This is a genomic window from Actinoplanes sp. NPDC051388 (genome assembly GCF_055586225.1).
In genome coordinates, this window is the sequence record NZ_JBVJIP010000005.1 from 450556 (window position 1) to 491674 (window position 41119).

A 41119-nucleotide genomic window follows, 5' to 3' on the forward strand; every position below is an offset into this window, starting at 1 on the left:
GTCAACAACAGAGGGGGTTTCAGCAGTTTAACTCCAGGCTCTTCCACAGGCTACGGGTTGTGCCCGGCCTCGGCGTCGCTCCCCCCCGACACCTCGCCCGGCCCGTCCGGCCGCGACCCTTCCGGCAGCACACCCCAGGTGTACGTCTCGACGTCCAGGTGATCGCAGACGGCGGTGGTTCCGCCGACGAGCTCCTTGAGCGAGGCGCGCAGCACATCCGTGGTGGCCCGCAGCGGCGGGACCGGGTCGGCGTGGATCGGCACGTGGTAGTGGATCCGCAGGGCTTCCTCGGGAGATCCGGCCAGCGCCTCGTCGAGGTCGTCGGTGGACAGCCCGTTGCGACCCCGGGTCTGGTGCAGGAAGCGCGGCTCGACGTACTGCTCGAGCACCGACCGGTCGGCGGCCGGGTCGTCGGAGGCCAGCGCGGCCGAGATCTGGGTCTTCACGATCGGCACCCCGGCGTCGCGCAGCCGGGCGACCGCGGCCGCCGGGTCCTCCCAGGCGCAGGCCAGGTGGGCGAGGTCGAGGCAGACGCCGAGGCGCTCGGTGTCGGCGTCGCGGAGCAGGTCGGCGGCCTGGGTGGTGTTCTCGATGATGCAACCGGGCTCGGGCTCGAAGGCCACCCGGATGGTGCGGTCGAGGCGGCTCAGCTCGCTGGAGAGGGTGTCCAGGTTGCGGCGGACCGCGTCGTGCATCTCCGTGGTCCAGGGGTCGCGCCAGGCGAACGGCAGGGTGGAGATCGAGCCGCGGGCGGCGTCGTCGGGCATGATCTCGGCGAGGATGCGGGCCAGGTTCAGGGTGTAGGTCAGGCGGGACGGGGTGGTCCAGTCCGGCCCGTACACCGCGCCCTTGACCACGGGTTGCTGGAACGCCGCGTACGGGAAGCCGTTGAGGGTGACCACCTCCAGGCCTCTGCTTCGCAGGGCGGCCTTGAGACGTTTGGGCGTCTCCTTCTTCGCGGCCGCCGGCGCGGCGATCCACAGCCCCAGGCCGAGGGTGTCCGTCCCGAGCTGTTCCCGGATGGGCACCGCATAGGTGTCCAGCTGGGCGATGATGCCGTCGAGGTCCTCGGCGGCGTGCACGTTGGTGCAGTAGGACAGGTGCACGGTCTGCCCGTCACGGTGCCGGAAGCGCATCAGCTGCCCCCGCGCAGGATCGAGCTGCCCTCGAAGGTGGCTTCGGGCTTGCTCTCCTCCAGGTCGAGTTTCCCGGACTGGCTGTAGAACTCGACCGGATTGCGCCACAGGACGCGGTCGACGTCGTCCTCGGTGAAGCCGGCCGCGAGCATCGCCTCGGCGGTCGCCACGGTCAGCAACGGATCCGACTTCCCCCAGTCGGCGGCCGAGTTGACCAGGACCCGCTCCGGACCGTGCTCCTTGAGGATCTCCACCATCCGCGGCGGCGACATCTTCGTCTCGGGGTAGATGGAGAAGCCCATCCAGCTGCCGCTGTCCTTCACGATGCCGACGGTGACCTCGTTGAGGTGGTCGACCAGCACCTTTCCGGGCTCGATGCCGGACTCCTTGACCACGTCCAGGGTGCGCCGGGTGCCGGCCGCCTTGTCCCGGTGCGGGGTGTGCACCAGCGCCGGGAGCTCGTGCGCGATGGCCAGCTCCAGCTGCGCGGCGAACACCTCGTCCTCGACCGGGGTCATCGCGTCGTAGCCGATCTCGCCGACCGCGACCACGCCGTCCTTCTCCAGGTAGCGCGGCATCAGGTCGAGCACCGCCCGGCAGCGCGGATCGTTGGCCTCCTTGGGGTTCAGCGCGATCGTGGCGTGGTGCCGGATGCCGTACTGCGCCGCCCGGAACGGCTCCCAGCCGACCAGCGAGTCGAAGTAGTCGGCGAACGAGCCCGGGTTGGTGCGGGGCTGGCCGAGCCAGAAGGCGGGTTCCACGACGGCCTTCACGCCGTGCGCCGCCATCGCCGCGTAGTCGTCGGTGGTCCGCGAGGTCATGTGAATGTGCGGGTCGAAGATCCTCATGGCTTCTCCAGGCTGTTCAGCAGAGCGCTTGCGTCGTCGGACATGTCACGGCCGGCCGCCGCGCGTTCGTCGGCGAGACCACGGAGCATGGCCCCCAGCTCGGCGTCCTTGCGTTCGTCGAGGTCGGCGACCACCTTCAGCGGAATCCCCATGAACACGCACTTGATGACGCCCTGCCGCCAGGTCGCGGCGTCCAGGTGCCGGGCGTAGGGACCGAGTGCGGCGGCGACCAGCCTGGTGTCGTTGGTTCTGAGCGCGTCCAGCAGGAGTGGGACGCCGGCATCGTCGATCTTCATCAATGACAGGGCCTTGAGGATCGCCAGCTTCTCGTTCGCGTCACCGTGCTGGTAGAGGTCCGTTGCCATGTCCGGCCGCGTGGCCAGGAGCAGCGCCCGTGCGGCCTGGCCGGCGGTCCAATCTCCGTGGACGGGACTGCGGCCGAGCTTTCGCTCGGCCCGCGCGAACAGGGTCTCCAGGGCGTCCGGCTCGGCGCGCACGCGGGCCTCGGCTTCGGTCAGCCATTCCTGCCCGGGTACGCCCGTGAGAGCGTCCCGGAGGTCGTCGAGTGTCATCGTCCCTCCGCTTTCCGCAGGAACTCCAGTGACTTGCGGGCGATCTCGGGCGCCGCGTGCGAGTGCCGTGGCAGCTCGACCGCGACCAGCCCGCGATAGTTCTTCAGCGCGTCGAGCACCGGCGGGAAGTCGATCTCACCCGTGCCGAACTCGAGGTGCTCGTGCACACCCCGGCGCATGTCGTCGATCTGCACGTTGACCAGGTGCTCCTCGACCGCGGCCACGCACTGCGGCACGTCCATCGGTTCCAGCGCCCGGCAGTGTCCGATGTCGAGGGTCATCCGGAAGAGATCCGGGGCGCCGAGGTCGTCGCGGAGCCGGTGCCAGTCCGCGATGTCCTGCACGAGCATGCCGGGCTCGGGCTCGAAACCGATCGGGATGGTCGCGCTCCCCAGCACCTCGGCGACGCCGTCGACCAGGCGCTTCCAGGCGGTGTCCGCGTCCACCTCGGGCGGGCGCACCCCGGCCCAGAACGAGACCGCCTCGGCGCCGAGGTCCTCGGCGATGGCGTTGGCGCGCTCGAGGAAGTCGATCCGCTTGGCGCGCTCGTCGTGCAGGAAGGTCGGGGCGTGCTTGTGCCACGGGTCGAGCAGGTAGCGGGCGCCGGTCTCGACGACCACGGCCAGGTTGTGCTCGCGCAGCAGGTCGGCCGCGGTGGTGACCTGGTGGGCGGCGTCCTTGGCGTAGGGGTCGACGTGGTCGTGGTCGAGGGTCAGGGCGACGCCTTCGTAGCCGAGGTCGGCGATCACCCGCAGGGCGTCGGGGAGGCGGTGGTTGGCGAAGCCGTTGGTGCCGTAGCCGAACCTCAGGCCGGTCATGTCGGGGAGACCTTCCTGGCCAGGGCGCCGGCGAGCGGGGCCGCGGCGGCCACGGCGAGGCCGGCGACTGTCGCGCCGGAGCGGGCGGTGAGGGCGCCCTGCAGCGACGGGAGGGAGGTGATGCCGGCGCCTACCGCGGCGCGCACTCTCGGCGCGGCGGGGTCGCGGAGGATCGCGGCCTGGGCGCGGCCGTATTTGACGGCGTAGCCCGTGGCAAGAACGGCGGCCCACGGTGAGCGGGCGGCCACCGCCGCCGTCAACGCCGCCGTCGCGGCCAGCGTCGTGACGGCCAGCTTCGGCTCGGCGCCCGACACCTCCCGCCGTGACAACGCTGTCACCGTATAGGTGTGCAGGCCCACCGCCAGCGCCGACGGCACCGCGCGCCGCATGGATCCCGACCCGCTGGCCCCGAGCAACACGTCCAGCGAACGGCACAACGCCATCCCGGCCGGTCCGGCCGCGGTGTTCTTCAACCGCACGTCATAGACCCAGACCGCGGCGGCCAGCGGCCCGGCCACGGCGAGCGCCCGGCGCCCGCCGACGGCAGCCGCGATGCCCAGCCCGGCGGCGGTGAGCCCGGCCGCGATGCCGAAGGCCGCCCGTGGCGAGATCCGCCCGGACGGGATCGGCCGCTCCGGCCGTTCCACCGCGTCCAGCGACCGGTCGGCCCAGTCGTTGGCGGCCATCCCGGCCCAGTAGAGACAGACCGACGAACAGGCCAGCCCCGCCGTGGAAAGACCCAGGGCGCCCGCCGCGCCGGCCCCGGCGACCACATCCCCCGGCACCGACAACGCGGCCGGCGCCCGGGTCAGCTGGATCAGGTCGCGGAGCTTCACAGCGACGCCACCAGCCCGCGCAGCAGCGCCCACTGCTCGGCCAGCGCCGAGGGGCCGTCGCCGATCGGATCCTTGAAGAAGAAGCCGAGCTCCGGCAGCGGCCCGACCCGGCCCGAGCGCTGCGCCGCCGCGACCAGCCGGGAGAGGTCGAGCACCAGTGGCGCGGCGAGTGCCGAGTCGCAGCCGTGCCAGGTGAACTCGACGCGCATGCCCGTACCCAGGAAGCCCTGGAAGGTGACCAGGTCCCAGGCGGTCTTGAAGTCGCCGATCTCCTCGACGTAGTCGATCCGGCTGGTGCCGGACGGCTCGTAGCCGAGGGCGTCGCCGAGCACCCGCTGCTTGCTGGCCACCTTGGCGGCGTTGGCCGCCGGGTCGGCCAGGTTGGCGCCGTCGCCGCCGCCCAGCAGGTTGAGCCCGGACCAGCTGCGCACCTTCAGGTTGCGCATCGCGAACATCGGCGCCAGCACCGACTTCACCAGCGTCTCGCCGGTCTTGCCGTCGTTGCCCGCATAGACCACGCCCTGCGAGCGGGCGAAAGCGTCCAGGAACGGCAGCCGCGCGCCGGTCGACGGGGTGAAGTCGACGAACGGGCAGCCCGCCGAGAACGCCGCGTACGCCGCGAGTGAGCTGCCCGGCAGCGAGCCGAGCGCAGCGTCGGACGAACCGAAGATCGGCTCGGTGGTGGACACGTTGAGCACCACGACGACGTCCAGCTCGTGCCGCTCCTGGAAGGAGACGAGGTCCGCGGCGATCGCCGCCGCGGTCTCCTGCTGCGTGGACAGCGCGGGCAGCGGCCGCAGGTTCTCCTCGTGCGCGGTGAGCTCGTCGGTGAGCGCCGCGACCAGCCGCAGCGGCAGCACCCCGGCGGCGGCCAGCGCCTCGGCCTTCTTCAGCACCGGCGTGCACACGATGTCGTGCCCGCCGATCACCAGGTCGGTCCAGGCGGGCAGCGCCGGGCTGCGCAGCGGCGGCAGCTCGGTGACGCAGCCGGTGGTGTCGGTCAGCCGGGCCTTGAGGGCGAGCGCGCCCACGGTGGCGGTGACCGCCACCGAGCCGCGCGCCCCGATCAGCCAGATTCCGGTACGCATGAGCACTCCCGCGGTGTCGCTCTTTTACCTGGTGTAGACAGTCAGCGCGGCCATGTTGTCGTGGCTCTGCTCGGCGATCCGCAGGCTCTTCCCCGGGTCGGCCGAGCCGCCGAGCTGGGCGTCGTCCATCTCGTAGTTGGCGTGGTGATGGTCCGGCAGCCCGATGGTCTGGAAGAACTGCTGGAAGTTGATGTCGCCCTCGCCGAAGGGCGTCTCGTGGTAGCCGTCCGCGGTGTGGTCGCCGTCCTTGGCGTGGAACAGCGGGAACCGCCGGGCCCGGTTGGCCACGGTGAGGATCGGGTCGAAGACGTCGGTGCGCACCCGGCCGGCCGACGTGGTGTACGTGCGGAACCGGTGCTGGGCCAGGTAGGCCCAGAGGATGTCCATCTCCAGGTAGACCAGCGCCGGGTCGGTCTTCGCCATGAAGTACTCGAGCTTGCGGATGCCGGTCGAGCGGGTCGGCCGGCCCTGCGCGTCGAACGGCCCGGCGTCGAGCAGGAAGTCGTACGCCGAGTCGTGGTTGTGCGTGTAGAGCTTCAGCCCGCGGGCGGTGGCCCGGGCGCCCATCGCGTTCCACTCGTCCGCGGCGCGGTCCCAGTCGGCCTGGTAGCGGCTGCCCGACGGGTCGCCGCCGGTGCCAATGTGCGCCATCCCGAGGGTCTGCGCGATGTCCATCTCGGCGTCCAGCGACCCGGGGTTGATGTTCGTGTGGGTGCCGTTCGCGACGAGGCCGTTGTCGTCCAGGGCCTTGCGGATCTCAGCCGGCGTGATCTGCCGCCCGAGGATCTGGGTGCTCTGCGTGTATCCCGCGAACTCGACCTCCCGGTAGCCCATCTCGGCGAGACTCGCGAGAACGCGCTCGAAGCCGTAGGGCACACCGCTGTTGTCCGGTGGGGCCTGGATGCGGTCCCGCACGCTGTAGAGGATGATGCCGCGGTTCGCCGGGGGGATCAGCGGCTCGGCGCGGAGGCGAGCCTCGCCGATGGCCGGGCGGGCGGTCTGCAGGATCGGGAGTCCGGCGGCGCCTAAAGCGGCGGCGGCAGCACCCGCCGTGGCGAGCAGGCTGCGACGCCGGAGACCGGACTTACGCTGGGGTTCGTCCATTTTCGCGCACCTTCCATGGTGGCTCCAACAGGGACCGAAGCAAACGCGATGTATCGACCGTGTTACATGGCGAGACGCTACTTTGGGCCTCCGCGAAAAGAAAGACTGTCGATCGACAAAGTTCTTGATGTGCGGAGAGAAGTTCCTTCGCACGAGACAAAAGTTTCCGTACGGCCGAGACGGCGGCTAGGTTCAGGGATGGCGACGGGAGGCGTGATGATCGACGTGCTCGCCGGCCGGCTTCGCGCCGTCCTGGGCTCCGACCGGGTGATCAGCGACCGGCAGCGGCTGCGGACGTACGAATGTGACGGCCTGGCGCACTACAAGGTGATCCCGGCTCTGGTCGTGCTGCCGCACACCGCCGAGGAGTGCGCCGCGGTGGTCCGCGCGTGCGTCGCCGCGAACGTCCCGTGGGTGGCCCGCGGTTCCGGCACCGGGCTCTCCGGCGGCGCCCTGCCGCACGCCGACGGGGTGCTGGTGGTGACCTCGCAGATGCGCTCGATCCTGAAGGTCTCCCCCGGCGACGAGCGGGCCGTCGTGCAGCCCGGCGTCATCAACCTGGACGTCTCCAAGGCCGCCCGCCCGCACGGCTATTACTACGCGCCGGACCCGTCCAGCCAGCAGATCTGCTCGATCGGCGGCAACGTGGCGGAGAACTCGGGCGGCGCGCACTGCCTGAAATACGGCTTCACCACCAACCACGTGATCGGCGCGCAGGTGGTCACCCCGGACGGCGACCTGGTCCGGCTGGGCGGCCCGGCGCCGGATGCTCCCGGGTACGACCTGCTGGGCGCGTTCGTGGGTTCCGAGGGGACGCTCGGGCTGGCCACCGAGGTCACGGTTCGCCTGGTCCGGCTGCCGGCGGTGGTGCGTACCCTGCTTGCCGGTTTTGGATCGACCGATCAAGCCGGCGCCGCCACCTCGGCGATCATCGCCGCCGGGGTGGTGCCGGCGGCGATCGAGATGATGGACGCGCTGGCCATCGAGGCGGCCGAGGCGGCGGTGTCGTGCGGCTATCCGGAGGGCGCCGGGGCGGTGCTGGTGGTCGAGCTGGACGGGCCCGAGGCCGAGGTCGAGGCGCAGTTCGACCAGGTGGTGCGGCTGTGCGAGGAGAGCGGCGCGACCGAGCTGCGGGTCGCCGCCGACGACACCGAGCGGGCGCTGATCTGGAAGGGGCGCAAGTCGGCGTTCGCCGCGGTCGGCCGGATCAGCCCGGACTACATCGTGCAGGACGGCGTGATCCCGCGGACCGCGCTGCCCGAGGTGCTGCGCCGGATCAACGCGATCGCGTCGGCGAACGGCGTGCGGGTGGCGAACGTCTTCCACGCCGGCGACGGCAACCTGCACCCACTGGTGCTCTTCGACGACGCGGTGGACGGCGAGGCCGAGCGCGCCGAGGACGTGTCCGGCGCGATCATCGACCTGTGCATCGAGTTCGGCGGCTCGATCACCGGCGAGCACGGCGTCGGCATGGACAAGAGCAAGTACATGCCGAAGATGTTCTCCGCCGACGACCTGGACACGATGCAGCTGGTCCGGTGCGCGTTCGACCCGCAGGGGCTGGCCAATCCCGGCAAGGTGTTCCCGACGCCGCGGTTGTGCGGTGAGGTGCCCGGCCGGCACAAGGGCGCGCACCCGTTGCAGGAGGCCGGAATCGCGGAGGTCTTCTGATGGGCGTCCTCGACGACCTGACCCGGCCCGCGGCCGAGGCCGACGCGGTCGGCGGCGTGCGCGCCACCCGGGTCGCGTCCCCGTCCAGCACCGAGGAGGCGGCCGCCCTGGTCACGGCGTCCCGCGGCATGGCGGTGGTGGTGCGCGGCGCCGGCACCAAGCTCGACTGGGGCCTGCCGCCGGCCCGGCTCGACCTGATCATCGACACCACCCGGCTGACCGGGGTGGTCGAGCACGCGGCCGGCGACCTGATCACCGTGCTCCGGGCCGGCACTCCGCTGGACTCGCTCGACCTGGCCGGCCAGCAACTCGCCCTGGAGTCGCCGATCCGCGGCGGCACGGTCGGCGGCACGGTCGCGACCAACGTCAGCGGTCCCCGGCGCACGCTCTACGGCACGGCCCGCGACCTGCTGATCGGCATGACGGTGGTCCGGCCCGACGGGAAGGTCGCCCATGCGGGCGGCAAGGTCGTCAAGAACGTCGCCGGGTACGACCTGGGCAAGCTGTTCACCGGCTCGTACGGCACGCTGGGCCTGATCACCGAATGCGTCTTCCGGCTGCACCCGCGCCCGGCCGCGACGACCGTGGTGACGGCGACCGCGCCTGATCCCGCGGCGGCCGGCGCGCTGGTGGCGTCGGTGCTGGGCGCGCAGGTGGTGGCGTCCGCGATCGAGGTCGACGCGCCGCCGTCCGGTGACATCTCGGTGGCCGTCATGGTCGAGGGCACCGAGACCGGCGTCCGCGACCGCGCCGAGATGCTGGCCAAGCTGCTCGGCCCGACCGCCACCGCCGGCCTGCCGCCCTGGTGGGGCACCTACCCGTGGTCGCCCGGCGGAATCGGCGTGAAGCTGACCGCGCCTCTGTCGCGTGTGCCGGACCTGCTGGCCGCCGCCCGCGCGGCCGGCGGCGGCGGCGTGACCGTCCGCGGATCCGCCGGCTCGGGGGTCCTCTACGCGGCCCTTTGCTCTGCTTCCTCTGAGGAAGCACGCAGCTCCACCACCGCCGCTTCCTCTGGGGAAGCAGAGCAAAGCGCCGCCCGCCCAACCCCCCACTCCGCTTCCTCTCGGGAAGCAGAGCAAAGCGCCGCCCGCCCAACCCCCCACTCCGCTTCCTCTCGGGAAGCAGAGCAAAGCGCCGCGGAAGCGGCGCGGGTTGTGGAGGCGCTTCGGGGCGCGGCGACGCTGGCCGGTGGGCACGCGGTGGTGCTGACCGCGCCGGCCGAGGTGCGGGAGATCGTGGACATGTGGGGGCCGGTCGGCGGGCTCGCGCTGATGCGGCGGGTCAAGGAGCAGTTCGATCCGGAGAACAGGTTCGCGCCGGGGCGCTTTGTGGGAGGCATCTGATGGCCGACGTCGACGCCACCTGGGGCAGCGCGGACGTGCCGCGCGACGTGCTCGGGCCGGTTCGCGCCTTCGACGACGACCGGCCGCCGCGCGCGGAGCTGGTCTCCGACTGCGTGCACTGCGGGTTCTGTCTGACCACCTGCCCGACCTATGTGCTGTGGGGCGAGGAGATGGACTCGCCGCGCGGGCGGATCCACCTGATCGGGCAGGGACTCAGCGGCGAGCCGTTGAGCGACTCGATGGTCGAGCATTTCGACAACTGCCTGGGCTGCATGTCCTGCGTGACCGCGTGCCCGTCCGGTGTGCAGTACGACCGGCTGATCGAGGACACCCGCGGGCAGGTCGAGCGGCGGCACCGGCGCAGCCCCAAGGACCGGGCGCTGCGGGCGGCGATCTTCGCGCTGTTCCCCTATCCGAAGCGGTTGCGGCTGCTGCGCGGGCCGCTGCGGGCCTATCAGGCGTCGGGACTGCAGCGGCTGGTCGCGCGCACCGGGCTGCTGGACCGGCTGGCGCCCACGCTGGCCACGCTGGAGTCGCTCGCGCCCCGGCTGCGCGGCGTGCCGCGGCCGCCGGCGCTGGTCCGGGCGCGCAGCCCGCGCCGGGCGGTGGTCGGCATGCTGACCGGGTGCGTGCAGAGCGCGTTCTTCCCGGACGTGAACTCGGCGACCGTGCGGATCCTGGCGGCCGAGGGCTGCGACGTGGTGCTGCCGTCCGGGCAGGGCTGCTGCGGCGCGCTCAGCGTGCACAACGGGCGCACCGCGGAGGCCCAGGGCTTCGCGCGGCGGCTGATCGACGCGTTCGAGGACGCCGGCATGGACTGGTTCGTGGTGAACGCGGCCGGGTGCGGTTCCTCGCTCAAGGAATACGGGGAACTGCTGGCCGACGATCCCGCGTACGCCGGGAAGGCCGAGGTTTTCGCGAGCAAGGTGCGGGACCTCTCCGAGCTGCTGGTCGAGCTGGGACCGGTGGCCACCCGGCATCCGCTGCCGGTGACCGTGGCCTATCACGACGCCTGCCACCTCGGGCACGCCCAGGGGGTGCGGGCCCAGCCGCGCGCCCTGCTGAACGGCATCCCGGGCCTGGAGCTGCGCGAGATCAAGGATCCGGAGATCTGCTGCGGTTCGGCCGGGGTGTGGAACGTGCTCAACCCCGGCCCGGCCGCCGAGCTGGGCGATCGCAAGGCCCGCGACGTGCTGGCCACCGGCGCCGAGCTGCTGGTCACCGCGAACCCGGGCTGCCTGATGCAGGTGGCGGCGGCGGTCCGGCGGCAGGGTGGCAGCGTCGCGCTGGCACACACCGCCCAGGTGCTGGACGCGTCGATCCGGAACCTCGGCACGGAGCAGCTCACCAGATCAGGTCGGTGATCCCCGCACAAAAAGCGCCCGCTCGCCGAGGTCAGCTCGGGACGCGCATCTCACCCAACTCCGACCAGTCCTGCTGATCGACAGTGACGCTGACGATCCGGGGCGTCTCGGCCAGGTGCGGCGGCAGGTCCTGCTGAGCCTGCTTGAAGTGCGCGGAGCCGACGTGGGCGCCACCCGCGTCACCGTCGCGGAAGGCCTCGACCAGCACGTACTCGTTCGGGTCGTCGAGGCTGCGGGACCAGTCGAACCACAGGCAGCCGGCTTCGGCCCGGGTGGCGCGGGTGAACGGGCCGGCGATCTCCGGCCAGGCCTCCGCGTCCTCGGGCTTGATCCGGAACTTCGCGGTAATGAAGATCATCAGTGTCTCCCTCTGCAATCGCGTGCAATGCTTCCGGCCTGTGACGTCCCGGCTCATGCTGGCGGCATGGGACAGACGGGCTTGTTGCAATCGGTGGAGCGGGCGATGCGGGTCCTCGACCACATTGCCGCGGCGCCCGGCCCGGTGCCGGCGAAGGCCGTCGCCCAGGCCCTCGGTCTGGCCCTCCCCACCACCTACCACCTGCTGACGACGCTGGTCAACGGCGGCTATCTGGTTCACCTGCCCGAGGACAAGGCGTACGCCCTCGGGCACCGCGTCGACGACCTGGCCCGCGGGCTGCACCGGCAGATCGCGGTGCCACCGGAGATCCAGCGCGTCGCCGCGGTCACCCACCGCGAGGCGGGCGCGGCGGCCTACTACGCGACGCTGCGGGACACCGAGATGATCGTCGCGCACGTCGCCGAGTGTCCCGCCCACCCCCGGATCCGCCTCCTCGACGTCGGCTTCCACCAGGCGCCGCACGCCACCGCGTTCGGCAAGCTGATGCTGGCCCGGCTCGACCCGGGCGACGCCGCGGAGGTGCTCGACCACACCGGCACGCCGTCGCTCACCGCGACCACGGTCACCGACCGCCGGCTGTTGCGCCGCCAGCTCGACCAGGTGCGCACCACCGGGCTGGCGGTCGAGGTGGACGAGTTCCAGTCCGACCTGAGCTGCATGGCCGCGCCGGTCACGGACGCGGCCGGCCGGTTCGTCGGGTCGGTGGCGATCTCGATGCTCACGAAGCTGCTCCGCGAACGCCGGTGGGAGGTCGAGCGGGCGGTCCGGCTCGGCGCGGTCCGCGCCACCCGAGCGGTGGCATTGGCCACCGCGGCCCGTCGCGGCTGAAGATCAAGATCAGCGGTCAGACCGCTGCCCGCTCCAGGCCGTAGCGGGTCTCCAGCAGGCCTCGGCAGAAGCCCGCGTTGCCCTCGATGCTGACCCGGACCGTCCGGGCGAAACGCAACCAGCCCGGCAGCCGATCCTCGCGCAGCGGCGTCCCGTCGTCGTCGCACAGCGCGAACGCGCTCGACACGCCCAGCCGTGAGCGCCGCCGCAGCACCCCGGCCATCTCGGCCGGCGCCAGCGACTTCCCGTCGGCGACGCTCACCCCGGCCAGCCCGCCGGCTGCGGCGCCGGCCGCGACCAGTGCCCGCGCCAGGCGATCCTGCGCCGCCATGTGCGCCTTGCGCTCGAAGACGGCCCGCAGCTCGGCCAGGTCCGGATCCATGGCGCCAGGTTCGAGCGTGGCGGAGAAGTCACTCACCGCCGCCACCCCCGCGTTGATCTCGGCACTGACGAAGTGCTCCAGCAGGATGACGTCCACCCTGGTCACGCCCGGGAGCGCGGCCAGGGCGTCGCGGGCGTCGGCCACCATCAGCCACGCGAAGTTCGGCGCGCAGAAATACGTCGGGAGGCGCAGTTCCGTGCGTACCGAAGAATCGTCGTTGATCTGGAGCGCAGCGACGAAGCCGAGATCGGTGATCGGGCGATCGAGCTCGGGGTCGCGCACCCCGCCGAGCGCCGACCAGGCCTCGTCATGGCGGATCATGCCGTTGCCGCCTCGGGCTCCGGCGTCGAGCCGACGGCCTGCGACTCGGATTCCACCGGGCTCTCGAATTCGCCGGGCACCTTGATGTCATAGAGGCGGGCCGCGTTCAGGCCGAGGATCTTCTTCTTCTGGTTGACGCTGATCGTGCCGTATTCGCCCTGCATGTCCTCCGGGATCTGCATGTCGACGAACCGCTCGACGAGCCATTTCGGCTGCCAGATCGCATAGTCGCTGCCGAACAGGATGCGGTCCTCGCCGATCCAGTAGAGCAGTTCGCCGATGATCTGCGCGAAATAGCGCGGCCGGCTGTGGATGAACGGCATCGCCACGGCCAGGCCGCCGTAGACGTTGGGTTCCTGCGTCGCGATCCAGCAGAAGTCCTCGAGCCGCGGCAGGCCGACGTGTTCGACGATGAACCGCAGTTCCGGGAAGGCGGTGGCGGCGTCGTCCACATCGGCCACGTCGAACGCGTCCCGGTTCATCGGATAGACGGTCGGGCCCTTGTGCACGTGAATGTTCCTGATCCCGAGCGCCTGGCACTTCTCCAGATACCGGTACGCCCACGGGTCGGACAGTTTCCAGCCCTTGGAATCGCCCTTCCACTCGGCGGTGTAGACCTTGACGCCCTTGAGCTGCCAGCGCTCGTGCAGCCGCTCGAGCGTCTCCAGGCCCTGCTCACCGTCGCGCGGGTCGAACCGGCCGTTGACGATGAACCGGCCCGGGTGCCGCTCGGCCATCTCGCCGTTCTGCTCGGTGGTGTTGAATCCGTTGACGTACCAGTCGGTCAGATACGTCGACTGCAGGATCGCCAGGTCGTCGTAGCCGATCTCGAACAGGTCGTGGATCATCCGCTCCTCGGGGTAGCGCTCGAACTCCTCGAGCGTCCACTTGTACTCCGCCGGCGACAGGTTGGCGTGGTAGTCGTAGAAGCACTTGATGAAGCCCTCGCCGTACCGGTTGATCTGATTGGCCGGGCTGCCGTCCCAGAAATGGGTGTGGCCGTCGACGATGAAGTAGCTGTTGCCGTCCTTGCGATACATTTTCTTCTCCCTAGGGCACGAGAATTCCGCGGCCCTGGAGCCGGCCGGCTTCCAGGTCGTCCATCGCCTCGTTGACCGCGGTCAAGGGGTAGGTCCTCGTGTGCAGCGTGACCTTTCCCTGCGCGGCGAGGGTCATCAGTTCGTCGAGATCGTTGTAGGAACCGACCAGATTGCCGATGATGTTGCGTTCGGTGGAGATCAGGTCGATGGTCGGGATGTTGATCGTGCCGCCGTAACCGATCACGAAATAGCTGCCGGCCCGCCGGGTCAGCGCGAGCCCCTGCTGTTCGGCGCCCGATTCGCCGACGAAGTCCAGCACCACGTGCGCCTCGCCGACCTCCGACGTGTCGGCCACGGTGCGGTGCGCGCCCAGTTCGGACGCCAGCGCCCGCGCCTTCTCGTTGGGGTCGACCACGATCACGGTCGTCGCCGTCATCGCGACCAGGCACTGGATGCCGATGTGCCCGAGGCCGCCCGCCCCGATCACGACGCACGTCGTCCCCGGATGGAGCAAGGGCACGGCTTTGCGTACGGCGTGATAGGCGGTCAAGCCCGCGTCGGCGAGCGCGGCCACCGCCGCCGGTTCCAGTCCCGCGGCGAGCTTGACCACCGAGCGGGCGTTGGTGAGCAGCAGCTCGGCCATCCCGCCGTCGGTGTCGATGCCGGGGAACCTCGAGTTCTCGCAGTGCACGTCGTCACCCGAGCGGCAGGCCCGGCACAGCCCGCAGGTGACCAGCGGGTGCAGGATGACCGCGTCGCCGGGCGCCACGTTGGTGACGGCGCTGCCGACCTCGCGCACCCACCCGGCGTTCTCGTGGCCGATCACATAGGGCAGCTGGACGCCGGACTTGTCGGCCCACTGGCCCTCGACGATGTGCAGGTCGGTGCGGCACAACCCGGCGGCGCCAACCTGCACCAGCACGTCGAGCGGGCCGGTGACCCGCGGTTCGGGGATCTCGTCCAGGGACGGCCGCTTGCCGTAGGCGTGGACGCGGACAGCTTTCATCGGATTCGGCTCCCTCGCTCGGTCCTGTCCCGGACTCTGCGGGCCGGTGGGCGCCGGTTCCAAGGGTCAGTTCAAATCCTGATAACGGGCATCCTTCGGGGGCCCGGATCCGTATCTGCAGGCATGGAAGAACCCACCGCGGAACTGCCCATCGTCGGCGCGCCGGTCGACCTGCACTCGCCACGGGTGCGGCTGTTGCTGTTCGCCGGGATGGCGGTGGCGCTGGTCGTGGTCGGCGGCCTGGTGGTGGCGTCCCTCGGCTCCTCGACCAGCTCCTCGTCCGGCTCGTCGGCGCCGGCGGCGGCCACGGCGGCCGTCGAGGTGGTCGGCGCGAGCCGGGCGGTGACCGTGCGGACCGAGGACCTGAGTGGCGAGCTCTATCGGGTGCGGCCGGCCGGGAAGGCCACCCGGGACGGGCGCCGGATCCGGCTCGAGGTCGGCAGCGGGCCGGTGGAGCTGGTGCTGGCGACCGGCGTGATCTGGGATCTCGGGCTGCTGGGCTCGGCCGAGAAGCGGACCGTCAACCTGGCCGGCGGGCGGTTCCGCACGGTCACGCTCGGCGGCGGCGCCACCCATCTGGACCTGCGACTGCCCCGGCCGGACGGGACGCTCGCGGTGACGGTGACCGGCGGGGTGAACACGCTCGACGTGCACACCGCGGGCCGGGAGCCGGTGCGGGTGCGGGTTGGCAGCGGCGCCGGGCAGGTGGTGCTGGCCGGGGAGAACCACGGTGGCGTCGGCGCGGGCCGGGTCTTCACCCCGGACAGCTGGGCCGGCGCGGGCGACCGCATCGACTTCGACGCGGCCGCGGGCATGGCCCACCTGACGGTTTCCGCGACCTAGCCTTCGCACTCACCCTCGAGCGGCGGTTCCGGCGCTGAGTGCGGCGTACGGGTTGAGGGTGCCCCAGCGGGCGAGCTCGCGCTCCAGCCAGCGTGGCGCGACCACCGTCATCTGGCCGGACCGGACGGCCGCGCCCAGCGTGATCTCCCCCGCATACCACCTGATCAGGGCGACCAGGCCGGCCTCCACCTCGCCGTCGACCCGGTGGCCCGGCGACTGCGCGCACACCTCGTTGCCGTCCGCGGACAGCACCAGCCAGTAGCGGTCCGGCGGCCGGTGCCCGGCGATGTGGAACATCACCACGGTTCGCGACCGGTCCAGCGTGGCCGGGTCGATCAGCCGGGCGAGCATCCACAGCGCCAGGTAGGGGTCCTGGTCCTCGGGCCGGGCGGTGCGCCAGCGCGCGCCCCACGCGCCGAGTTGCAGGCAGACCTCGGCCAGCTCGCGTCCGCTGGTGGTGAGGGTCCAGCCGCGGGCTTCGCGCCGCACCACACCGGCCCGTTCGAGGGTGCGCAGGCGCTGGGTGAGGACGCTGCGGGAAAGGCCGGGCGCACCGTCCAGGATGGCGGTGAACCGCTCGCAGCCCAGGTGCAGGTTGCGGATGATGATCGGCGTCCACCGCTCGGCGAACACCTCGGCCGCCAGTGCGACCGGGCAGTATTGCCCGTACCCCTGCATGGCTCTCAGCGTGCGCCTCCACGCGGGCGCGGGGAAGTGCGGTTTTCGAACTTCCGGCGGCAACCGGCGCGGTGCAGGATGGAGGCCATGACCTATTCGCTGGCCGCGGAAGAGGCCGCCTTCTACGAGTCGACCTTCGTGCCCGCGCTGTTCCGGCCGTGGGCGGAGCGTCTCGTCACCCTGCTCGCGCCCGGCGATCGCGTGCTGGACGTCGCGTGCGGCACCGGTGTCGTGGCGCGTGCCGCGACCGAGGTCACCGGCCGTCCGGCGGTCGGCCTCGACCGCACCGAGGCCATGCTGGCGATCGCCCGGCGGCAGAACCCAGACCTTTCCTGGCGTACGGGCGACGCGCACGACCTGCCGTTCGAGGACGGCTCCTTCGACTGGGCGCTGAGCCAGGCGGCCCTGATGTTCTTCGCCGAACCGGTGACCGTGCTGCGCGAGATGGGCCGGGTGGCGGCCCGCGTCGGCATCCAGGTGCCCGGCCGGCTCACGCACAGCCCGGCCTATCTCGCGCTGGCCGAGGTGCTGGAGGCGCACGCGGGACCCGCGGCACGCGCGACGCTGGCCGGCTATTTCGCGGCCGGCGACCCGGACGAGCTGCGCGACCGGTGCGCCGCCGCCGGACTGATCGTCGAGACGTTCGAGACCTGGACCGGCGCCACCCGGATGGCGTCGATGGAGTTGTTTCTGGAGGCCGAGTTGCTGCCGATGGCCGGGGACGCGGTCACGCCGGCCATGACGGCGGCGGCCCGCACCGCGCTGGCGCCGTTCACCGCCTCCGACGGCTCGGTGCGCGCTCCGATCGAGGTGCAGCTGCTCAGCGCGAGACGCGGCGCGGACGGCCGATCACCGGCATAATCTTGTCCCGTGGCGAACTGGGAGTACGCGCGGCTGGAGTACAGGGCGGCCGGGACGTTCGGAGCGGACAAGTTCATGGACTGGACGGCGACGTTCCATCATCCCGGCGGGGTGCTGCGCTGGGGCACCGACGAGCGGTTCGACGACCTGCGGCACCTGAACCGTGCGGGGGCGGCGGGCTGGCAGGCCTATGACCGGGCCGCCATCCACGTGATCAACGAGCCGCACCGGCTGGCGTCCGTCACCTACTCGATGCGCCGCAGACTGCCCGCCGCGGCCTGACGGGTCGATCTCCCGACAGTATCTCCGCGCACCCCCACCGCTCCTCTTCTGCAGGACGCGGCCGAGGGGGACGCGTCCCGCCGGCCGCCCGTTCGCGGGCGGCCGGTGTGCACTCGGCCTGACCGCGGCGATCCGGCCGATCGGGGCGTGCCGTCCGCGCTGATGTCCGGGGTGTCCCGGGCCGCACCGGCCCGGGACACCCTTGCGAGATCAGCTGCCGAACACCTGGAATTCGGCGGCGACGACCTGGGTGGCCGCCGGCGCCGCGGAGGTGGAGCAGTCGGTGCTGCTGCGCGGATCGTTGTCCTGCTCACCGGCGTACAGCGGGTTGCCCGTGCACTGGTTCGTCAGGGTGCGGAACCGCACGTGGGTGGCGTTGCCCGGGCGCACCGAGAACGACTTGATCACCAGCTCCGGAGACTTGGGCCGGAACTGGCCGGTGCTGAACGCGTTCGCCGGGCTGGTGTAGGCCACCCGGAACCCGGCGTCCGTGGCGCAGTCCTGACCCGCCGCGGCGTTGCAGGTGAGCACCTCGAACTGGCGCACCGCGGCCATCTGGCCGGCGAAGCCGCTGACCTGGACGCGGGAGACCAGAGACGGGGCGGTGCCGGGCAGGTCGACGGTCACGGTCTTTCCGGGTACGCCGCCGGTGCCGACCCACGAGGTGCCCTCGACGTCGTCGATCAGGTTGGGCAGGTTGTTGCCGTCCCCGGTGGCGGTCGCGCCCGCGGTGGACGAGGCCAGGTTGGCCGGCATCACCGCGGTCACCGCCGTGGTCACGCCCGCGTAGACGGGCTGGGTGAACTTCTTGTGGCCCAGGCCCTTGCCGACGGCCAGGAACTTGTAGGTGCCCGGGACCACGGTGAAGGTGTCCGGGATGGCGGTGGCCGGGTCGGTGTCGGCCACCGGGACCGAGCCGAACTCGTAGTCGCCGATGTAGAGGCGGGCCGCCTTGCCCGCGCCCGCACCGGCCGGCTTGAAGGTCAGCTCGACATTTTCCGCGGCCGGCGACGCGAAGCTCGCCACCGGGTCGATGTCGGACGGGCCGCTGGACGCGCCGGCGCCCATGCCGCGGACCGCGAACGCGTTCCACAGCAGGTCGGCGTTGGCGCCGTCGAACCGCAGCGCGTCCGCCGTGATCATGTTGTCGCGCATGTCCAGCATGCTGATCTGGCCGGTCGCGGCGAGCAGGAACGAGTCGAACACCAGCTGCGCCCAGCGCCGGTTGCCCGGGCACTCGGTGGCCGCGGTCTGACCGGCCGCGCAGCTCTCCTGCAGGGCGCGGGTGCCCGAGCCGTACCTGGCCAGGAAGTTGCGGCGCACGTCGAAGTTCGTCGCGCTCCAGATCTCCCCGTCGGCGTGCACGGCGGGCCCGCGGTCATATCCGAAGTTGGAGTAGTTGAGCGGGCTGTTGCTCATGTCGTAGTTGCGGATGCCGGTGGCCAGGTCCCCGGTCACGTAGGCGCCGGTCACGTAGGGCGTGTTGCCGCGCGGCACGTAGCCCGACTCGAACAGGTACTCCATGGCGAGCAGGTCGGACCAGCTCTCGCCCATCGAGCCGCCCTGCTGCGAGCTGATGTTGGAGTCCGGCCCGGCGATCATGCGGTTGCTGATCGCGTGGGTGTACTCGTGCCCGATCACGGTCATGTCGTAGTCGCCGTCGACGCACGGCGGGTAGGCCGCGCCGGCCACCGGCTGCCACATGTACATGTTGGAGACCGGGGTCATGCCGTCCGGCGGGCTCGCCTGGTTGGCGTTGTTGCGGGTGGTCTGGGTGTTGGCGCCCTGCTGCGCGTTGCCGCGCTCGGCGTCACCACCCTTGCCGTACGGGCCGGTGTTGGTCTTCTGCAGGTTCCAGGTGGCCTCGGTGAAGCCCAGGTTGTAGGACCAGTCGTGCATCCGGTTGTGCATCGCGAACAGGTTGGCCGTGGCCGCGTCGACGTCAGCCTGCTGCGGGGACGCGAGGGTGGCCGGATCGCACTTGCTGGTGTTCCACTGGTTCGTGAACGGGTAGGTGTATTCCCGCGTCGGGCTGGGCGTGGCGGGCACCTGCGGCGACGTGGCGTCCCAGAACCGCACCGTGTCGGCCGAGTTGCCGCGGGTGGTCTGGCTGGTGGCGCCGGTCGCCGGGTCGATGTCCCAGGCCTGGCCGGTCGCCGGGTCGAGGACCACGCGCGAGCATTCGGGCGCGGCCGCGGCACACCAGGTCGCCCGGGAGTCCGCGCCGGTCGTCGGGGTGCTGACGAAGACCTTCCAGTGCGGGTTGTCCTCGGCGAAGTTCACCAGGTTCTCGCGAACCAGGACCTTTCCGGTGCGCGCGTCCACGTACGTGGTGTAGCCGTGCTCGGCGTTCGCGGCCAGCAGGACCACCTCGTAGGCGGTGCGGGCGGTGGCGCCGGGCATCGGCACGGCGACCTTGCGGACCCGGTGGTCGGCGAGGTCCTTGCGGGTCAGCCGGGCGTCCTTGACGGCGGCGGTGACCGCCTCGGTCGCGGTGAGGGTGGCCGGCTCGGGTGCGGCCACCTCCGGGCTGATGGTGGAGCTGACCGACAGCACGTCGCCGGCCTTGACCGCGACCGCGACCAGGCCGTCGTGCGCGGCGGGGAGCCCGCCGAAGCGCTGCCGCAGCAGCACCACGTGGCCCTTGCCGACCGGGGTGGAGGCGACGGTCTCGAGCGCGTCGACGTTGCGGGCGTCCAGCGCGAACGCCCCGCGGCTCTGCTTCAGATATTGCCTGGCCGCGGTCACCGGGTCGGCCGAAAGGCCGGTGGCGAGCGTGCCGATCATGGAGGCCGGCGTGCCGAACTTGTTGTAGCGGGTGGCGCCCGCGGTCCGGGTGCGGGGAGCGACCGCGCCGGGACGGTTGTCGACGAAGGCGTACTCGTCACCGACGGCCTCGCCGGTGAGCGGGGTGCCGGTGGGAGCGGCCGGGGCGGCCGTGGCCTGCAAGGGAGAGGTGGCGATCAGGGTCGTCGAGGCGAGGAGCCCGGCGACCAGGGCGGTACGTGTGCGTCTGTGCACGCATGCCTCCTGGGAGTGCGGACCCGAAGGATCTCTTCAGGACAGACGGAGGTTACCTAATGTATTTGCATGTATTGATGTCCGGCCGTCAGCAATTCCCGGGCGTTTAGGCTTGGCGGGTGAAAGAGCTGGCCCGGAGGGTTGCCGACGACGTTCTCTTTCCGGCGGCCGGGGCGGTCGACCGGGCCGACCGGGTGCCGGCGAGTCATCTCGACCTGTTCGCGGACTCGGGGTTCTACGGGCCGGCCACCGGAGACGATCTGCCCGCGGTGGTGGAGCTGCTGGCCAGCGGGTGCCTGGCGACGACGTTCGTGTGGATCCAGCACCTGTCGCCGCTGTTCACGGCACTGTCGGCGTCCTCACCCTGGGCCGGGCCGCTGTCCACGGGCGAGAAGCGGGCCGGCATCGCGTACGCCGGGTTGGCTCCTGGGTCTGATCTTGAAGTGATCGACGGTTGTCTGACCGGGCACGTGCCGTGGGTGACCGGCTGGGATCTCATCGACTTCGTGCAGGTGGCGGTGCGTGAGGGCGATCTGATCCGGTACTACCTGCTGGACGCGGCGGCCGGGCCGACGCTGCAGGCCGAGATCCAGGAGCTGGTGGCCGTGCAGGCGAGCCGCACGGTGTCGCTGACCTTCGCGGAGCATCCGCTGCCGCCGTCCCGCCTCGTGGCGACCGAGGAATATGAGCCGTGGGCGGCCAAGAATGCGTCCAGCGCCGCGTTGAACGGATGTCTGTCGCTCGGGTTGGTGCGGCGGGCGTCTCTGCTGCTCGAGTCATCGGTCTTTGACGCCTCGGCGGACGAATGCCGTTCGATGCTCTTTTCGGACACTGCTGTCGGACGCGCTGCGGCGTCCGAGCTGGCTTGGCGGGCCGCGGGGGCGGTGCTGACGCAGGCCGGGAGTCGCGGGATCAAGGCCGGGGAGACCGCGCAGCGGCTGGTGCGGGAGGCGGCGTTCCTGCTCGTGTTCGGCTCCCGGCCGGCGATCAAGGCCGAGCTGTACCGCAGAATGACGTCATGACCCGCGAGACCGGCATCAAGGTGATCGCCTCGAACAAGAAGGCCCGCCACGACTACGCGATCCTGAAGACCTATGAGGCCGGGCTGGTGCTGTCCGGCACGGAGGTCAAGTCGCTGCGCGCGGGCTACTGCTCACTGCGGGACGCGTTCGCCGGCGAGCACGAGGGTGAGCTGCTGCTCTACGGCCTGCACATCGCCGAGTACGGCTTCGGAAGCTGGACGAACCACGCTCCGCGGCGCACCCGCAAGCTGCTGCTGCACCGGGTGGAGATCGACCGGATCCGGGCCCGGCTGCGCGACGAGCACGGGCTGACCATGGTGCCGTTGTCGCTCTACTTCTCCGAGGGCTGGGCCAAGGTCGAGCTGGCGCTGGCCCGCGGGCTCAAGTCGTATGACAAGCGTCAGGCCCTGGCCACCCGCGAAGCGCAACGGGAGATCGCCCGGCAGATGGGCCGGCACCTGAAGGGCCGGCCCTCCGGCCGCTAGATTCCCGCATCCTCGCAGAGCTCGGCGTACTTGCCCTTGCAGACCTGGGCCCGGTCGGCGAACCCGGCCTCGATCACGCGGTTGATGTTCGCCTTGGTGATCGCCACCGGGTTCAGCTTGACGAACGGGACGTAGGCGCCCGACTCGACGTCCTTCTGCTGCGCGGGCGCGGTCGGCGACTCACCGTTGTAGAGCGCGATGGCGAGCTTCGCGGCCTCTTCCGCCTCGGGCTTGATCTCCTTGTAGACGGTCATGCACTGATCGCCGGTGAGGATGTTCTGCAAGCCCTGCACGGTGGCGTCCTGGCCGGTCACCGGGACCTTGCCGTTGAGGCCCTTCTTCTTCAGCACGCCGATCACCGCGTTCGCCAGGCCGTCGTTCGCGGCCACCACGGCCCTGATCTTCGGCTGCTGCTTCAGCATCTGCTCGAAGATCACGCCGGCCTCCTCGTTCACCCAGTCCGGCACCGACTGGTCCGGGCCCTTGGTGTACTTCGCGGCGTCGTACTTCGGCTGCAGGATCGAGTCGTACCCGCCCTTGAAGTCGGTGGCGTTGTTGTCCGTGGGCGAGCCGTTGAGCTCGGCGACGACCGGGTTCACGTAGCCCTTCGCCCGGATGCACTTCTCCAGCTCCTGGCCCTGCAGGACGCCGACCTGGAAGTTGTCGAAGCTGACGTAGTAGTTGGCGCCGCCGTTGAGCGTCAGCCGGTCGTAGTCGATGGTCTTGATGCCGGCCGCCTTCGCCTTGTCCAGCACCACCTTGCCGGACGGCGAGTCCAGGTTCACGATCATCAGCACCTTGACGCCGCTCGAGATCATGCTGTCGGCGATCTGGACGAAACGGGCCTTGTCGCCCTCGGCGTTCTGGATGTCGACTGGCACACCGGCGGCGTCGAAGGCTTCCTTGAGGAAGCGCGGGTCGTCGCTCGCCCATCGCTGGGAGGATTTGGTGTCGGGCAGGATGATGCCGACCTTGCCCTGCCCGGTGGACTTGGTGTTGCCACCGTTATTACCGTTTCCCGAGGCCTGATCGCCGTCGTCGGTGCAGGCGGACAGGCCGCCCGTGGCCAGCAGTCCGAACACGGCGAGCGACGCCATTGCCTTGCGCATGTGCGGGGGTCCTCTCGGGGTCCTCTAGGGGGGATCGAGGCTGCAGGGAGGGTGGCGGGCCCTCGGTGCGGGTCCAAGATACGTCCTGCGGGGCCTCCCGTAACCAGGCGAGACCCTCTCACATCCATTTCGTAGCCGAAAAGTCGATCCGTCCTCACGTTGCGCACCTGCGTACCAGCTCAGCGTCACTTTTCTGGCCGTCTGGCGCTTACTCGCAGGCACGACGGCTCCGTGACAGCGTGTGCATGTGCGCCTTCCAGCAGGCATTAGGATCGCGCCATGGCGTTCGAACAGCACGGGCACACCCACCGCCTGGACTGGTCCGACCCCACCCTGCGCGAGTGGGACTGCGCAGTGGTGTGGTCCGACCCCGCCGACCCGGAGGCGGGCATCGTGCTCGACCGGTCGGCGTTCTACCCGGGCGGCGGCGGTCAGCCGCCGGACCACGGCGTGCTGATCTGGCAGGGCGTGCAGACCCGGATCATCGACACCCGCAAGGGCGAAGACCTGTACCTGATCCCCGCGCCCGGCGACCCGATCCCACCGGTCGGCGCCGCGGTGCGCGGAGCGATCGACGACGACCGCCGGTCCAGCCTGATGCGCACCCACTCCGGCCTGCACATTCTCTGCGGCACGGTGTTCCGCGACTTCGGCGCGCTGGTCACCGGCGGCAACATGCAGCCCGGGGAGGCCCGGATGGACTTCAACCTGCCCGAGGTGCCGCCCGGCTTCAAGCAGGCCCTGGAGGACGCCGTCAACGCCGAGATCGCCGCCGACCGCAAGATCGTGGCGAGGGTCCTGCCTCGCGACGAGGCCCTGGCGATCCCCGACCTGGTGCGCACCCAGGACGCCCTGCCACCGCTGGAGATGCCGGAGATCCGCGTCGTCGACATCGTCGGCCTCGACGTCCAGGCCGACGGCGGCACCCACGTGGCGTCGACGGCTCAGGTCGGCCACGTCACGGTGCAGAAGGTCGAGAGCAAGGGCCGCCAGAACCGCCGGGTCCGCATCAAGCTCACGTCTTGAAGATTCAGCCGGCGCCGTTTCGCCCGGTACATATCGGCGTCGGCGGTGGTGACCAGTCAAAGGTTCGGCCGGCGCCGCTTCGCCCGGTACATCTCCGCGTCGGCGGTGGCGACCAGGGCCCCGAAGTCGTCGCCGGCGGTGCCGAGCGCCGCGCCGATGCTCGCGCCCACGAAGTGCACCCCGGTCTCGGTCTCGATGGGCTTGCTGATCACCTCGCGCAGCCGTTCCGCCGTTTCCAGCAACGGCCCGGAGAGCTGCTCGCCGGAGAGCACCACCAGGAACTCGTCCCCGCCCAGCCGCGCCACCACATCGTCGCCCCGGACGTTGCGCCGCATCCGCGAAGCGACCACCCGCAGCACCTCGTCACCGGCCTCGTGCCCGGCGGCGTCGTTCACCCGCTTGAAGCCGTTCAGGTCGATGACCAGCACGCCGACCTCGCGCCCCGGCTCCTCGAGCATCGCGTTGACCCGGTCCCGCAGGAACGTCCGGTTGGCCAGCCCGGTGAGCGAGTCGTGGGTCGCCGCATAGCGCAGATCGGCCTGACTGCGCTCGAGCGCCGAATGCATGCGCGCGTGCAGGATCGCGATCGCCGCGTGCTCGGCGAACAACGTCAGGATCTCCCGCTGCTCCGGCCCCGGCCGGAGACCGCTGACCGGCAGGTCCACGCTGAGCACCCCGACCCAGGACCCGTCCGGCGCCAGCAGCGGCGCGAACAGGCAGTCCAGCGGATGCCAGCCATCCGGATCATCGGGGATCGGCACGTCCGGCACCCACGTGTAGAGCGTCTCCGGAACACCGCTGCGATGGTCGACGAAATAGAGGTTGTCCCACCGCTCGGCCCGCCGGAACAACTCGTGCCAGTTGGCCGCGCTGCCCTTGGTGCCGACCATCTCCTGCCGAAGCTTGTCGCTGCCGGCCGCCGAGACGACGGTGAAGTCCCCGTTCGGCTCCGCCAGGTTGACCACGGCAAGCCCGAACCCGGCCGCCTCCACGACCCCCTCGGCGACGGCGTCGAGGGTTTCGGTGAGGTCGAGGCTCCCGTGCACCCGCTTGCTGACGGAGATGAGCGTCCGCAGCGCCTGCACCTGCGCGTGGGCGTGGGCGTCGGACATCGCACTCCCTCACGCTCTGCGGCATCGGCACTGAGCAATGTAATGGGCCTCGAGCAATGTATCGGCCCGGCGACCTCCACAGGCTCCCGCAATCGTCGTTCTGCAAATCGGGACAACTGCGACCAACCCTAGCTGGCGCAGCGGCGTGCAGGCTTGCGAGCCGACCCAACCGCGCAAGCCGAACCGCACCGCGCGAGCCGCACGAGCCCAGGCCGCGCCGCGCCGCATTGGACCAGCGCCGCCCGAGCCGCACCGCACCGCACCGGGCCATGCCGAGCCGAGCCGAGCGGGCCGGGCCGCGCGAGCGCGACCTCGCTGCGCGCGACCGAGCCGCGGCGCTGCGCGGACTTCGCGCTGGCCGCAGCGTGCGAGCCGAACAAGCCGACCCGGGCCGCGCGAGCCGTGGCAGCGCCGGGGCGTGGGCGCGCGCACCCGCCGCGCGGGCTCGGGCGGGACGGGCGCCGGCCGTTCGGCTGCTGGTCGACGCGCCGTCGCAAGGTTTACTGGCCGTCGCGGTCACGGTCGAGTTGGGTGCGCATCCAGTCCGCGATCGTCGGCCTGGCCATCGACGGCAGGTTCGACACGCCGTGGTTGCCCTCCGGATAGCAGAGAAACGTGCCCTGCGGCGTCTCGTCCGCCTGCCGCTGCGTCTGCTGCCAGGGAATGAGCCGATCCTTCGCCCCGGTCACATAGAACGCCGGCACCGTGATCCGCTCGCAGATCCCGGTGAGGTCGAGTGACAGGGCGATCTTCCGGCCCTCGTCCTCGGAGCCCGCTCCGGACTTCACGATGAACGTCTGCCGCGTCATCGGCGGCAGGTCGTCCCACATGTCCCCGAACCGGAACGGCCCGCTGATCCCGGCGACCGCCGCGACCCGCGGCTCGAAGGCGGCTGCCCTCGGCGCGTAGTAGCCACCCAGGCTGACACCGACCAGCCCGATCCGCGTGTGGTCGAGATCGGCCCGCCCGGCCACCAGATCGAGCAGCGGGGTCACCGCCACCTCGTAGTCCGGCCGGATCGGCAGGACCAGGCCGGTCTCGCCCTGACCCGGACCGTCGATCGAGATGGTCGCCAGGCCCCGGTCAAGGAACGACTGCTCGAAGTAGAAGAACTCCTCCTTCGTCGAGTCCAGCCCCGGGATCAGCACCACATAAGCCGGCATGTCGACTCCCGGAGGGCGACGCAGGTTTGCGTGGGCGATGCCGCCGTCGATGGCGAACACCAGGCGCTCCGCCGACCGATCGAGGCGCTGCAGCGCCAGCCCGGTCTCCTCGACCGACAGGCGGGTGGCCTCGGCGGCCAGATCGAGGTCGACCGTCCAGACGAACTTGCCGAAGTGCCGGTTCACCGAGGCACGCCGCCACGCGTGGCCGGCGGTGAGTTGATGCCCGGCGGCGTCCGCCTCGGCCGCGAACGCCGCCTGGAGGTCAGCGGTCCGGTTCCATTCGGGCAGCCATGACTCCCAGGTGGTCGCTCGCGCGACCGTGCTCATCAGGTCGTTGTAGTCGACCCCGTTCTGGATCAGCCGCGGCGCCCAGTGCGCCAGCGCTGTCTCAATGGCTTTGTCAGGCATGGTCTCCTCCTCAGGCCAGAATCCGGAGCGGCGATTCGAGCAGCCCCAGGAAGGCCGCCATCCACGCGGCGGCGGTGGCGCCGTCGATCGGGCGGTGGTCCACGGACAACGTCACCCTCAGCACCGTCGCCACCGCCAAGGCACCGTCGGTCACGACGGCTTCGGGGCGAGCCGCGCCGACCGCGAGGATCGCCGCCTGCGGAGGATTGATGACGGCCGTGAAGTCCTCGGTGCCGTAGCCGCCCAGGTTCGACACCGTCAGGCTTCCGCCCTCGAGCTCGTCCTGTCGCAGCTTCCCGTCCCGCGCCCGCGCCACCAGATCGGCTCCGGCCCGCGCCAGCGACGAGATGGTCAGCCGCTGCACACCCCGGATCACCGGTGTCACCAGCCCGGTGCCGGTCGCAACCGCCACGGCGACGTCCACGTCCTCGAACTGCCGCACCGCCTCCGGCAGCCAGATGACGTTCATGGCCGGCACCGCGACGTGCGCCCGGGCCGCCGCGGCCACCACGAGGTCGTTCACCGAGATCCGCACGTCGCCGGAAGCGTTCAGCTCCGCCCGCAACGCCAGCAGCGCATCCACGCGGGCGCTGCCCCGGATCGTGAAGACCGGCGCCTCCCGCACCGACTCGGTCAGCCGCGCGGCGATCGCCCGTCGCATCCGCGAATGCGGCACGTCCCGATAACCGCCACCCGCCTCTCGTGAGCCGGACGCCGTCGCGGCATTCGGCGCATTGCCCGCAGATGCGGCCGGGACCGACCCGGTCCTGGCAGACGCAGCCTGGCTCGGCGCGTCGCCCGCCGGGGCGGCCGGGACCGACGCGGCCCCTGCAGTCGCAGCCGGACTCGGCGCATCGCCCGCAGGCGCGGCCGGGACCGACGCGGCCCCTGCAGTCGCAGCCGGACTCGGCGCATCGCCCGCAGGCGCGGCCGAGATCGACGCGGACGTCGCAGGCGGGACGGACGCGGCCGAGGAAGGCGTGACCAGCTGCGGCACCGCCGAAGATGCCGCGGCCGCGCTCGGTGGCGCCGCAGGCTGCCCGGCGGCGGTCATCGCCGTCGTGGTGGCGGAGCGCTCGGCGAGCGCGCGGTGCACGTCGTCACGGACGATGCGTCCGCCCGGCCCGGTGCCCCTCAGGTCGGCGACCGCCAGCCCGTTCTCCTTGGCGATGCGACGCGCCAACGGGCTGGCGAACACTCGCCCGTCGCCGACCGCGCTGCCGGACCCACCGTCGGCGGAATCGCCACCGGGGAACACCCCGTCGCCGAGCTGTTCGATGTCGGTCAAGCCGGCATCGGCAGCGGGCGGCACAGGCTCGGGTTCTTCGCCGGTCAACCGCCTGACCAAGGCGTCGACGTCGCCCACCGCCTCACCCGGCGCGGTGAGGACCGCCAGGGGCGTGCCGACGGTCACCGACTTGCCGGCCTCGACCAGGATGCGCAACAGAACCCCGTCAGCCTCGGCCGGCACGTCCACGACGGCCTTGTCGGTCTCGACGGTCGCGATCGCGTCGCCGGCCGCGAATCCCGCGCTCTCCGCCACCGGCCACTCGCTCAGCACGGCCTCGACCATGTTCGCCGAGATCTCCGGCATCCTCAGCAGCTGCGCCATCTCACTCCCCCGCCGTCTGCCGCAGCGCCTCGGCCACCTCTTCGCGGCGGGCGATCGCGGCGCGTTCGAGGACCTTGCTGATGCTCGGCGACGCCTCTCCCCCGGTCACCCGCTCGATCGGTGCGTCCAACCAGTCGAACAGCCGCCGCTGGATCTCATCGGCCAGCCACCCGCCGTAGGAGGTGCCGGCCGCGCCCTGCTCGACGATCAGCACCCGGTTGGTCTTCCGGACGCTGGCTCCGAGCGTGTCCCAGTCGAGCGAGGCCCGGTCGAGCCACCGCAGATCGATGACCTCGGCATCGACGCCGGTTTCCTCGACCGCCGCGAGCGCCTCGGCCACCATCGACAGGTAGGACACGACGGTGACGGCACCACCCTCACGCCGGACCGCGGCCTTGCCGACCGGCAACACGTAGTCGAGGTCGTCGACCGGCCCGGGGCCGCTGCTGTTGTAGAGGTCGACGTGCTCCAGGACCACCACCGGGTCCTCGCACAACAGCGCCGCGTTCATCAGGCCGACGTAATCGAACGGGTTGGACGGCGCCACGATCCGCCAGCCGGGGGCGGTGGCGAACACGCCGGCCGGGTCCATCGAGTGCTGCGAGCCGTAGCCGGTGCCGGTCGCCACCTTGCTGCGCAGGACGAGCGGCACGGCGCCGGTCCCGCCGAACATGTGCCGCGCCTTGCCGACCTGGTTGAACAACTGGTCGGCGGCGACCCACATGAAGTCCGCGTACATGAACTCGACGACGGGACGGAACCGGCCGTCGAGCGCCACGCCACCGGCCAGGCCGGTGAAGGCGTTCTCGCTGATCGGAGTGCCCAGGATGCGGTCCGGGAAGGCGTCCTTGAGGCCGCGGGTCGCGCCGTTCGTGCCACCGTTGAGGCGATGGACGTCTTCGCCCATCACGACGATGCGGTCGTCGGTCTCCATCCGCCGCCGCATCACGTCCGCCACCGCGTCGATGAACTTGACCTCCTGGGTCGCGACGGTGTCGTCGGCCGTGCGCACCCCCTCGAACTCGCTCAGGTCGCCGCGGACCCCGACGTTGACGAAGGCCGGATCCGGCCACTCGCCCGGTCTGATCCGGCGCTGTCCGGGCTTTCCGCCGGGCAGCGGCTCGAGCAGTGTCTCGCCGGCCACCGCCATCGCCCGCTCAGCGGCTGCGGTCGACGCGTCCACCGTCTCGCGGGTCATCAGGCCGCGGCGGATCAGATGGCCGGCGACCTGGGAGATCGGGTCGCGGGCCCGCCACTTCGCCTCTTCTTCCTTGGTGCGGTAACGGAACGCGCTGCCCGGAAAGGGGCCGTTCTGATGGAAGAAGCGGTAGGTGTCGGCCTCGACCAGCGCCGGCCCGTCGCCCGCGCGCATGTGCGCCACCGCCTCGCGCATCGCCAGATGGACCGCCAACGGATCCATGCCGTCCACGCGCCAGCTCGCGATGCCGAAGCCCGGTCCGCGGGCCGACAGGCGCGGCTCTCCGGTGGCCTCGACGACCGAGGTGGACACCGCATACTGGTTGTTCTCGATGAAGAAGCAGACCGGCAGCTTCCAGGCGGCGGCCAGATTGAACGTCTCCAGAGTGGATCCGATGTTCGCCGCGCCATCCCCGAAATAGGTCACCGCGACGGCGTCGGTGCCGGCGTGCCGGCCCGACCATGCGAAGCCGGCGGCCAGTGGGACACCTCCGCCGACGATCGCGTTGGTGCCCATCGCGCCCGCTTCTTTCCACTGCAGGTGCATCGAGCCGCCACGGCCATGGCTGTAACCCCGGGCCAGGCCGCAGATTTCGGCGAGCGTGCGCAACAACACCGTCGAGACCTCCTCGGGGAGGTCGCCGGTCAGATCCAGGCCCTTCGGGGCCACGTGCTGCAGGGCCTTCGCCAGGAACTGGTGGTGGCCGCGATGCGAGCCGTTGACCTCGTCGCCGGGCTGCAGGGCGAGCATCGAGCCGACAGCGCCACCCTCCTGGCCGATGCTGGAGTGGGCCGGCCCGTGCACGAGGCCGGCCGCAGCCAGCTCCAGCACATATTCCTCGAAGGCGCGGATGAGGACGAGCTGGTGGAACATCGCGGTCAGCAGGTCGGGATCGGCCGCATCCCAGTCGGCATCGGTCGCCACCACCTCGGTCCAGGGGGCGTCCGGGTGTAGTGAGCGGTGTTCGGGCATCGGTCCTCCTTCGTCCGCGTCTCAGGTTGCCACACGATTGGATCCAATCTCAAGCCTTTCGTCGCCGCAGGTCTCGCGATAGGCTCCGATTGGATCCAAAGCAGCGACGCAGACGTCGATCCGATCAGAGGAGGCGAGTGTGGGACTGCCCGGTTTGCGGCGGCTCGACCACATCGGGTTCACCGTGCCCGACCTCGACGAGGCGCAGCACTTCCTGGTCGACGTGCTCGGGTGCGAATACCTGTATTCGCTCGGCCCGTTCGCCGACGAGGGCGATTGGATGGCGGTCCACCTCAACGTCGATCCGCGCGCCACGGTCCCGGAGAACAGGTTCTTCCGCTGCGGCGGCCAGGCCATCTTCGAGGTCTTCTCCTACACGGCCCCCGACCGGCGCACCGAGGTGCCGCGCAACAGTGACGTCGGCGGCCATCACATCGCGCTCTATGTCGACGATCTCGACGCCGCGGTCGCGCATCTTGAAGCGCACGGGGTCCGGGTGCTCGGCAAACCGACGGCGAGTCGCGGCCCGCACGACGGCCAGCGATGGGTCTACTTCCTGGCACCATGGGGCATGCAGTTCGAACTGGTCTCCTACCCGCACGGCCGGGCCTTCTTCAACGCCGAGGCCGCCTTCAACGCCGAGGCCGCGACATGACCGTCGTCGCCACCCAGCGCATCGCCAACCACCTGCGCGACGCCATCCTCGGCGGCGCGATCGGTCCCGGCGACCGAGTCCGGCAGGAGGACATCGCCCAGCAGCTCGGCGCGAGCCGGCTTCCGGTCCGCGAGGCGCTGCAGATGCTGGCCGCCGAGGGCCTGATCGAGAACGAGCCCAACAAGGGCGCCCGGGTCCCGCGGCTGAGCATGCACGAGGTCGACGTGATGTACCGGATGCGCGAGCAGCTCGAACCGCTGGCGCTCGCGGAGAGCCTGCCGGACCTCGACCAGGACGACCTCTACCGCCTGACCCAGATCCAGGACGAAATCGAATCCGGGACGGACGTCGCCGGCTTCCTCGAGCTGGACCGCCAGTTCCACCTGCTCACCTATGCCGGCTGCCGGATCGAGCAACTGAGCGCCACGGTGCACCGGCTGTGGAACTCAACGCAGCACTACCGCCGCGCCTTCGTGCAGATCAGCGGGCCGGGCCGCATGTGGGTGGTGAACGCCGAGCACCGCTTGTTGATCGACGCGATGTTCCGCCGCGACGAGACCGACGCCGGGCGCTTCCTCGCCGGGCACATCCGCCGCACCCGCATCGAGCTCGGTCACCACCCCGAGGTGTTCGGCGGGCCGGCATGACCTCCTTCACGGTCAACGGTGAGCAGCGTGAGGTCGATGCCGACCCGGACACCCCGCTGCTCTATGTGCTGCGCAACGACCTCGGCCTGCGCGGCGCCCGTTTCGGCTGTGGCATCGGCCTCTGCGGCGCCTGCTTCGTCCACATCGACGGAGTGTCGGCGCCGTCCTGTGACACCCCACTGTGGTCGGTCGAGGGCAAGTCGGTGGTCACTGTCGAGGGCCTGTCGCCCCATCCGGTGCAGGAGGCTTTCCTCGAGGGTCAGGCGGCGCAGTGCGGATACTGCGTGACCGGCATCATCATGACCGCCGCCGCATTGCTCGAGCGCGAGCCCGAGCTGTCGCGCGACACGGTCGTCGAGGCGCTCGACCGGCACCTCTGCCGCTGTGGCGCCCAGGGCCGCATGGTCGACGCCGTGCTGCGGTCGGCGGTCCCGCCACGAGGTGACGCGTGATGGCCGAGCTGCCAAAGGATCTCAAGACCAACCCGACCCTGTCCCGATGGGTCACGGTGCGGGCGGACGGCACGTTCGACGTCCGGATCGGCAAGGCAGAGCTCGGACAAGGAATCCTGACCGCGCTGGCGCAGATCGCCGCCGACGAGCTCGGCGTGGAGCTCGGCGCCGTGCACATCCAGGCCGCCGGCACGCACGGGCCCGACGAGGGCATCACCGCGGGCAGCATGTCCGTCGCCGACGCCGGCTCGGCGCTGCGCGTCGTCGCGGCCAACGTCCGCGCGCTGTTCGCGGGGCGGACCTACGCGGATCACGCCGCGTCGGTCGACCTGGATGTCGCAACCGACCCGGACGTGCCGCTGCGCACGTCGGCGACCCTGGTCGGGCGGGCCGTGCCCCGGCTCGACCTGCCGGACAAGATTTTCGGACGGCCGCGATACCTGCAGGATCTGCGCCTGCCCGGGCAGCTGTTCGGCCGCGTGGTCCGGCCGCCGTCGCCCGGGGCGGTGCTGGTCTCGGCAGACTTCCCCACGGATCTCACCCTGGTGCGGGACGGCTCGTTCCTCGGCATCGTGGGAGCCGACGAGGCGACCGTCGTCCGGGCAGCGGCAGCGCTGCGCGACGCGGCGGTGTGGTCCGAGCGAGACACGTTGCCGGACGAGAACGACCTGGACAAGTTCCTTCGCTCCGGCCCGCACGAGATCCTGCCGGTGACCGATGACGGCGACGAGCCTCCCCCTGGGGATCGGGCGCTGACCGCGACCTACAGCCGGCCTTTCCTGGCGCACGCCTCGATCGCGCCGAGCTGTGGCGTCGCCCGCTGGACTGCACCGGACGCGGTCGAGGTCTGGTCGCACACCCAGGGAGTGTTCCCGCTCGGCCGGGCCATCGCCGCCGCACTCAGCCTCGATCCGTCCCGGGTCGAGGTGCGACATGTCGAGGGCGCCGGTTGCTACGGGCACAACGCAGCGGACGACGCCGCGTTCGACGCCGTCCTGCTGGCGCGCGCCTTCCCCGGCCGGCCGGTCCAGGTGCTGTGGAGCCGGCAGGATGAGTTGTCCTGGGCGCCGTTCGCCTCGGCGATGACGGCGGACGTGTCCGCCACACTCGACGCGCAGGGCCGGATCAGCTCCTGGCGCTACGACGTGTTCAGTCAGGGGCACACCGCCCGGCCCGGATATGCCGGAGTGCCGGGCCTGCTGGCCGCCACGACGACGGCGGAGCCCGCGACCTATCCGGCGGCCGTGGACCCACCGGGTGCGGCCGGGCACGGGAGCATGCGAAACGCGCTCCCGGGTTACGAGCTGCCACGGCGACGGGTCATCGGACACCGGGTGCTGGAGACGCCGATCCGCAGTTCGGCGATGCGTGCGCTGGGCGCCTACCTGAATGTATTCGCCATCGAGTCGTTCCTCGACGAGGCGGCCGAGGCGGCGGGCCGGGATCCGCTCGACTTCCGGCTCGCGCACCTCACCGATGCCCGTGGCCGCAAGGTGCTGGAGACGGCGGCCGCCACGGCCGGGTGGGGCCGCACGCTGCCCGAGGGTGTCGGGCTCGGCATCGGATATGCGCGCTACAAGGAACGCGGCGCCTATTGCGCGGTTGTCGCCGAGGTGGCGGCCGAGGCGACGATCACGGTCCGGCGGCTGACGGTGGCCGTGGATGTCGGTCTGGTCGTCAACCCGGATGGCGTGCGCAACCAGATCGAGGGCGGCGCGGTCCAGGCGACGAGCTGGACGACACGGGAGCGGGTGCGCTTCGACCGGAGACGGATCACCAGCGTCGATTGGGAGACATATCCGATCCTGCGCTTCGCCGAGACCCCGGCGGTCGACGTCACCATCGTGGAGAGCCCGGGCGCCCCGTCGGTCGGCGCCGGCGAAGCCGCCCAGGGCCCCACCGCAGCCGCCATCGGCAATGCCCTGTCCGCCGCCATCGGCGTCCGCGTCCGCGACCTCCCTCTCACCCCCGAAGCCGTGGTGGCCGCCATCGACCGCATGCCCTGACCCCAACCGCCCTCCGAACAGCCGAAGCCGGGTCGGCACAAGCCCCGCCGGTCCGGCGCTGAGCAGTGTTCACCCTCTGCCGGCACGAACACCGCTGGACGAGATTCACCCGACCATGACCCCGTCCCGCCCGTGGTGAGCGCAGTTCAAAACCGACGCCGCTCAAAACCGACGCCGCTCAAAACCGAAACCGACGCTGCGACAGGCTTGCTTGCCACAGCGGGCGGATGGCCCCACTTCGAAGCCACGAACGGGTGGGCATCCCGAAGAAAGCCCGCCTCCCCACTCGTCCGACGCCCCCCTCGAGCCCGCGCTCGTGCGGCGAGGCACGGCGCACATCGCGTAAAGCATCCTAGGAGGCTGGAATGCCGATTCACCGTCATGCATGAAGCGGCGTCACCAGCGAGGCGCCCGAAGCATCAGTGCAGCGACCGGCCGGATCACCCACCCCGCGATGGCCCAGGAAGAGAAGCCCAACCCGAGCGGCAAGTTGCACCCTCCGGAGTCAGGTCGCTACGGTGAGTTGATTGACGAGGGTCATGTCGGATTACCCGTGGAGGTCCGAATGGGACGGTCTCGCGGCGTCACCTCCGGAACCCTCCTCACGATCCTCATTCCGCTGCTCCTTTCGTGTGGTCGCGACCCCGCCCTCTGCGCCTACGGCGAAGACCTGATCCGCGGCGCCCGCCTGACCGAGGCCGCGAACACCTACGCTGCCGCGCAACGTGCCGACGAAGGAACCTGCGCGAACGAGGGCACCGACAAGGTCGCCGATCTGCGCCGGACGGCCGGCACGAAGGTCGCGGCCGGTCGTGTGGCGCTCGCCGCCGGCGACGCAGCGCGGGCGAAGGCGGAGTTCGAGGCGGCGCTGCAGATCGACCGCAACGACGAGTCGGCGACGATCGAGCTGCGGCTGCTCGGCGCGACAGCGCCCGCACCCCCGGTCCCGACGGTTGTCGTCCAAGCCGCGCCGGACGGGGACACCGGACCCGGCGCCGTCGAATGGCTGTCCCTCGCACTGTCCGCGCTGGCTCTGATCGCCACCGTCGGACTGATGCTGCTGATGCGCGGCCGATCGCGAGAGCTGCGCGCCGGACTGGACAAGGCGGAGGCGCATCTGGCGAAAACGACATCAGACCAGGCCGCGACGGGCCGCGACCAAGAAACGAGACTGACCGCGGTCGACGACCGACTTGTCACGGCCCAGGCCGCCCAGTCGGACCTGCGGCAGGCGCTCGATCATGCCGAAGCCGTGCTGGTGCGCCTGGTCCGGTCGGCGAAGTCCACGAGACACGATCCGGAGGAGCGATGAACCAGAAGATCATCCTCACCCTGCATCTGATCGAGGACGGAGACCGGCGGCGCCTGGTGCTGCACCGGCGGGTCACCGGCGGGGCCGCCGCTTCGGACGAGGTGTGGCAGTCCCACCGCGTCTCCGAGCTCGCCGTGGCCGCGATCGGCATGGACGACCTGCGAACCGACGACTGGCGCATGCTCCTGCTCGGCGTCGTGGTGCCCGAGGTGACGTTCGACTCCGCCGGGATGCCGATCAAGCTCGCTCTGCTGACGCCCGAGGGCTACCGGGCGGCGCGCGATGACATGGCCGACCAGGCACGGGTCCTGCTGACCGTGTCGGCCCGGCACGATGACCGGGGCGGAATTCTCGCGCCGGTGGGAGGCGAAGTCAGACCGGGCCGCGATGAGGGCCGGGACTTCCGGCGATCCGCTGCCACCGCCCTCGGCGAGCTGGGACTCGCCCCGAGCACCGATCCGGTTGCGGCCATCGAACTCCGCGACGTCCGGGGAATCCAGATCGGCAACCACAACCACCAGATCAATCGGATCATCGTGTCTCGTCCGGACGACGCCGTGGACTTCGAGCAGGTGATCCAGAAGGACCGCGTGCAGCGCGCCATCAAGGCGCTCGTCGCCGATCCGGGCCGGGACAGCCGGCGCGCCGACCTGGTGAAAGCGCTCCGGAACGAGGCGCCCGGATGGCATCTGTTCTCGGATCCGCTCACGCTCACCGCGCGCAGCGTGCGGCCTGGGCTGTGGGATCGCATGATGGCCTTCGACGTGCAGGGTCTGCAGGTCGGTGACCACAACAAGCAGCGGAACACATTCCGCTACACCGTCGTGGACGAGCCCTCCGCGGCGCAGTTGCTCAGACGCGACAAGGCACTCGCGAGAGACCTCGCAGATTTCCTGTGCCCGCGCGATGAGCAGCGCGACGTGACCGCCCTGAACGAGCGCATCGACAGGTCCCTCCGCAAGTTGCCGCACACCCTCGATCGCCGCAGCGGCATCTCCTGTCGCGCTCCGCTGGAGGGCGAACGGCTTTCCATCGTCCGTGCGGACGGCGTCATGGTCGGTGAGCGGAACAGGATGACGACCCGCACGAAGCGGGAGACCAGGTCGAGTCCGGACGCCGTGAGTCGAGGCCTCGACAGTGTGACGAAGGCCGTGGACCGCATGCGGACCGACTCGGCCCGGACGCGCGCCGAGGAACCGAGCAAACCCAGGCCGGATCGCGGCGTCGGCCGCGGACTCTGAACCGTCGACGAGGAGTGAATGACCATGGATCCCATCGCTCTGGTCGCCGCCGCACTCCTGGCAGGCGTCACGCCGGGCCTCACCACGACCGTGCAGAACGCCATCCAGGACACCTACGCGGCGCTCCGCGACAAGGTGAAGGAACGTTTCGCCGGCCGGCCGGTCGGCACCACCGCCCTCGATCAGCTGGCCGAGGCCCCCGACGCATGGCGCGACACCCTGGTCGCCGAGTTGCGGGCGACCGACGCGGCGACCGACCGGGAGCTGACCGATCTCGCCCAGCGAATTCTCGCCGCGGTCGACCCCGGAGGCGCGAGCGCCGGCAAATATGCCGTCACCGTCATGGGGAACCTGCAAGGCGGAGTGTTCGGTGACCACAACAAGCAGAAGAACTACTTCGGCGGCAAGCCGGACTGACCCGTCGACGCACCGACGAGAGCAACCTCGGTCGTGGTGTCGGCCGAGGACGCGGCAGCCACGGCCGGGCCGGCGCCGGAGCGGACCGCCCCGATGCTGGCGGTGATCACCAGCACCGTGGCCACGGCTTCGGTCCAGGTCAGGGACTGACCGAGGATCGCCCACCCCGCGCACGCCGCGATGGCCGGCCCCAGGCTCATCAGCACCGCGAACGTCGCCGTCGGAAGGCGACGCAGGGCGAACATCTCCAGCGAATAGGGCAGCGCCGAGGACAGCACCGCCACCGCGCAGCCCAAGGCGATCACCGACGGCGACCACAGGCCCGGCCCGGCCCCCGCGGCCCCAAGGGGCAGGGACAACACGGCCGCCACCGCCATCGCCAGGGCCAGGCCGTCGGCCTTCGGGAAGCGGGCGCCCGCCCGGGAGCTCAACACGATGTACGAAGCCCAGAACACCGCCGCGACCAGGATCAGCACGACCCCCACCGGATCCAGCCGGCCAAAGCCACCCCGGCCCAGCAACGCCACCCCGGCCAGCGCCAACCCGGCCCACAACCAGACCGAACGCTTCCGTGCCGCGAGCACCGACAAGGTGAGTGGTCCGAGCACCTCGATCGTCACCGCGGGGCCGAGCGGAATGCGCTGGATGGCCTCGTAGAAGACCGTGTTCATCCCGGCCAGCGCGAACCCGAAGGCCCCGATCACCATCCAGTCGCCCCGGCTCCGGCCGCGCACCGACGGGCGGCACAGCACGAGCAGCAGGATCGCGCCGACGGCCAGCCGCATCGCGACCACCGGCCCGACGCCCACCGCCGGGAACAGCGTCGCCGCCACCGCCGAGCCCGAGTGCACCGAGAACGCGCTCGCCAGCACCAGCCCGACACCCACGAGACGAGCAGACGGCGAACGCATGGGTTCGACGCTACGGCCGCGCCCGGAAGTCCGGAAATGCCGGTCTGCCCGCGGTTATGCTCGCCACGCATGACCATCGAGCTGCGGCATCTCCGGGCGTTCCTCGCCATCGCCGAGGAAGGCACGCTCACCCGCGCCGCCACCCGCCTGCATCTCACCCAACCGGCGCTCTCCCGCACGCTCGCCCAGCTCGAACGTCACCTCGGCGTGCGGCTCGTCGACCGGTCCACCCACCATCTCGAGCTCACCGAGCCCGGTCACGCCTTCCGCGCCAAGGCGTTCCTCGCGGTCGCCGCCGCCGACGAGGCCCTCGACCCGGCCCAGCTCGGCACCTGGCCGCTCCGCGTCGGCCACGCCTGGTCCGCGCTCGGCGGCCGCACCACGACCCTGCTGCGCCGCTGGCGGACCACCCATCCGCGAACACCCCTGGAACTGCTCCGCATCGACGAGCGCAGCGCCGGCCTCACCCAGGGTCGCGTCGACGTCGCGCTCCTGCGGAGCAAGATCAAGGATCCCGGCGTACGCCTGGAGCCACTCACCACCGAACGACGCCATGCCGTGCTGCCCGCCGACAGCCCGCTCGCGGATCGCCCGGCACTGCGGTTGGCGGACCTCATCCCGTACCCCATCGCTTTGAATGCGGTTTCCGGCAACACGACGCTGGACCTGTGGCCGCGCGACGCCGCGCCGAAGACGACGGTGGCGGTCGCGAACACCGACGACTGGCTGATGGCGATCGCCGCCGGGCGGGCCACCGGGGTGACCACGACAGCGACCGTGGAGACCTACCCGATGCCGGCCGTGGTCTTCGTGCCGCTGATCGACGCCCCCGAGGTGACCGTCTACCTCGGACTCCGGGAGCCCGCCAGCCACCCCGCGGCGGCCGATTTCGCGGTGCTGGCGCACGAGATCGTGAAGGTTCCGTGATCAGGGTCGATCTTTTCGGAGAGTGACGAGTAGTCTCCCCGAGATTTGTTCAACGGGGAGGACCATCGATGAGAAGACTGCATCTCGCAGTCCTGGCCGGCGTGGCTCTGGCAGTCGGCGCCGTGCCGATCGCCGCGCACGCCGCGCCGAAGCCGCAGATCCATTTCGAGCATCTGACGCTGGTGCCGCCGAGCGGCAAGAGCCAGTCGATCTATCTGACCGCGGACGAGGACTTCACGCTGCACGACGTCACCGTGACCGTGGACGCCGCGCGGGCGGCCGGGGTGGCGACGGTCGAGCCGACGTTCGACTTCGGGCCGTGCGTGCAGACCTCCGCGACGCTGTCGACCTGCACCTTCGACACGCTCACGCAGGACGTCATCGCGTATGTCGGTTCGTTCGAGATCGACCCCGCCGAGGACGCGGCGCTGGGTGACGAGGGCACCGTCACGATCAGTGTGCGCAGCGACGAGGCCTCGTTCTCGCGTACTTCGAAGATCTCGATCGGTGAGGGCGTGCGGCTGGAGGGTGGCGAACAGATCATGGAGCGCTCCGCCGCGCCGGGCGAGACCTTCGCCTCGCCGCTGAGCGTCCGCAACGCCGGCGAGCAGACGATCCACGGCGTCGAGCTGTTCTTCTACATCGACCCCTGGTACGTCCCGGCCAAGAGATTCTCGAACTGCGAATACGGTCCGCGGGCCGCGTTCTGCCGCTTCGACCTCGACCTCGAACCGGGCACGACCTACGCCACCTCGGAGGACGTGCCGATGCGGGTGCGGCCGGACTACCCGGCGCCCGGCGTGATCGGGACCGGCTTCGACTGGCGGACCCCAGCCGACAACCGCGACAACGTCGACCTGGTCAAAAGCCAAAACCCTGCCAAGGGTACGGACGGAGCGCTCCGCCTGATCCGGCAGAGCACCGCCCGTCAGGCCGCTCCCCCGCAGACCGACACCACGATCGCGGACTCCCAGGTGACCATCGTGCAGGTCACCGGCACCCAGACCGCCGACGTGGCGGCGGCCGGCGCAACGGTCCGTGGCGCGGTCGGCGCAACCGTGACGGCGAAGGTCGGCGCACACAACGACGGCCCGGCATTCGCGCAGGGCTTCCCCGACGCGGCGGCCGTGGTCACGGTCACTCCCCCGGCGGGCACCACGGTGGTCGACGTGCCGGACGGCTGCGAGAAGGCCGGCGCCACCTTCGTTTGCACCACGACGACGCTGACCTTCGACCCGGGCACCGCGATCACGTGGCCGTTCGGGCTGCGCATCGACCGGGCCGGCGAACTGTCCGGCACGGTCTCGGCGACGTCGGCGACCACCGACGGCGACAGGTCCAACAACACGGCGCGCCTGCTGGTCAATCCGCCTGCGGGCAGCGGCGGGGGCAATCCAGGTGGCGGCGGCGGCCAGCCGGGACTTCCGGTGACCGGCGCGCCGGTGGGGCTGATCGGCGGCGTGGCCGCGCTGCTGCTGGCGGCGGGTGCGGCCGTTGTCGTGGTGACCCGTCGGCGACGCGCCCGATTCGTCGCCTGACGGCGCCGCGCCGGCCGCGGTCGGCGGCGGGGTTGTTGCGTATGGGTAGGCAAAGCAAGGGCACAACCGCCGCCGGCTCCGCGCGAGAGCCGGCGGCGGCCGGGCGTTGCGCATAGGTAAGCAGAGCAAGGCAGCGGCGACCAGGCGTTGCGCATAGGTAAGGAGAGCAAGGACACAACCCGCCGCAAGCTCCACGCGAGAGCCGGCGGCGGCCCGCACACCCCGTGAGCCTCGCGGGTATTGCGTATATGTGTGCAGAGCAAAGGGCCGACCCGGCGCTTCCTCTAAGGGCGCAGAGCAGGCAACCGGCCCGGCGCTTCCTCCAAGGCCGCAGAGCAAAGCGGTCAGCGCGGCGCCGCCGACGAGGGCACAAAGCAAGCAGCCGACCCGGCGCTTCCTCCAAGGCCGCAGAGCAAAGCGGTCAGCGCGGCGCCGCCGACGAGGGCACAAAGCAAGCAGCCGACCCGGCGCTTCCTCCAAGG

38 protein-coding genes are annotated in these 41119 nt (G+C 71.0%); 19 read left to right on the forward strand and 19 right to left on the reverse strand.

Annotation, left to right across the window (positions count from 1 at the left end; genetic code table 11):
- Positions 1-50 precede the first annotated feature (50 nt).
- From eboE to ACZ6TI_RS16335, 7 genes are read right to left on the reverse strand one after another with little or no spacing between them, the layout of a single operon-like run.
- Positions 51-1136: a metabolite traffic protein EboE gene (gene eboE, locus ACZ6TI_RS16305; protein WP_465345850.1), complete on the reverse strand. Its 1086-nt coding sequence runs from the start codon at positions 1134-1136 to the stop codon at positions 51-53.
- A complete protein-coding gene (locus ACZ6TI_RS16310) occupies positions 1136-1984 on the reverse strand; it encodes a TatD family hydrolase (protein ID WP_465345851.1) in 849 nt (282 codons plus the stop codon). The genes eboE and ACZ6TI_RS16310 overlap by 1 nt, the downstream gene beginning before the upstream one ends.
- On the reverse strand, positions 1981-2556 hold the full coding sequence (locus ACZ6TI_RS16315) for an EboA domain-containing protein (protein ID WP_465345852.1): 576 nt from the start codon (positions 2554-2556) through the stop codon (positions 1981-1983). The genes ACZ6TI_RS16310 and ACZ6TI_RS16315 overlap by 4 nt, the downstream gene beginning before the upstream one ends.
- A complete protein-coding gene (locus tag ACZ6TI_RS16320; protein ID WP_465345853.1) occupies positions 2553-3374 on the reverse strand; it encodes a sugar phosphate isomerase/epimerase family protein in 822 nt (273 codons plus the stop codon). The genes ACZ6TI_RS16315 and ACZ6TI_RS16320 overlap by 4 nt, the downstream gene beginning before the upstream one ends.
- Positions 3371-4210: an SCO3242 family prenyltransferase gene (locus ACZ6TI_RS16325; protein WP_465345854.1), complete on the reverse strand. Its 840-nt coding sequence runs from the start codon at positions 4208-4210 to the stop codon at positions 3371-3373. The genes ACZ6TI_RS16320 and ACZ6TI_RS16325 overlap by 4 nt, the downstream gene beginning before the upstream one ends.
- Positions 4207-5298: an inositol-3-phosphate synthase gene (locus ACZ6TI_RS16330; RefSeq protein WP_465345855.1), complete on the reverse strand. Its 1092-nt coding sequence runs from the start codon at positions 5296-5298 to the stop codon at positions 4207-4209. The genes ACZ6TI_RS16325 and ACZ6TI_RS16330 overlap by 4 nt, the downstream gene beginning before the upstream one ends.
- 24 nt (positions 5299-5322) lie before the next feature.
- Positions 5323-6402, reverse strand: coding sequence for a sugar phosphate isomerase/epimerase family protein (locus ACZ6TI_RS16335; protein WP_465345856.1), 1080 nt, complete (start codon positions 6400-6402; stop codon positions 5323-5325).
- A 198-nt stretch (positions 6403-6600) separates the two neighbouring features.
- Here ACZ6TI_RS16335 and ACZ6TI_RS16340 point away from each other — a divergent pair, with 198 nt between their 5' ends.
- From ACZ6TI_RS16340 to ACZ6TI_RS16350, 3 genes are read left to right on the forward strand one after another with little or no spacing between them, the layout of a single operon-like run.
- Positions 6601-8073, forward strand: a complete 1473-nt coding sequence (locus tag ACZ6TI_RS16340; protein WP_465345857.1) for an FAD-linked oxidase C-terminal domain-containing protein — start codon at positions 6601-6603, stop codon at positions 8071-8073.
- Positions 8073-9416, forward strand: a complete 1344-nt coding sequence (locus tag ACZ6TI_RS16345; RefSeq protein WP_465345858.1) for an FAD-binding oxidoreductase — start codon at positions 8073-8075, stop codon at positions 9414-9416. Before ACZ6TI_RS16340 ends, ACZ6TI_RS16345 begins: the two co-directional genes overlap by 1 nt.
- Complete coding sequence (locus ACZ6TI_RS16350) at positions 9416-10780, forward strand: (Fe-S)-binding protein (RefSeq protein WP_465345859.1); 1365 nt, start codon at positions 9416-9418, stop codon at positions 10778-10780. The genes ACZ6TI_RS16345 and ACZ6TI_RS16350 overlap by 1 nt, the downstream gene beginning before the upstream one ends.
- Positions 10781-10811: 31 nt before the next feature.
- Here the strand turns inward: ACZ6TI_RS16350 and ACZ6TI_RS16355 are convergent, their stop codons facing one another.
- Complete coding sequence (locus ACZ6TI_RS16355; protein ID WP_465345860.1) at positions 10812-11138, reverse strand: putative quinol monooxygenase; 327 nt, start codon at positions 11136-11138, stop codon at positions 10812-10814.
- 66 nt (positions 11139-11204) lie between these two features.
- Between ACZ6TI_RS16355 and ACZ6TI_RS16360 the strand changes: the two genes are divergently transcribed.
- Positions 11205-11987: an IclR family transcriptional regulator gene (locus ACZ6TI_RS16360; protein WP_465345861.1), complete on the forward strand. Its 783-nt coding sequence runs from the start codon at positions 11205-11207 to the stop codon at positions 11985-11987.
- A 16-nt stretch (positions 11988-12003) separates the two neighbouring features.
- Here the strand turns inward: ACZ6TI_RS16360 and ACZ6TI_RS16365 are convergent, their stop codons facing one another.
- From ACZ6TI_RS16365 to ACZ6TI_RS16375, 3 genes are read right to left on the reverse strand one after another with little or no spacing between them, the layout of a single operon-like run.
- Positions 12004-12690 carry an iron-sulfur cluster assembly protein gene (locus tag ACZ6TI_RS16365; protein WP_465345862.1) on the reverse strand — a complete coding sequence of 229 codons (687 nt, stop codon included), beginning with the start codon at positions 12688-12690 and terminating at the stop codon, positions 12004-12006.
- A complete protein-coding gene (locus tag ACZ6TI_RS16370) occupies positions 12687-13730 on the reverse strand; it encodes an amidohydrolase family protein (protein ID WP_465345863.1) in 1044 nt (347 codons plus the stop codon). Before ACZ6TI_RS16370 ends, ACZ6TI_RS16365 begins: the two co-directional genes overlap by 4 nt.
- A 10-nt stretch (positions 13731-13740) precedes the next feature.
- A complete protein-coding gene (locus ACZ6TI_RS16375) occupies positions 13741-14736 on the reverse strand; it encodes an NAD(P)-dependent alcohol dehydrogenase (protein WP_465345864.1) in 996 nt (331 codons plus the stop codon).
- A 123-nt stretch (positions 14737-14859) separates the two neighbouring features.
- Between ACZ6TI_RS16375 and ACZ6TI_RS16380 the strand changes: the two genes are divergently transcribed.
- Positions 14860-15579, forward strand: coding sequence for a hypothetical protein (locus tag ACZ6TI_RS16380; protein WP_465345865.1), 720 nt, complete (start codon positions 14860-14862; stop codon positions 15577-15579).
- Between the two features lie 9 nt (positions 15580-15588).
- Here ACZ6TI_RS16380 and ACZ6TI_RS16385 read toward each other — a convergent pair whose 3' ends face one another.
- Positions 15589-16257, reverse strand: coding sequence for a winged helix-turn-helix transcriptional regulator (locus tag ACZ6TI_RS16385; RefSeq protein WP_465345866.1), 669 nt, complete (start codon positions 16255-16257; stop codon positions 15589-15591).
- An 87-nt stretch (positions 16258-16344) separates the two neighbouring features.
- On the opposite strand from ACZ6TI_RS16385, the gene ACZ6TI_RS16390 reads away from it, so the two are divergent.
- Positions 16345-17118: a class I SAM-dependent methyltransferase gene (locus tag ACZ6TI_RS16390; protein WP_465345867.1), complete on the forward strand. Its 774-nt coding sequence runs from the start codon at positions 16345-16347 to the stop codon at positions 17116-17118.
- Positions 17119-17127: 9 nt separating this feature from the next.
- Complete coding sequence (locus tag ACZ6TI_RS16395; RefSeq protein WP_465345868.1) at positions 17128-17400, forward strand: hypothetical protein; 273 nt, start codon at positions 17128-17130, stop codon at positions 17398-17400.
- A 210-nt stretch (positions 17401-17610) separates the two neighbouring features.
- Here ACZ6TI_RS16395 and ACZ6TI_RS16400 read toward each other — a convergent pair whose 3' ends face one another.
- Complete coding sequence (locus ACZ6TI_RS16400) at positions 17611-20421, reverse strand: M36 family metallopeptidase (RefSeq protein ID WP_465345869.1); 2811 nt, start codon at positions 20419-20421, stop codon at positions 17611-17613.
- A gap of 119 nt (positions 20422-20540) precedes the next feature.
- On the opposite strand from ACZ6TI_RS16400, the gene ACZ6TI_RS16405 reads away from it, so the two are divergent.
- Together ACZ6TI_RS16405 and smpB are read left to right on the forward strand one after the other, a co-directional pair.
- Positions 20541-21443, forward strand: a complete 903-nt coding sequence (locus tag ACZ6TI_RS16405) for an acyl-CoA dehydrogenase family protein (protein WP_465345870.1) — start codon at positions 20541-20543, stop codon at positions 21441-21443.
- A complete protein-coding gene (gene smpB, locus ACZ6TI_RS16410) occupies positions 21440-21928 on the forward strand; it encodes an SsrA-binding protein SmpB (protein WP_465345871.1) in 489 nt (162 codons plus the stop codon). The genes ACZ6TI_RS16405 and smpB overlap by 4 nt, the downstream gene beginning before the upstream one ends.
- On the opposite strand, the gene ACZ6TI_RS16415 is transcribed toward smpB, so the two are convergent.
- Entirely contained in the window at positions 21925-23037 is a 1113-nt protein-coding gene (locus tag ACZ6TI_RS16415; RefSeq protein ID WP_465345872.1) for a sugar ABC transporter substrate-binding protein, read from the reverse strand. The two genes, smpB and ACZ6TI_RS16415, sit on opposite strands and share 4 nt — an antisense overlap.
- A gap of 279 nt (positions 23038-23316) precedes the next feature.
- Between ACZ6TI_RS16415 and ACZ6TI_RS16420 the strand changes: the two genes are divergently transcribed.
- Entirely contained in the window at positions 23317-24063 is a 747-nt protein-coding gene (locus tag ACZ6TI_RS16420; protein WP_465345873.1) for an alanyl-tRNA editing protein, read from the forward strand.
- Between the two features lie 56 nt (positions 24064-24119).
- Here ACZ6TI_RS16420 and ACZ6TI_RS16425 read toward each other — a convergent pair whose 3' ends face one another.
- From ACZ6TI_RS16425 to ACZ6TI_RS16440, 4 genes are all read right to left on the reverse strand, one after another.
- The gene (locus ACZ6TI_RS16425; protein ID WP_465345874.1) at positions 24120-25175 is read right to left on the reverse strand and encodes a diguanylate cyclase domain-containing protein; all 1056 of its coding nucleotides are present in this window, start codon (positions 25173-25175) and stop codon (positions 24120-24122) included.
- 500 nt (positions 25176-25675) lie between these two features.
- Positions 25676-26749, reverse strand: a complete 1074-nt coding sequence (locus ACZ6TI_RS16430; RefSeq protein WP_465345875.1) for an alpha/beta hydrolase family protein — start codon at positions 26747-26749, stop codon at positions 25676-25678.
- A 10-nt stretch (positions 26750-26759) separates the two neighbouring features.
- Positions 26760-28361, reverse strand: coding sequence for a dihydrolipoamide acetyltransferase family protein (locus tag ACZ6TI_RS16435; protein WP_465345876.1), 1602 nt, complete (start codon positions 28359-28361; stop codon positions 26760-26762).
- Between the two features lies 1 nt (position 28362).
- Positions 28363-30531, reverse strand: coding sequence for an alpha-ketoacid dehydrogenase subunit alpha/beta (locus ACZ6TI_RS16440; RefSeq protein WP_465345877.1), 2169 nt, complete (start codon positions 30529-30531; stop codon positions 28363-28365).
- A 139-nt stretch (positions 30532-30670) separates the two neighbouring features.
- Between ACZ6TI_RS16440 and ACZ6TI_RS16445 the strand changes: the two genes are divergently transcribed.
- From ACZ6TI_RS16445 to ACZ6TI_RS16475, 7 genes are all read left to right on the forward strand, one after another.
- Positions 30671-31186, forward strand: a complete 516-nt coding sequence (locus ACZ6TI_RS16445; RefSeq protein WP_465345878.1) for a VOC family protein — start codon at positions 30671-30673, stop codon at positions 31184-31186.
- Positions 31183-31833, forward strand: coding sequence for a GntR family transcriptional regulator (locus ACZ6TI_RS16450; protein ID WP_465345879.1), 651 nt, complete (start codon positions 31183-31185; stop codon positions 31831-31833). The genes ACZ6TI_RS16445 and ACZ6TI_RS16450 overlap by 4 nt, the downstream gene beginning before the upstream one ends.
- Positions 31830-32285, forward strand: a complete 456-nt coding sequence (locus tag ACZ6TI_RS16455) for a (2Fe-2S)-binding protein (RefSeq protein ID WP_465345880.1) — start codon at positions 31830-31832, stop codon at positions 32283-32285. Before ACZ6TI_RS16450 ends, ACZ6TI_RS16455 begins: the two co-directional genes overlap by 4 nt.
- Positions 32285-34291: a xanthine dehydrogenase family protein molybdopterin-binding subunit gene (locus tag ACZ6TI_RS16460; RefSeq protein ID WP_465345881.1), complete on the forward strand. Its 2007-nt coding sequence runs from the start codon at positions 32285-32287 to the stop codon at positions 34289-34291. The genes ACZ6TI_RS16455 and ACZ6TI_RS16460 overlap by 1 nt, the downstream gene beginning before the upstream one ends.
- 565 nt (positions 34292-34856) lie before the next feature.
- Entirely contained in the window at positions 34857-35603 is a 747-nt protein-coding gene (locus ACZ6TI_RS16465) for a hypothetical protein (protein WP_465345882.1), read from the forward strand.
- Between the two features lie 134 nt (positions 35604-35737).
- The gene (locus ACZ6TI_RS16470; protein WP_465345883.1) at positions 35738-36844 is read left to right on the forward strand and encodes an RIP homotypic interaction motif-containing protein; all 1107 of its coding nucleotides are present in this window, start codon (positions 35738-35740) and stop codon (positions 36842-36844) included.
- 24 nt (positions 36845-36868) lie between these two features.
- Positions 36869-37261 carry a hypothetical protein gene (locus ACZ6TI_RS16475; RefSeq protein ID WP_465345884.1) on the forward strand — a complete coding sequence of 131 codons (393 nt, stop codon included), beginning with the start codon at positions 36869-36871 and terminating at the stop codon, positions 37259-37261.
- Here the strand turns inward: ACZ6TI_RS16475 and ACZ6TI_RS16480 are convergent.
- Positions 37237-38172 carry an EamA family transporter gene (locus ACZ6TI_RS16480; protein ID WP_465345885.1) on the reverse strand — a complete coding sequence of 312 codons (936 nt, stop codon included), beginning with the start codon at positions 38170-38172 and terminating at the stop codon, positions 37237-37239. The two genes, ACZ6TI_RS16475 and ACZ6TI_RS16480, sit on opposite strands and share 25 nt — an antisense overlap.
- A gap of 69 nt (positions 38173-38241) precedes the next feature.
- On the opposite strand from ACZ6TI_RS16480, the gene ACZ6TI_RS16485 reads away from it, so the two are divergent.
- Both ACZ6TI_RS16485 and ACZ6TI_RS16490 read left to right on the forward strand, forming a co-directional pair.
- Positions 38242-39099: a LysR family transcriptional regulator gene (locus ACZ6TI_RS16485; RefSeq protein ID WP_465345886.1), complete on the forward strand. Its 858-nt coding sequence runs from the start codon at positions 38242-38244 to the stop codon at positions 39097-39099.
- Positions 39100-39167: 68 nt separating this feature from the next.
- Entirely contained in the window at positions 39168-40637 is a 1470-nt protein-coding gene (locus ACZ6TI_RS16490) for a hypothetical protein (protein WP_465345887.1), read from the forward strand.
- The last annotated feature ends 482 nt before the right edge of the window (positions 40638-41119 follow it).

Bases quoted from the DNA above. Each gene is read 5' to 3' on its own strand.
- eboE (WP_465345850.1), bottom strand. From the start codon at position 1,136: ATGCGCTTCCGGCACCGTGACGGGCAGACCGTGCACCTGTCCTACTGC.
- ACZ6TI_RS16310 (WP_465345851.1), bottom strand. From the start codon at position 1,984: ATGAGGATCTTCGACCCGCACATTCACATGACCTCGCGGACCACCGAC.
- ACZ6TI_RS16315 (WP_465345852.1), bottom strand. From the start codon at position 2,556: ATGACACTCGACGACCTCCGGGACGCTCTCACGGGCGTACCCGGGCAG.
- ACZ6TI_RS16320 (WP_465345853.1), bottom strand. From the start codon at position 3,374: ATGACCGGCCTGAGGTTCGGCTACGGCACCAACGGCTTCGCCAACCAC.
- ACZ6TI_RS16330 (WP_465345855.1), bottom strand. From the start codon at position 5,298: ATGCGTACCGGAATCTGGCTGATCGGGGCGCGCGGCTCGGTGGCGGTC.
- ACZ6TI_RS16335 (WP_465345856.1), bottom strand. From the start codon at position 6,402: ATGGACGAACCCCAGCGTAAGTCCGGTCTCCGGCGTCGCAGCCTGCTC.
- ACZ6TI_RS16340 (WP_465345857.1), top strand. From the start codon at position 6,601: ATGGCGACGGGAGGCGTGATGATCGACGTGCTCGCCGGCCGGCTTCGC.
- ACZ6TI_RS16345 (WP_465345858.1), top strand. From the start codon at position 8,073: ATGGGCGTCCTCGACGACCTGACCCGGCCCGCGGCCGAGGCCGACGCG.
- ACZ6TI_RS16350 (WP_465345859.1), top strand. From the start codon at position 9,416: ATGGCCGACGTCGACGCCACCTGGGGCAGCGCGGACGTGCCGCGCGAC.
- ACZ6TI_RS16355 (WP_465345860.1), bottom strand. From the start codon at position 11,138: ATGATCTTCATTACCGCGAAGTTCCGGATCAAGCCCGAGGACGCGGAG.
- ACZ6TI_RS16360 (WP_465345861.1), top strand. From the start codon at position 11,205: ATGGGACAGACGGGCTTGTTGCAATCGGTGGAGCGGGCGATGCGGGTC.
- ACZ6TI_RS16365 (WP_465345862.1), bottom strand. From the start codon at position 12,690: ATGATCCGCCATGACGAGGCCTGGTCGGCGCTCGGCGGGGTGCGCGAC.
- ACZ6TI_RS16370 (WP_465345863.1), bottom strand. From the start codon at position 13,730: ATGTATCGCAAGGACGGCAACAGCTACTTCATCGTCGACGGCCACACC.
- ACZ6TI_RS16375 (WP_465345864.1), bottom strand. From the start codon at position 14,736: ATGAAAGCTGTCCGCGTCCACGCCTACGGCAAGCGGCCGTCCCTGGAC.
- ACZ6TI_RS16380 (WP_465345865.1), top strand. From the start codon at position 14,860: ATGGAAGAACCCACCGCGGAACTGCCCATCGTCGGCGCGCCGGTCGAC.
- ACZ6TI_RS16385 (WP_465345866.1), bottom strand. From the start codon at position 16,257: ATGCAGGGGTACGGGCAATACTGCCCGGTCGCACTGGCGGCCGAGGTG.
- ACZ6TI_RS16390 (WP_465345867.1), top strand. From the start codon at position 16,345: ATGACCTATTCGCTGGCCGCGGAAGAGGCCGCCTTCTACGAGTCGACC.
- smpB (WP_465345871.1), top strand. From the start codon at position 21,440: ATGACCCGCGAGACCGGCATCAAGGTGATCGCCTCGAACAAGAAGGCC.
- ACZ6TI_RS16415 (WP_465345872.1), bottom strand. From the start codon at position 23,037: ATGCGCAAGGCAATGGCGTCGCTCGCCGTGTTCGGACTGCTGGCCACG.
- ACZ6TI_RS16420 (WP_465345873.1), top strand. From the start codon at position 23,317: ATGGCGTTCGAACAGCACGGGCACACCCACCGCCTGGACTGGTCCGAC.
- ACZ6TI_RS16425 (WP_465345874.1), bottom strand. From the start codon at position 25,175: ATGTCCGACGCCCACGCCCACGCGCAGGTGCAGGCGCTGCGGACGCTC.
- ACZ6TI_RS16430 (WP_465345875.1), bottom strand. From the start codon at position 26,749: ATGCCTGACAAAGCCATTGAGACAGCGCTGGCGCACTGGGCGCCGCGG.
- ACZ6TI_RS16435 (WP_465345876.1), bottom strand. From the start codon at position 28,361: ATGGCGCAGCTGCTGAGGATGCCGGAGATCTCGGCGAACATGGTCGAG.
- ACZ6TI_RS16440 (WP_465345877.1), bottom strand. From the start codon at position 30,531: ATGCCCGAACACCGCTCACTACACCCGGACGCCCCCTGGACCGAGGTG.
- ACZ6TI_RS16450 (WP_465345879.1), top strand. From the start codon at position 31,183: ATGACCGTCGTCGCCACCCAGCGCATCGCCAACCACCTGCGCGACGCC.
- ACZ6TI_RS16455 (WP_465345880.1), top strand. From the start codon at position 31,830: ATGACCTCCTTCACGGTCAACGGTGAGCAGCGTGAGGTCGATGCCGAC.
- ACZ6TI_RS16460 (WP_465345881.1), top strand. From the start codon at position 32,285: ATGGCCGAGCTGCCAAAGGATCTCAAGACCAACCCGACCCTGTCCCGA.
- ACZ6TI_RS16465 (WP_465345882.1), top strand. From the start codon at position 34,857: ATGGGACGGTCTCGCGGCGTCACCTCCGGAACCCTCCTCACGATCCTC.
- ACZ6TI_RS16475 (WP_465345884.1), top strand. From the start codon at position 36,869: ATGGATCCCATCGCTCTGGTCGCCGCCGCACTCCTGGCAGGCGTCACG.
- ACZ6TI_RS16480 (WP_465345885.1), bottom strand. From the start codon at position 38,172: ATGCGTTCGCCGTCTGCTCGTCTCGTGGGTGTCGGGCTGGTGCTGGCG.
- ACZ6TI_RS16485 (WP_465345886.1), top strand. From the start codon at position 38,242: ATGACCATCGAGCTGCGGCATCTCCGGGCGTTCCTCGCCATCGCCGAG.
- ACZ6TI_RS16490 (WP_465345887.1), top strand. From the start codon at position 39,168: ATGAGAAGACTGCATCTCGCAGTCCTGGCCGGCGTGGCTCTGGCAGTC.